This window comes from Thioalkalivibrio versutus (assembly GCF_001999325.1).
Taxonomy (GTDB): Bacteria; Pseudomonadota; Gammaproteobacteria; order Ectothiorhodospirales; family Ectothiorhodospiraceae; genus Thioalkalivibrio; species Thioalkalivibrio versutus.
This window is the reverse complement of record NZ_MVAR01000015.1, coordinates 1-56,949: the sequence shown is the minus strand read 5'-3', so window position 1 is coordinate 56,949 and position 56,949 is coordinate 1. Positions and strand designations below refer to the sequence as shown.

The window sequence follows — 56,949 nt, the reverse complement described above, 5'->3', positions numbered from 1 at the left end:
GATGGTCCTCGGACAGGTACTGGCGGATGCGCTCCTTGCCGCCGGTCACGCGCAGCAACTCGCCGTAGCGCGCGATGCTCCAGTCCCAGTCCAGGCCCGCGTCCGCGAACGCCTTGTTGAAGGCGACGCGATGACCGTCGCGTTCAGTGTCCGCCAATGTGCCGTCCACATCGAAAATCAGCGCCTGCAATTCCGTCATCCCGTTATTTCCGCCTTTTCCCGTATCTCGCTGAAAAACCGGCCGTGAGCCCGCACATTCCCGGCATCCGACCGAGACCAGGCACCAACAGTCATGGCACGGGACTTGCCCGGCCCGCCCGACTCTGGTACTAAGTGCGCCTCATTTTTCCAGCCGGAGAAAGCCCGCATGGCTGCTGACGAAAAGACCGACAAGCCCTCCACCCAGCACATGGTCGCCGGGGGCATTGCGCCCTACGAGCCGAAGCCGGACGAAGATTACATGAATCCGGATCAGCTCGAGCATTTCCGCAGCCTGCTGCGGGCATGGCGCCAGGAGCTGGCCGAGGAAGTCGATCGCACCGTGGGGCACATGCGCCAGGACGCGTCCAACTTTGCCGATCCGGCCGACCGCGCCACCCAGGAAGAGGAGTTCGGCCTGGAACTGCGCTCCCGCGACCGCGAACGCAAGCTGTCGAAGAAGATCAACGAGGCGCTGCGCAAGATCGACACCCACGATTACGGCTACTGCGAGACCTGCGGCGTGGAGATCGGCATTCGCCGCCTGGAGGCCCGCCCGACGGCCACCATGTGCATCGACTGCAAGCAGCTCGACGAGATCAAGGAAAAGCAGCGCGCCTGATCCCGGCCGGGCCGTGACGGTCACGCCCGAACGGATTACCCGGGCCGACCGCTATGTCGGCCGGTTTGCCCCTACCCCTTCCGGCCCGCTGCACGCGGGCTCCCTGCTGGCCGCCGTCATCTCCTGGCTCGATGCCCGGAGTACCGACGGCCGCTGGCATCTGCGAATCGACGATATCGACGCCCCCCGGGTTCGCCCGGGGGCGGCCGATGCCATTTTCCATGCCCTCGAGGCCTTCGCCCTAGTCTGGGATGGCCCCGTCACCTGGCAAAGCCAACGCGGTCCCGCCTATCAGCGCGCCCTGGACACCCTGTTGGCGTCGAACCTGGCTTTCCCCTGCGGCTGTACCCGCAAGGACCTGGCCGCGCGCGGCCGGCCGGGCTGGGAAGGGCCGATCTATCCAGGGACCTGTCGCCACGGCCTGCCGCCCGAACGCGAGCCACGGGCCGTGCGTGCCCGCGCGACCACCCGCTACTGGACGATCGCGGATCGCTTTCTGGGTGCGGTCGCCTTCGATCTGGAGGCACTCGGAAGCGACTTCGTGATCCGCCGGGCGGATGGCATCGTCGCCTACCAGCTCGCCACCGTGGTGGACGACCTGGACCTGGGCGTAACCCGCGTGGTGCGCGGGATCGACCTGCTCGGCTCCACCCCGCGCCAGATGCAGCTCTACGAGGCGCTGGGCGCCACCCCACCGGCCTATGCCCACCACCCGATCCTTGTCGCGCCCGGCGGCGACAAGCTGGCCAAGGCCACCGGAGCCGAGGGCATCCACGCGGATACCGCCCGGCGGCAGCTGGCCGACACCCTGACGGTGATCGGCCTGGCCCCGGGCGACGCCCAGGCACCCGACGCACCGGAGGCCCAGCTGGCCGAAGCCCTGGAGCGCCTGCAGGGACACACCCTCGGCGACCACCTGCCATTGCCGGCGGCACTGCCCGGGGCCGCGCGCGCGGTGTAGACTCGCCGCATGCTCTCCACCCGCGCGCCAACCCGGACGGCCCCGCAGGATCGCTCGCCCGCGCACCGCAAGGTGCTTGCGAGAGGCTGACGATGGACGCCCCTCGCGCCATCCTGATCGCCCTGCTGGGCGCATTGCTGTTTCTGAGCCCGCTGGTCCTCTGGGTTGCCTACCTGAGTCCTGCCTGGTGGTGGCCCTTCACGGCCTGGGCGCTGTTCGTCGTGGCCATCGCGGCACTGAGCCGGAGCGGGCGCCGTGACCCTTAGCCTGGGTCTGATCTACGCGGTCGGGGTGGCCTACCTCGCCCTGCTATTCGGCATTGCGTTCCTGGCCGACCGCGTCCCCCGAGTAGGCCGACTGGCGGCCAATGGCTGGGTGTTCAGCCTGTCGCTGGGGGTGTACGCAACGTCCTGGACCTTCTACGGCAACCTTGGTTTCCTCGCCGACCAGGGGTACCTGTACCTGACCATCTACCTCGGCGTGACCCTGGCCTTCGCCGCCACCCCCTGGCTGCTGCGTCCCCTCCTGCGCCTGACCCGCGAACAGCAGCTGACCTCGCTGGCCGACCTGTTCGCCTTTCGCTACCGCAGCCGCTTCACTGGGCCCGTGGTCGCCCTGTTCATGCTCGCCGGGGTACTCCCGTACATCGCGCTACAGATCAAGGCCGTGGCCGAGTCCGCCGCCGTGCTGACCGCGGAGACCCCGCCGCATCTGCTCGCCCTGACCTTCAGCGGCACCATCGCGCTGTTCGCGATCCTGTTCGGCGCCCGCCACATCGCCCCGCGCGAAAAGCACGCCGGTCTGGTGCTGGCCATCGCCTTCGAGTCCATCGTCAAGCTGCTCGCCATCCTCGTGATTGCCGCCGTGGCGCTGTACGCCGTGTTCGGCGGCCTCGGCGGGCTGAACGACTGGCTGGCCGCCCATCCCGAGGCGGTCGATGCGCTGTACGAGCCGGTGCGCCAGGGCGGCTGGTTCGCGATGATGATCCTGGCCTTCGCGGCCGCCTTCCTGCTGCCACGCCAGTTCCACATGCTGTTCACCGAGAACATCAACCCGCAGGCACTGAACACCGCGGCCTGGGCGTTCCCCGCATTCCTGCTGCTGCTGAACCTGCCGATGCCGGTACTCTACTGGGCCGGGGAGGCGGCCGGGCTGGGCATCTCGCCCAACTATTACGCCATCGGCATCGCCGGGCTGCTGGAGTCGCCCAGCCTCGCCCTGCTGGTCTTCATCGGTGGGTTGTCCGCTGCCAGTGCGATGATGATCGTGACCACCCTGGCGCTCGCCCATATGGGCACCAACTACCTCTCGCCACTGACCCGACTGCACGAGGAGGAGCGCAGCGCCAACCTCTACACCCGCCTGCTTTGGGGGCGGCGCATCTGGATCGTGTTCATCATCGGGCTCGGCTATGCCTTCTACGGCCTGCTGCAGGTCGTCGAGGGCCTCGCGCAGCTGGGTCTGATCTCGTTTGCCGCGGTGGCGCAACTTCTGCCGGGCCTGATCGGCCTGATGCTGTGGAAACAGGCGACCCGGGTCGGATTTCTCTTGGGCCTGGGGGCCGGGATTGCCGGCTGGGCGTTCACCCTCGTCATGCCCTTGCTGTCGGATGCCGGGATCGCGACGGCCCTGCCCGACCCGCAACGCCTCTTGCGCGCGGAGATGCTGGACCCGTGGACCTTCGCGCTGATGCTGAGCCTGGGCGTCAACGCGGTCCTGTTCGTCGTCGGCTCGCTGCTGACCCGGCCGAACCCCGAGGAGGCCGAGGCCGGCCGGGCCTGCTGCCCTAACGAATCCACCGCCACCGGCGCGGGCCTGCCACTGGCGGGCGACGTCACCGAAATGGAGACCGCACTTGCGGCCACCCTGGGCCCGGGCACGGCGCGCCACGAGGTCCAGCGCGCCCTGGATGATCTCGGCCTGCCCCGCCATACGCGTTCACGCGGCGATCTGCGCCACCTCCGCGAACGGATCGAGCGCAATCTCTCCGGCCTGCTGGGGCCGGTACTGGCTCGCATGATCGTCGACCAGCACCTGCGCCTGGATGCCGCCGGACGCCACACCCTGAGCGAAAGCCTGCGGCGGATCGAGGAACAGCTGGAGACCCGCCCCTTGCCGCTGTCCGGCCTGGCGGCCGAGCTGGACGCCCTGCGCCGCTTTCATCGCCAGATCCTGCACGAGCTCCCGCTGGGGGTAGCCAGCCTCACCAATACCGGCGAGATCACCGGCTGGAACCAGGCCCTGGCGCAGCTCACGCAGGTCGCCACGGAAGACGCCGTGGGCCAGAACATCCGCCAGCTCGACAGCCCCTGGAGCGGCCTGCTGACCGCCTTCCTGGAGAGCCCGGACCGCCAGTGGTACAAGCTGAACGTGGATCTGCCCAACGGCAACCGCCGCCTGAACCTGCACCGCTCCGAACTGCAGGATGCCCAGGGTCAGGTGGAAGGCCGCGTGGTCCTGATCGAGGACGTGACCGAACGCGCCCAGCTCGAGTCCGAGATCGCCCACGGCGATCGCCTGGCCTCCATCGGCCGCTTTGCCGCCGGGGTCGCGCACGAGATCGGCAATCCCCTGACCGGTATCGCCTCGCTGGCGCAGACCCTGCCCCTCGAGGACGATCCGCAGGAGATCCACGGCATCGCCGACGACATCCTCGCTCAGACGCGACGCATCAACGCCATCGTGCAGTCGCTGATCACCTTTGCCCACGCCGACGAAGGCCCATCGGCCGGACATTTCGAGACCATCGCACTGGACGAGCTCGTGGCCGAGGCCATCCGCCTGATGCGCCTGGCCGGGCGCAACGACCTGCAATTCACGACTTCGGGCCTCGCGGGGCTGCACGTCCGCGGCTCGCATGCCACGCTGTTGCAGGTGTTCATCAACCTGCTGACCAACGCCGAGCAGGCCTCGCCCGAAAACGCCACCGTCGCCATCGCGGCCCGGCTCCACGGACGGCATGTCCAGATCACCATCGACGACGCCGGCCCCGGAATCGACGAATCCAGCCTGGAACGCCTGTTCGAGCCGTTCTTCACCACCAAGCCGGCGGGCCAAGGCACCGGCCTGGGCCTGCCGGTGGCCTACAGCATCGTGCGCGACCACGGTGGTACCCTGATGGCCGCCAACCGCCCCGAGGGCGGTGCCCGATTCCTGCTGACACTAGGGAAACACTGATCAATGAACACGTTCGCGTTGGTACCCCAGGTTTTCCGAGACAAGGCGCGTCGTGCAACAGGTAGTGGTTCTACCTGTAAGCGGCGCAACGCAGGATCGGGGAACCTTGGGTGCCAACCCCGCAAGTTATTGAAAGCAGAGGCTCGGCCGCCCGTTGTTATCAAAAACGGGCGCGCGCACAGCGTTGCGGCTCCCTTGTGCAGAATGACTGCACGGCAGTCATCGCGCCTTGTTCGCACGCAAAAGCGACTCGAGCGCGAACGCGTTCATTGATCAGTGTTTCCCTAGCCGCCAAGACTCATGACCCGCATCCTCCTGGTTGACGACGAAGCCCCGATCCGCCGCGCCGTGCGCCGATTCCTGGAGCACCACGGCTTCGAGGTCGGCGTGGCCGAAAACCTGGCCGAGGCGCGGGCGCTGGCAGCCGCCGATCCCTACGATCTGCAACTGGTGGATCTGCGCCTGCCGGATGGCGAAGGGATCGAGCTGCTGCCGGAATTCGCCCACACGCCCACGGTCATCATGACCAGCTATGCGTCGGTGCCCTCCGCGGTCAACGCGATGAAGGAAGGCGCCGCCGACTACATCGCCAAGCCTTTCGACCACGACGCCCTGCTGCTGACCCTGCGCGCCGCCCTGCGCGAGCGCGACCGCCCCAACACCGACGAACCCGACGACGAGGGAACCGATTCCGCTCCGCGCCCCGGACTGGGCCTCATCGGCGAGAGCCAGGCCATGCAGCAATTGCGTGATCAGATCCGGCGTGTGGCCATGACCCACTCCACGGTATTGCTGCGCGGCGAGTCCGGTACCGGCAAGGAGCTGGCCGCGCGCGCCCTGCACGAACTGAGCCCGCGCGCCAGCGGCCCGTTCGTCGCGGTCAACTGCGCCACCATCCCCGAGGGTCTGGTCGAGGCCGAGCTGTTCGGTCACGCCCAGGGTGCCTACACCGGTGCGGTCAAGGCGCGCACCGGCCTGATCCAGAGCGCCCACGGCGGCACGCTGTTCCTGGACGAGATCGGCGAACTGGCGCCTGCGGCCCAGGCCCGCCTGCTACGGGTCCTGCAGGATGGCGAGCTCCGCCCGGTCGGGTCCAACGAGAACCTGAAGGTGGATGTGCGCCTGCTAGCGGCCACCCACCGCGACCTCGAGGCCATGATCGCGGAACAGGCCTTTCGTGCCGACCTCTACTACCGCCTGCGGGTCCTGGAATTGTCCATCCCGCCCCTGCGCGAACGGCGCGAGGACATCATCCCCCTGGCACGGCATTTCCTCGAGGCACTGGCCGGTTCGGGGCCAGTGCCACAACTGTCACACGCGGCACGGCAAGCCCTGGAGTCGCAAGATTGGCCCGGCAACGTGCGCGAGCTGGCGAACGCCCTGGAACGCGGGTGGGTACTGAGCCCGGATGGCTGCATCGAAGCGGACCACATGGGACTCTCGACGGGCACTCCGGCCCGGGACGACGAGATCCCCAACCCCGCGTTTCCGACCCGCAAGGGCAAGGGCTCGAGCCTGAACGAGTATTTCCGGCACTTCGTGCAGGAAAACCAGGGCAGCATGACCGAGACCGAGCTGGCCCGGGCCCTCGGCATCAGCCGCAAGACCCTGTGGGAACGCCGTCAGCGTGAGAATCTCCCCCGCCCGCGCGGCTGAATCGGTGGCCGCATCCCCCGCAGCCCGGCGGGTCTTTCTGGCCCTGTGGCCCGACGACCCCACACGCGCCACACTAGCCCGCCTCGGCCAGGCACTCGACGGCCCCGGCCGACCGGTCCCGCGCGATCACCTGCACCTGACGCTGGCCTTCGCCGGAACGATCCCGGTCGGACAGGCCGACTGTCTGGCCGGGCGCATCACGGAACTCGCCTGCGCGCCGATCGACCTGACGCTGGACCATCTGGGTCACTTCACCGGGCCGCGCATCACCTGGGCCGCTCCTGCCGAGCCGCCCGCCGCACTGGCCGACCTCGCCGAGCAGGCACATGCCCTGTGCAACGACTGCGGTATCGATCTCGGTCCGCCGCGTCCCTTCCGACCCCACGTGTCCCTGCGACGCCACGCCGCGCCGCCCGACACCGAACGCATCGAACCGCCCCTGCGCTGGCTGGCGGACACGATTGCGCTGGTCGAGTCGGGAAAAGACGGCCATCCCGGGCCCTACCGCATCCTCGCCCGGACCTGACCAGCCCGCCCGCGCGGCAGGCCAGCAGCGGCCGCGAGAGTCGGATCAATCGAGGGGCGGAAGGTTATCCGTTGCCGAGGGGGCAGCTGGCTGGGCGGGGTCTGCCGGATCGGCTGGCTGGGTTCCGGTACCCGGTCGCGTCGGTGTTCCCTCGCCCAGCGGCGGTGCATCCTCGCCCCGGGGCTGGCGCTGCTGTCCCAGCGGGGGCGCATCCTGGGGCTGCCCCTGCCCTTGAGGTTGACCCTGTCCCTCAGGCGGCTGGCCCTGCCCCTGGGGCGGAGTCGGCGCTCCGCTTTGCCCCGGTGCCGGCTGGCCACCGCGCTCCATCTGCCCGGGAGCTTGTTGCCCCTGCCTGCGCTGGCCGGGCTGCTCCGGCGGCTGCCCCTGAGGCATGCCCTGCCCACGCTCCTGACCCTGGCCGCGCGGCATGCCGCCCTGGCCCGGGACCTGCTGACCACCGGCCGGCGGGGCACCCTGTTCGGCGGGCGGCATACCCTGGCCCATTCCGCCCTGTGGGTCCCCATGTTGCGGGGCCTGCGCGTATGCCGAACTGGCGGCAAACAGTGAACCCAGCGCGATGGCCAGGGCCGTGCTACGAAATCTCGTCATTGGGAGCCTCCTGCGGGCTGTAACGCCGTTCATTCAGGCTCCCTTGATAGCAGCCAGACCCCGCGCCCCCCAAGGGTGACAGTCGAGTTCCCGGAAATTCCGCGAAACACTTCACTCCATGGAAACTCGATTCCCCGGACCCGGTGCGTCCCTAATTCTTCAACGCCACCGGGACGGTGAACATCAACAAACCATAGTCCGCCTCGTACTGTTCCTTGAACCGGGCTGCGATGCGATCGCACAACTCGGCCGAAGCCACCACCTCGACCTTGATATTGCCACCCTGGCGCCAGTTGCCCCGGCGCTTGCCATGCCGGCCCCAGCCGCGCGCGTCAGTCACCGTGTAGCCGGCCGCACCCATGCCGCGCACCTCGTCGATCAGCATCTCCTCCAGGATCGCCTCAGCCACCACCGTCAGCAGATGCATGTCATCGGATTCCATCGCGCTAGCCTCCCAGCGAATAAAGGGTCTGGGCCATCCAGAAATAGAGCGGTACACCCAGGAAGATATTGAACGGGAACGTGACCCCAAGCGAGGCGCCAATCGAAAGCGCCGGATTGGCCTGGGGCACCGCGATACGCATGGCCGCCGGTGCGGCGATGTAGGAGGCACTCGCATAGAGGGTCGCCAGCAACAGCGTACCGCCCATCGACATGCCCAGCGCATACCCCAGCAGCGTACCCAGCACGGCCGAGACGATCGGCATCACGATCGCGAAGGTCACCAGGAAGAAGCCGTACTGGCGCACGTCGGCGATGCGACTGGAGGCGACCAGCCCCATCTCCAGCAGGAACAGCGCAAGCACGCCCTTGAACAGGTCGAAGAACATCGGCTCCAGCGGCTCGATGTGCACGGGACCCGCGATGAAACCGATCACCAGGCCGCCGGCCAGCAGGAAGATACTCTTGCCGAAAAACACTTCGTGCATGGTCTTGCCCCAGCGCGTCGGGCCCTTGCTGCCCATGCGCGCCAGCAGGATGCCGATGATCAGGGCCGGCATCTCCAGCAGCACCAGGAAGACCACCATGTGACCTTCGTAATCGATCCCGCGCGAAGCCAGCAGGGCCACGGCGACCGAGAAGGTCACCACCGAGACCGAGCCATAGTGCGCCGCGATCGAGGCCGAGTCCGCCCGCGGCATGCGCCCCACCCAGCGCAGAACCGGGAACGCGATCAGCGGGATCAACGAACCTACCGCCAGCACCGCCAACCCCGGCAGCAGCAAGGGCAACAGCTCGCTCTCGGCCAGCTTGACCCCGCCCATCAGGCCAATCGCCAGCAACAGATAGATCGAAAGCGCCTCGTAGATCGCCATCGGGATCTTCAGATCCGACTTGGCGAGGCCCGCAATGGCGCCCAGCAGGAAGAACAGTACAACCGGATCGAATGCCATCTCGCCTCCGTGTGCTGAAGCCGCAATGCGCTGCAACTCGCACCCTAATCGTAGGCGAGACCCGCCCGGCAGAAAACCATTGCGTCGCAACAAGCCCCGTCATCTAATCTAGGCTTGAAGAGAAGTCTTCCCGGCACGAGGACAGCTGCATGACGCGGATCCTTATCCTTCAGGGACACCCCGACCCGGCCGAAGGCCACCTCGACCACGCGCTGGCCGATGCCTACCGCGAAGGGGCCGAGAAAGCCGGCGTCGCGGTGGACACCCTGACGATTGCCCACCGTGACTTTCCACTGCTGAAGAACCAGGCCGAGTTTGTCGACGAGACCGTTCCGCCCGCGATCCTCGAGGCGCAGGAACTGATCGAGGTCGCCCACCACATCGTCCTGATCTATCCCCTCTGGCTGGGCGATATGCCGGCCCTGGTCAAGGGCTTCCTGGAACAGACCCTGCGCCCGGCATTCGTCGGCGATGGCGACATGAACCGCGTGCGCCACACGCGCCTCAAGGGCCGCTCGGTACGCATCGTGGTCACCATGGGCATGCCGGCGCTGGCCTACCGCTGGTTCTATGGCGCCCACAGCCTGAAGAGCCTGGAACGCAACATCTTCCGCTTCTGCGGCTTCGGCCCGATCCGCCACACCCTGATCGGGCAGAACGGCGGTGATGCCGCCGCCCGCGAACGCTGGCTGAAGAAGATGCGCGAGCTCGGACACGCGGCACGGTAACCCTGTGGCCGGTACACTCGTGCGGTCTTCCGACCGGCCGTGCGCGTGAATCACAACGACCACCCCCTAAGCGAAGTACCGGACCATGCCCGCAAGGGCTTCTGGTCCATGGCCGTGGTGCTGTTCGGGTTCACCTTCTTTACCTCGACCCTGTGGGCCGGCGGGTCGCTGGGCCTGGCGTTCAGCTTCGGCGAGCTGATGCTGGTGATCGCACTGGGCAACCTGCTACTGGGGACCTACGCGGCCACGCTCGCCTACATCGGCTGCAAGAGCGGACTGCACACGGTCCTGATGGGGCGTTTCTGCTTCGGGGAATGGGGCAGCAAACTCTCCGACGTCATCCTCGCGTTCACCCAGATCGGCTGGTACGCCTGGGGCACGGCCACCGTCGCGATCATCCTGGTCGAGACCACCGCACTGCCGGAACCAATGGAAGTCGGGCTGATGGTGCTATTCGGGTTCGCCTTCTGCATCACCGCGATGATCGGCTATCGCGGTCTCGACTGGCTTTCCCGCGTCGCGGTACCGGTCATGCTCCTGTTCATCCTGTTCACGCTGTTCATCGGGATCGGCGACGCCGGCGGCCCCGGCGGCCTGCTTGGTCAGGACCCGCGCACCGAGATGGATTTCCACGCCGCCCTCACCATCGTGATCGGCACCTTTGTTGGCGGTGCAACCCTCGCCACCAACTGGACCCGCTTCGCCCGCACCCCGCGCATTGCGGTCATCGCGACCCTGGCGGCCTTCGTGCTCGGGAACGGATTAATGGTGCTGACCGGCGCGCTCGGCGCCCTGATCTACCACGAGGCCGACATCGTCCACGTCATGCTGGCGCAGGGCTTCGTGACGATCACGGTACTGATGCTCCTGCTGAACATCTGGAGCACCCAGGACAACACCATCTACAACTTCGGCGTGGCCGGCTGCAATCTGCTGCGCACCCAGCGCCGGCGGCTGGTCACCGTGCTCGGGGCCGCGATCGGGACGGCCCTCGCGGTCGCCGGGATGCATGACTATCTGGTGCCGTTCCTGATCCTGCTGGGGACCTTCATCCCGCCGCTCGGTGGCGTGATCGTCGCCGACTTCTGGCTGCGCCATCGCGGGCAATACCCCCGCCTGGGCTCGGCCCGCCTGCCCGGGTTCCACTGGCCCGGCCTGCTGGCGTACGCGGCGGGATCCGCCGCGGCGTACTACGCACCCGTGGTACCTCCTCTGCTGGGCGTCATCGTGGCAACGGCTGCCTATGCCGTCCTGATGGCTCCCGCCTCACCCGCCGCGTGGCGCCCGCGCCAGGGAAGTGCGGATTGAAGACTGATCAAAGCCCTGGCAGGTTCGGTGCCGGTGGCGTCGGCGGTTTCGGAGGGTCGGACGGGTCCGGCAGCGGCGGATCGTCCGGAGTCGGCGCCGAGGATGAACCGGGCGCCCGCGGGAGATCCAGGCGCTGATCGGGACGCGAGTCGCCGCGGCGCTGCCCCGGCGGGGTCCCACCATGCCCGGGCGGCCCATTGCCCGCCGCGGGCGTGTCGCCACTGGCGCCCGGAGACCCGGGCGGCGGTCCGCCCGACGGCTGAGCCTGCGCGCCACCGAACGCCAGAATGGCGCCCATGACCGCAACCTGCGTCAGGGAACGAAAGAGGGACTTCATGCCACTCACTCCTTGCGTCATTGCCCGCCCCTGAGGCGTCCGCGCGTACCCATGGTTCCCGGCAGCATGTGACTCTGCCAAGTCCATCGCGTCCAGGGAAACACGTTTCAGCGCTCCTTAAGCCTCGACCACCAGCTGTTGGAACAGCCCACCCAGGATCACCAGCGCGAAGCCGGCGTACAGGCCCGCCACGACGTCGTCCATCATGATCCCGTGGCCGTCGTGCCACTTTTCGTCGAAGTAGTTCGCCGGCCAGGGCTTGAGGATGTCGAACACCCGGAACAGCAGGAAGCCGACGACCACCCACATCAGCCCCGCCGGGGCAAACGCCAGCGTGATGAGCATGCCGGCCCATTCGTCCCAGACGATGCCGGGATGATCGTGCACGCCCAGCTTGCGCGCACTTTCGCCACAGATGTGGAAGCCGGCCATCACCACGACCACGGTGATCGCAAGGTAGGCCCACTCCGGGAAATTCATGATCGCGAAGTACAGCACCAGTGCACCCAGCGAGCCGGTGGTACCCGGTGCCCAGCGCGACAGGCCACTGCCGAAGCCGAACGCCAACAGGTGAATGGGATCGCCGAACACGGTCTTCACCGATGGCATCTTCGGATTACGGATCTTCTGCTCCGACATGGCTCCCCTGTCCCTATTCTTTATTCTGTGTTCGCGAAATGATCGTGGCCCGCCCGCGCCACGTCCAGCCGTTGCCCGTTTGCGTCCTCCACCACCACCTCCGCACCCTCGGTGCACTCGCCGATCACAGTCAGCGGGACGTCCACGCTGAACGCGAGCAGGTCCAGCGACTCCCCCGGCGGGAGGGCGAACAGCAGCTCGTAGTCCTCGCCACCGCCCAGTGCGCAGGAGCGAGCCTGCTGCTCGGACACCTCCGCCAGCAGCGGGTCGCGCGGGACGCTGGGCCAGTCGACTCGCGCACCGCAACCCGAGGCGGCACACAGATGGCCCAGGTCCGCCAGCAGGCCGTCGGAGATATCGATGGCGGCCCGTGCGCGGTTGCGCAGACCACGGCCCAGACTCAGGCGCGCCGCGGGCCAGAACAGCCGGGCGCAGGCGGGGCTCGAGGCGTCTACGGGACTCCCCTCTGCACGCCGCTGCGTCTCGTGGGCCAAACCGCAGGCCGCTCCGCCCAGCGCACCGGAAACCACCAGGCGATCGCCAGGCCGGGCACCTTCGCGGCGCAGCGCCTGGCCGGCGGGCACCTCGCCCAGGACCGTCACGCTGATCGCCAGCGGACCCCGGTTGGTATCCCCGCCCACCAGCGGGATCCCGACCTCCTCGGCCAGCGCCAGAAAGCCGTGGCTGAAGCCCGCCAGCCAGTCATGATCCACACGCGGCAGGGTCAGCGACAGCACCGCGCCCAACGGCTCGGCCCCCATCGCGGCCAGGTCACTGAGATTGGAGGCCAGGGCCTTGTGGCCGGCGCTTGCCGGCGGGTGATCAGGAAAGAAGTGGGTGCCCTCGACCAGGGTATCAACGGTGACGACCAATTCGTGGCCGCTACGCACGGCCAGCAGGGCGGCATCGTCTCCGATGCCCAGACGCACGCCATCGGCAACCGCGCCCGCGCTCGGCGTGCCGAAATAGCGCTGGATCAGATCGAATTCGGAATCGGGGCCGGCCATGGCCGTGGTGCTGACCCGCCCGGGGTCAGCGCGGGGTGGAGCGCTCGGGGCCGCGCAGGTCGGCGGAGAGCCGGTCCAGCACGCCGTTGATGTAGCGATGCGACTGCTCGGCGCCATAGCGCTTGGCCAGATCGACGGCCTCGTTGATCACCACCCGGTAGGGCACCTCCATGCGTTCGACCAACTCCCATTGGCCCAACCACAGCAGGGCGTGCTCCACCGGATCGAGCTGATCCAGCGGGCGGCCGAGGTACGGCTCCATGCGGGCATCCAGGGCCTCGCGGTCGCCGGTCACGCCGATCAGGAGTTCACGGAAGTACTCGGCATCCGCCTTGGCGTGTTCCTCATCGTCGCGGAACTCGGCCAGGATGTCCTTCGGGTGGGCGCCCGTGATCTGCCAGGAATAAAGCGCCTGCATCGCGCGCCGGCGCGCGAAGGAACGCGCATGCCGCGCCCGCTGCTCGGGCGTGCTGCGCGGGCGCCGGGCCCGAGCGGACTTGCCGGCATCGGCATCCTTGCGCGGGGCACTACCTTCGGGGCGGGGATCAGAGGGTTCAGTCACGACAAGCCTGTTCGGGTGGACGGATAACACTGGGTAGGCAGTGCGGGATCAGCCGCGCAGCTGGCGCATCAGGCTGACCATCTCGATCGCGCCCATGGCGGCATCGGCGCCCTTGTTGCCGGCCTTGGTGCCGGCGCGCTCGATCGCCTGCTCGATGGAGTCGGTGGTCAGCACGCCGAAGCTGATCGGCAGGTCCTCCGCCATCTGCACCTGCGCCAGACCCTTGGCCGCCTCGCCCGCGACGTAATCGAAATGCGGCGTCGAACCACGGATCACGCAACCCAGGGCGATCACGCCGTCGTACTGCCCGGAACGCGCCATGGCCTGCGCCGCCAGCGGCAGTTCATAGGCACCCGGCACACGGGCGATGGTCAGGTTCGTCTCCTGCACCCCGTGACGCTTCAGGGTATCCACGGCCCCTTCCAGCAGGCGTTCGACGATCAGGCTGTTGAAGCGCGCCAGCAGCAGGCCATAGCGGTGGTCGGCGGCGTCGGTGAATACGCCTTCCAGGGTCTTGATCTCGGACATGATGAACTTCCGGTTGGGCTGATGAAGGACCCGCGGGCCCCGTTTTCGAATGGCGCTAGTGTAGCACCGCCGTCGGTCTACTCGTGGACGTAGTCCACCACCTCCAGGCCGAAACCCCCGAGGCCGTGGAAGCGCTTCGGCGCGGACATCAGCTTCATGCGCCCGACGCCGCAGTCGGCGAGAATCTGTGCGCCGATCCCGTACATGCGCCATTCGGCGGAGTTCTCGCGCCCGCTGCGTTCCTCCGGCGCGGGCTGACCGATATTCTCCAGCCGCTGGGCCAGGGCGTTGCCACTCTCGTGCTTGCGCAGCACTACCACCACACCCGCGCCCGCCTCGTCGATCCGGCGCAGGGCATCATCCAGCGGCCAGCCACGATCCGGACCGGCATAACCGAGGGTATCGCACAGCGTGCTCTCCAGATGCACGCGCACCAGGGTGTCCTGGTCCGGCTTTGGCTCGCCACGCACCAGGGCAAAATGCAGTTCGTGGTCCACTTCGTCCTCGAACGCCAGCAGGCGAAACTCGCCATGCTCGGTCGGGAACGGACGCTCGGACACCCGCCGGACCGTCTTCTCGTTCTCGATGCGGTAGCGGATCAGATCCTCGATGGTGCCCATCTTCAGGTCATGCTCGGCGCAGAAGCGTTCGAGATCCGAACGCCGCGCCATGCTGCCGTCCTCGTTCAGGATCTCGACGATCACCGCGGCCGGCTCGGCCCCGGCCAGGCGCGCGAGATCACAGCCGGCCTCGGTATGCCCGGCCCGCACGATCACCCCGCCCGGCTGCGCCATCAGCGGGAACACGTGGCCCGGCTGGACGATGTCCTCGGGCGTCGCATTGGGCGCCACGGCGGTGCGGATGGTGTGCGCGCGATCGTAGGCGGAGATGCCGGTGGTCACGCCCTCGGCCGCCTCGATCGACAGCGTGAAGTTGGTGCCGTGCACGTCGTTGGTGTCGGTCACCATCAACGGCAGCGCCAGCTGCTTGCAGCGCTCGCGGGTCAGCGTCAGGCAGATCAGCCCCCGGCCGTACTTGGCCATGAAGTTGATGTCTTCCGGGCGCGCGTGCGAGGCGAGCATCAGCAGATCGCCTTCGTTCTCGCGATCCTCGTCATCGACGATGACCACCATGCGTCCGGCCTGAAGCTCTTCCAGGATGGTTTCGGTATTGGAAAATTCCATAGATTCCTGCTTTCGGCCGCGCAGTTAGTCGCGCGAACCGGAGTGATTGGGAAAGCCCTGCTCGGCCAGCCAGGCCTCGGACAGATCGCCCGCCTGGGTACCCGGCTCGGCCGCTCGATCGCCCAGCATCAGGCGTTCCAGATAGCGGGCGATCAGGTCCACCTCCAGGTTGACCGGTGTGCCCACCGCGTACACGGCGAACCGGGTCAGCGACCAGGTATGCGGGATGATGTTCACCTCGAACTCGGCGCCGTCCACCCGGTTCACCGTCAGACTGGTACCGTCGATGGTGATCGAGCCCTTGGCCGCGATGTAGCGGGCCAGCGGGGCCGGCGCGCGAAAACGCACGCGGGTGGAACGCGCATCGGGCTCCATCGCCACGACTTCGCCTACACCGTCGACATGCCCGGACACCATGTGCCCGCCCAGGCGATCACCCAGCGCCAGCGCGCGTTCGAGATTCACCCGATCCCCCGGACCGAGATGGCCCAGCGTGGTGACATCCAGCGACTCCCGCGAGACATCGGCGGCAAAGCCATTACCCGGCAGATCGGTCACCGTCAGGCAGACGCCGTTGACCGCGATGGAATCCCCCAGGCGGGTATCCGACAGGTCCATCCCGGTCGCATTGACGTGCAAGCGCACATCGCCCCCGCTGGGGGTGAGGCGCTCCAGGCTGCCAAGGGTCTCGATGATTCCGGTAAACATGGATGTCCACTCGTTCGGTCGGGTCCGGAGCACAATGCCGGGCCACAGGCGCCCCATCATAGGGAAACGCTAATGAATTCGCACCACGACCCGGGCGTTTATAGTGGCAACGCCGGTCCTCGCAAGTCCTTCAAGGGCCATCACGAAGCCCACGAAGCCACGAAGCAGGTCAATGGCGATTGCAGATCGAAAGGCGCTTAGAACGAAGCCGAACAGGGGGCCCTATGGTTTATCCAGAGCCGAGGCGTTGGATTGCCGCGCCTCGAGCTCCATCATCCTCCCCGTCTTCCTATCGATCGCTCTTGCTACTTGCCCTGCCCGCTCTTCCTGTCGTCGTGCGCTTCGTGATGCAAACAAGCCCTTACGAACGCGGACGGGCAAGCAGACGCAGGGTATCGCCGACCCAGCGGGTGTCGATGACTTCGAGTTCGGCGCGTTCGGCCATGCGGGCCAGTGGCCACTCCACCAGGGGACGGGCGCTGGAGCCCATCAGCAACGGCGCCTGGTAGATCAGCCACTCGTCGACCCAGCCACCGCGGGCGAGCGCACCGGCCAGGCCGGGTCCGGATTCCACGTGGAGCTCGTTGACCTCTGCCCGTCCCAGCTCCGTAAGCACCGCACCCAGATCAAGCCCGCCCTCGGCAGATTCCTCCGCCAGCGGCACGGCCCGCACCTCGGCACCCTTGCCGCGCAGGGCATCCGCCGCAGGCGAGCCCACCACATCGGGACTGGTGAGGATCCAGACCGGCCCGTCACGCAGGATCTGCGAGCCCGGGGGCGTGCGCAGGCGCGCATCGAGGATGACGCGCAGTGGCTGCCGGGTCGGCAGATCGTGATAACGCGGGTGATCCGGGAAGCCGGCATGGGCAGCCAGATCAAACGGCTTCATGCGCACATTCAGGCGCGGGTCATCGCCGACCACGGTGCCACTGCCGGTGACGATCGCCCCGGCCCGCGCCCGCCACAGTTGCACGTCGCGCCGCGCCGCCTCGCCGGTAATCCACTGCGACTCGCCGGAGGCCATGGCCGTCCGCCCGTCCAGGCTCGCAGCCAGCTTGACCCGCACCCAGGGGCGCCCCTGCTCCATGCGCTGCACGAAGCCGGGGTTCAGCGCCCGTGCCTCGGCCTCCAGCACGCCGCTGTCGACCCGGATACCGGCCGCCTGCAAGGCATCGATCCCGCCCCCGCATACCTGTGGGTTCGGATCCAGCATCGCGATCACGACCCGCGCGACGCCCGCCCGGATCAGCGCATCGGTACACGGCGGGGTGCGGCCCTGATGACTGCAGGGCTCCAGGGTCACGTAGGCGGTCGCGCCTTGCACGGCCTCACCGGCCGCTTGCAGCGCGTTCACCTCGGCATGCACCTCGCCGGCCTTCCAGTGCAGGCCCGCGCCTACCTCCCGGCCGTCGCGCACGATGACGCAGCCCACCCGCGGATTCGGATCCGCGGTGAAGCGGCCGTAGTCCGCCAGTTTCAGGGCGCGCGCCATGTGCCGGCGGTCGGCAATGACCTGCTCGGTCGTCGGCGCTTCCATTACATCCCCTCCTGCGAGCCGCTGTCCGTCGCCGGGGTAGCCCGCCCGTCCGCCGCGGATTCCGGGGCGTTTCCGGTCGCCTCCTCGTCGATCAGGCGCATCTGCGAACGGCGCATCTCCGGGCTGAGGTCATCCTCCAGCCGTTCGATCGCCTCACGGAAGGACTGCACACTGGCGAAGCTGAGATAGATAGAGGCAAAACGGATATAGGCCACATGGTCCAGCCCGTGCAAGGCCGCCAGCACCATTTCGCCGATGCGGTCGGACTTCACCTCGGGGGCCGTGACGGCCGAAAGCTGGCGCTTGATGTCGTCGATCACGCGCTCGACATCATCGGTCTTCACCGGGCGCTTGTGCAGTGCTCGGCGCAGACCGCTGCGCAGCTTTTCCTCGTCGAAGGCGACCCGTTCACCGGAACGCTTGACCACCCGCGGCAGGCTGAACTCCGCCCGCTCGAAGGTGGTAAAGCGCGCACCACAGGCACGGCACTGCCGCCGGCGCCGGATCTGTTCCTGCTCCGGGCCGGCCACCCGCGAATCCACCACGCGGGTGTCCTGATCATGACAGGACGGACAGCGCATCCCGGGCCCCGTCAGCCGGCCAACTGGCGGTGGTTATTCGCCGTGACCGTACACCGGGAAGCGACGGCAGATCTCGAGGACCTTCTCGCGGGTCGCGTCGATCACCTGCTCGTTCTCGTGATCATCCAGCACGTCGGCGATCCAGCCGGCCAGCTCGCGGGACTCGGACTCGGTGAAGCCGCGAGTGGTCAGCGCAGCGGTGCCGATGCGAATGCCGGAGGTCACGAACGGGGACTGCGGATCGTTCGGCACGGCGTTCTTGTTGACCGTGATGTTGGCACGGCCCAGCGCGGCATCCGCGGCCTTGCCGGTCATGCCCTTGGCGACCAGGCTCAGCAGGAACAGGTGGTTGTCGGTACCGCCGGAGACGATATCGAAGCCACGCTCCACCAGCACCTCGGCCATCGCGCGGGCGTTGGCGATCACCTGCTTCTGGTAGGTCTTGAATTCCGGCTCCAGGGCCTCCTTGAACGCCACCGCCTTGCCGGCGATCACGTGCATCAGCGGACCACCCTGGGTGCCCGGGAAGATCAGCGACTGGAACTTCTTGTTCAGTTCCGGCTGCCCCTTGGAGATGATGAAGCCGCCACGCGGCCCGCGCAGGGACTTGTGCGTGGTGGAGGTGACCACATGGGCGTGGTCGATCGGGTTGGGGTACTCGCCGGCGGCGATCAAGCCGGAGACGTGGGCCATGTCGACCATCAGGTAGGCACCGACGCTATCCGCGATCTCGCGGAAGCGCTTCCAGTCGACCACGCGCGAATAGGCGGAAAAGCCGGCGACGATCATCTTCGGCTGGTGCTCGGTGGCCAGGCGCTGGACCTCGTCGTAGTCGATCAGGCCCTCGTCGGTGATGCCGTACTGCACCGCGTTGTAGATCTTGCCGGAGAAGTTCGGCTTGGCACCGTGGGTCAGGTGGCCGCCGGCGTCCAGGCTCATGCCCAGGACGGTGTCATGCGGCTGCAGCAGGGCCATGTACACCGCGGCGTTGGCCTGGGAGCCGGAATGCGGCTGCACGTTGGCGTAGTCGGCGCCGTAGAGCTGCTTCAGGCGATCGATGGCCAGCTGCTCAACCACGTCGACGTGCTCGCAACCGCCATAGTAGCGCTTGCCCGGGTAGCCCTCGGCGTACTTGTTGGTCAGCACCGAACCCTGCGCTTCCATCACGCGCGGGCTGGTGTAGTTTTCCGACGCGATCAGCTCGATGTGCTCTTCCTGACGCTGCGACTCGTCGCGGATGGCATTCCAGAGGTCGTCGTCGTAGCCGTGGATACTCATGTCGATCGAAAACATTCGGGTCTCCCGTTCAAAGCGTTGGATTCAGCGGATTTCGGCGCGCCAGCTACTTGGGGCGCTGCCGCAAAAAGGCCGCCAATCATACGCCATCCGGCCCTTCTTTTCAGGCCGGACGTCTCCCGACACGGCCGCTGCGGACCACCGAGCCCCCTTCCAAGACCGGTGTTTCACAAATCCGATCAGGCACTTTGATGCCCGGCCACACCCCGGGAAGACCAGTGGCACAAACCCCTTCCGCTCATCCGGAAAACGGGCCGCGTGCGCTTGCTCCAACGCCTTAGTTCGGCCCTTCGATTCGACGGACGTCGACGTCGTGGCGGGTCGGGTATACCGGCAGGCCGAACTGGTTGTAGACCGCCACATCGGCCGCATCACGGCCATAGCCCACGACCACGTAGCCACCCCGCAACTCGGCCTGGGTCGCATCAAAGGTGTACCAGCGCCCCCCGACGAAGGCCTCGAACCAGGCATGCATGTCCATCGGCTGCAGGCCGTGCAGGTACCCGACCACCATGCGCGCCGGGATACTGAGACTGCGGCACAGTGCAATCCCGAGATGCGCCAGGTCGCGACACACCCCGCTCCCGCGCTGATTCACCTCCGCGGCCGAGATCGGGATATCGCTGGTCCCCGGGAGATATTCGATGCGCTCGCGCAGCCACTGCTCGATGGCCGCCACCTGGTCGTAACCCAGCCACTGGCCGGCAGTAATTTCGGTCGCCATCAGGTTGAAGCGATCCGATTCGCAAAATCGGCTCGGCAGGAGATAACTCAGTACGGCATCCGGCAGGGACTGCACCTCGACAAACGGTGCGCCCGGGGCCCGGTCGAGGGCCTCGGCCGTCTGCACCTCCGCCGCGGTATGGATGAAGAACGTCCCTGGCGGCGCGATCAGGCGCTGGCAGAGGTTGCCGTAGATGTCGACGAACTCGGACACCGGCGCCGTCGGCACCAGGCGATATTCCTCGCGCGCGACCCATTGCAGCGGGCCACTGCGCGGTCGCAGCATCAGCACAAACGGCGTGGGTTCGACGATCTCGAACTCGAAGTCACAACGGGTCTCGAGCCACATGAACGGGGCCTCTTGGGGTGAACCTCCTACACTACGCCCTGCCCGACGGCGGGGCTACATGCAGGCGGCCCTGGCAGCCGGCTGCGACCGTGTACATTGGCACGCGATTCCCTACACTTCCGAAATCGCCTGTTCCCCGGAGCCCGTATGCGAGGACGACCCGACCACCGCACCGCGAGACGCCGCACCCGGCACCTGACCGTTGGGCTGCTTGCCCTCGGCCTGTTGCTGCTCGCACCCCTGGCCCAGGCGGAACAACGCTTCATCAACATCGGCACCGGCGGCGTCACCGGCGTGTACTACCCGGCCGGCCAGCACCTGTGCCGGCTGTTCAACACCCGCCGCGACAGCCACGGGATGCGCTGTACCGCGGAGAGTACGGGCGGTTCGGTATTCAACCTGAACATGGTGCGTTCCGGCGACATGGACTTCGGCGTGGCCCAGTCGGATCTTCAGTACCACGCCTATCATGGCAGCGGCCGCTTCGAGGCCTTCGGGCCCGCCGACCACCTGCGCGCGATGTTCAGCCTGCACCCCGAGCCGCTGACCCTGGTGGTGCGCCCGGACGCGGACATCGCGGGCCTGGACGACCTGCCGGGCAAGCGGGTGAACATCGGCAATCCCGGCTCCGGCCAGCGCACCCTGATGGAACAGCTGATGGACACGCTGGGCTGGGACCACAACACCTTCCGCCGGGTCAGCGAACTGCCCTCGCGCGAACAGGCCCAGGCCCTGTGCGACAACCGCATTGATGCCTTCGTGTTCTCGGTGGGACATCCCTCCGCGGCGATCCAGGAGCCCATCGCCACCTGCGATGCCCGACTGATCTCGCTGGAGGGCCCGGCCATCGACGCACTAATCCGCTCGACCCCGTATTACCTGACGGCCGTGATCCCCGCGGACACCTACCCGGGGCAGGACCAGGACATCCACACCTACGGCGTGGGCGCCACCCTGGTCACCTCCAACCGCACCTCGAACAACGCCGCCTACGAGCTGACCCGCGCGGTGTTCGAGAACTTCGAGACCTTCCGCGGCCTGCACCCGGCCTTCAGTGGCCTCGAACGCGAGGGCATGGTGGACGAGGGCCTGTCCGCACCCCTCCACCCCGGTGCCCGACGCTACTTCCGTGAAGCGGGGCTGATCGATGACTGATAGCCGAACGCAAAGCCCGGAGACTTCCGCCCCCGATGACGCCTCCATCGGGGAGCTGGAAACCGGCGGACGCCATCCCGGCCGCGCCACCCGCAGCCTGATCTGGCTCACGGCCGTGGCCTGGTCGCTGTTCCAGATCTGGATCGCATCGCCGATCGCCGACTGGGTGGACGTCTTCGTGGTCTCCGAGACCGAGGCCCGCTCGATCCACCTGGCGTTCGCCATCTTCCTCGGCTACCTGCTGTTCCCGGCGGTCCGCGCCACCGCCCGCGGCAAAGGCTGGCAACACGCCATCGGCATCCTCTATGCCCTGGGCGGGCTGGCCCTGATCGCGCTGGGGCTGTGGCAGTTGCTCGGCCTGGAACGCCTGGGCGAGGTCTACCTGGCGCTCGGCATCGCCCTGGTGGTGGTCGCCTGGCCACTCCTGCGCGGAAACGACCCCGTGCATCGCGTGCCCCTTGGCGACTGGGTGTTCGCCGTGGTCGCGGCCTTCAGCGCCCTGTATCTGTACCTGTTCCACGAGGCGCTGGCGACACGCCCCGGCGCCCCCACCGAGGTGGACCTGATCATGGCCGGGATCGGGCTGATCCTGCTGCTGGAGGCCACCCGCCGGGTGCTCGGCCCGGCGCTGACCATCATCGCCGCGATCTTCCTGTTCTATACCTTTGCCGGGCCGCTGATGCCGGACCTGATCGCCCATCGCGGCGCCAGTTACCCGCGCGCGATGGCCCAGCAGTGGCTGTCCAACGAGGGTGTATTCGGCATCGCGCTGGGCGTCTCCACCAGCTTCGTCTTCCTGTTCGTACTGTTCGGTGCATTGCTGGAGCGCGCCGGGGCCGGCGACTACTTCATCCGCGTCGCCTTCGCCCTGCTCGGGCACCTGCGCGGCGGCCCGGCCAAGGCGGCGGTGCTGGCCTCCGGGATGACCGGCGTGGTCTCCGGCTCGTCGATCGCCAACGTGGTCACCACCGGCACCTTCACCGTACCGCTGATGAAGCGGGTCGGCTTTGCCCCGCACAAGGCCGGCGCGGTAGAGGTCGCCAGTTCGGTGAATGGCCAGCTGATGCCGCCGGTGATGGGCGCCGCCGCGTTCCTGATGGTCGAGTACGTCGGCATCCCTTATGTCGAGGTGCTCAAGCACGCGATCCTGCCGGCGCTGATCGCCTATATCGCACTGATCTACATCGTCCACCTGGAGGCCTGCAAGAACGGCATGGAGGGCCTCCAGCGCGCCACCGTGACGACCTGGCGCGGGCGCCTGATCAGCTTCGCCTTGACCGTGGCCAGCCTGATCATCCTGGCGGGTGCGGTGTACTGGGGACTGGGCTGGATCAAGATCGTCGCCGGCGACGCCGCGGCCTGGATCATCGCCGGCCTGTTGTTCGCCACCTACCTGGTACTGGTCTGGATCGTCGCGCGCGAGCCGGACCCCGAGGCCCTGGATACCGAGCGCCCGCTGCCGCGGGTCGCCCCCACGGTCCTGAGCGGGCTGCACTACCTGCTGCCGCTGGTGGTGCTGGTCTGGGCGCTGGTGGTCGAACGCCTGTCGCCGGGGCTGGCGGCGTTCTGGGCGGTGGCGTTCATGATCTTCATCGTGCTGACCCAGCGCCCGCTGGTGGCCCTGTTCCGGCGCCAGGGGCGTCTCCTGCAAGCCGCGTGGGTTGGGGTCTGGGAACTGTTCCAGGGCTTCGAGACCGGCGCGCGCAACATGATCGGTATCGGCCTGGCCACCGCCGCGGCCGGGATCATCGTCGGCACGGTGGCGATGACCGGCGTCGGCCTGGTGCTGACCGACCTGGTGGATACCCTGTCCGGCGGCAACCTGCTGCTGGTGCTGGTACTGACCGCGGTGATCAGCCTGGTCCTTGGCCTGGGCCTGCCGACCACCGCGAACTACATCATTGTGGCGACCCTGATGGCCCCGATCATCGTCGATCTGGGGGCCCAGCACGACATCCTGATCCCGCTGATCGCGGCCCACCTGTTCGTGTTCTATTTCGGCATCATGGCCGACGTGACGCCACCGGTGGGCCTGGCCTCTTTTGCCGGCGCGGCGATCGCGAAGGCCGACCCGATTCGCACCGGGATCCAGGCCTTCGCCTACAGCCTGCGCACCATCGCGTTGCCGTTCTTCTTCATCTTCAACAGCCAGTTGCTGTTGATCGGGGTGGACAACGTGTTCCAGCTGGCGCTGGTCTTCCTCGGCTCGCTGGCCGGCATCCTCGCCTTTACCGCGGCCACCCAGGGCTGGTTCCTGACCCGCAGCCGCTACTGGGAGTCCGCCGCGTTGATGGCAGTCGCCTTCGTGCTGCTGGTCCCGACCGTGCTGATGGACCGCATCGCGGCTCCCTATCAGCACCAGCCGGCGGAGACCCTGCTCGAGGTCGTCGAGACCATCCCGGACCGCGACTCGCTGCGCCTGGAGGCCACCGGCATCGACCTGGAGGGCCGCGAGATCACCCGCACGGTGATGTTCCCCCTGGGCGACCCCGATCTGGCCCCGCGCGAGCGTCTGGCCGACGCCGGGCTGGACGTGCGCTTCGACCCGGACGACCAGAAGGCACAGATCCAGACGGTCGCTTTCGGCAGCCCGGCCGGCCGCGTAGGGTTGGAGGGTGGCTGGACCATCACCGGCGTACTGGTGCCGACCGAGCGCCCCAGCCCATACTGGTTCTACCTTCCGGCCCTGGCGCTGGGACTGCTGGTAGTCTGGAATCAGCGCCGACGCGCGGAACCGCCGGGGCGCGGCCCTTCCGCCGACACCCCCGCCCTTTCGGCGTAACCACGAACCGCAATCGGAGTACACCGCAATGGAACAACCCAACTACGGCTTCAATGTCATCGTGAAGGGCGGCATCGAGGACGTGATCGCGCAGACCACGGCCGCCCTCGGCGAGGAGGGCTTCGGCATCCTCAGCGATATCGACGTCGCTGCGGCCTTCAAGAAGAAACTGGATCTGGAGCATCGCCCCTACCGCATCCTCGGCGCCTGCAACCCGAACCTTGCACGCCAGGCCGTCGAAGCCGACCCCAACATCGGCCTTCTGCTGCCCTGCAACGTGCTGGTGCAGGACAACGAGAACGGCACCTGCACGGTCGGCTTCATGGACCCGGTCGCGGTCATGGGTCTGGTCGACAAACCCGGTGTCGAAGACCTGGCCGGCGAGGTACGCCATCGTCTGGAGCGCGTGCGCCTGACCCTCGAGACTGGCTAGTCCCCAGCTTCGCGAGCACACCTATGGATACTGGAACCGACCAGTCCGCCGGGCTGGCCGAGCGCATCCGAACGGCCGTCGCCGCCGGGCACCGCCTGGCGATCGCCGGCGGCGGCAGTCAGCGCGCGCGTGCCTTCCCCACGGGCTTCGAACCGGATGTCCAGCCACTGGAGGCCAGCGGCCATCACGGCATCGTCAACCTCGCACCCAGCGAGCTGGTGGTGACCGTGCGCGCCGGCACGCCGGTGATGGAACTGCAGGCCGCGCTGGAAGAAGTGGACATGATGCTGCCCTTCGAACCGGCCATGCCCACGCCGTCCAGCACCGTGGGCGGCATGGTGGCCCTGGGCCTGTCCGGCGCACGCCGCCCCTGGACCGCCAGCCTGCGCGACGCCGTGCTTGGCACCCGCATCGTCAACGGTCGCGGCGAGATCCTGCGCTTCGGCGGCGAAGTGATGAAGAACGTCGCCGGCTTCGACGTCTCGCGGCTGATGGCCGGCAGCCTCGGCAGCCTGGGCCTGCTGCTGGAGGTCAGCTTCAAGCTGCTGCCCGCCCCCGCCTACCAGGCCTGGCTGCGCCAGGAGAGCTCCGCCGCGGCCTTCATCGAGCAGGCGCGCGACTGGGGCCGTACCGCCCTGCCGTTCTCGGGCCTGGCCTGGGCTGACGGTATCGGCCACATCCGCCTGGGCGGTGGCCAGGAGGCCGTGCAGGAGGCCGCCGAACGCCTGGGCGCAGCACCGGATATCGACGGCCCGGCCTTCTGGGCGCAACTGCGCGATCGGCACCTGCCCTTCCTCACCCGACCCATGGCCCGCGACGAGCGCCTGTGGCGTCTGAGCCTGCCGCCCGCCACCCCGCCGCTGGATCTGCCCGGCGAATGGCTGCTCAACTGGGGCGGCGGCGAGCGCTGGCTGCGCTCCACGGCCACCCCGGACGCAGTGCGCGCTGCCACCGAGCAAGCGGGCGGACACGCCCGCCTGTGGTCCGGCGATCCGGCCGGGGCGGCCTGGCTGCACCCCCGCGCACCGGCCCATGCGCGCCTGGAGGGCGAGGTCCGCGCCGCCCTGGACCCTGACGGCGTGTTCTTCGCCCCGCTGATCACCCCTCATCCACGCACCGTGCCGGCGAGCTGAGGCCATGGAAACTCGCCTGCACCCGCGCTTCGAGAATGATCCGGCGGCGCGCATCGCCGAAGACGCCCTGCGTGCCTGCGTGCACTGTGGCTTCTGCAACGCGACTTGCCCCACCTATCAGGAACAGGGTGACGAGCTGGACGGCCCGCGCGGACGCATCTACCAGATCAAGCAGGTCCTGGAGAGCGGCGAGGCCAATACCACCACCCGCACCCACCTGGACCGCTGCCTGACCTGTCTCAACTGCATGACCACCTGCCCCTCCGGGGTCGATTACAACCACCTGGTCGCCTTTGGCCGGGAGGTGATCGAGGAAGACCTCCCGCGCGGCTGGCGCGACCGGCTGCTGCGCACCCTGCTGGTCCGCGCGCTGCCGGCGCGCTGGCCGTTCCGTCTAGCCCTGGGGCTGGGCCGCCTGGCCCGCCCACTGCTGCCCGCCACCCTGAAGCGCCGCGTGCCCGCACGCCACGGTGCCCGGGCCGGTGCAACCAACATTGGCGCGGCGACTCCGGCGGGCTTTCCCCACGGGCGCGTGCTGCTGCTCGGCGGCTGCGTGCACGATGCGATCGACGCCCGCATCAACGCCGCACTCCGGGGCCTGCTCGGGCGCCTTGGCATCGAGGTGGTCGAGGCCGGCGAGGCCCGCTGCTGCGGCGCGGTGGAACACCACCTGGCGTTCGCGGAGCGCACCCGCGAGCGGGTCCGGGCCAACCTCGACGCCTGGGAGTCGATCCTTGCGGACGGGGTGGACGCCGTCGTCAGCACCGCCAGCGGCTGCGGCGTGATGCTGCGCGACTACGCGCACATCCTGGCCGACGACCCGACGTATGCCGCACGCGCCGCCCGCTTCACGGCGCAGGTCCGCGACCCGGTCGAGCTGTTCGATATCCAGACCATCCGCAGCCTCGGCATCCGGGCGCCGGCAGATCACCCGCCCGTCGCCTGGCATGCCCCCTGCACCCTGCAACATGGCCAGGGCCTGGCCGGCCGCGTGGAACCGCTACTGCAGGCCGCCGGCTTCCACCTGGTGCCGGTCGCCGAGCCGCATCTGTGCTGCGGCTCGGCCGGAACCTATTCCATTCTCCAGCCGGCGATGGCGGGCCGTCTGCGCCAGCGCAAGCTGGACAACCTCGAGGCCAGCGGCCCCGCGCGCATCGTGACCGCCAACATCGGCTGCCAGACGCACCTGCAGTACGGGACCGATACGCCGGTCGAGCACTGGCTCACACTGCTCGAACGCCACTGCGGCGCAACTCCCGCCGGTGCGTAGGGGCGCTTGCCCAAGCCCCGACAGCACTCTAGATTCCCCCTTTTCCAATCCGGTAGACGCATCCATGCAGGCAAAATCCTTTCTCCCCCCGCAGCGCACCCTGATGGGCCCCGGCCCCTCCGACGTGAATCCGCGCGTGCTCGCCGCGATGAGCCGCCCGATCATCGGCCATCTGGACCCGGTGTTTGTCGGCATGATGGAGGAGATGAAGGGCCTGCTGCAGTACGCCTTCCAGACCAACAACGCCCTGACCCTGCCGGTCTCCGCCCCCGGTTCCGCCGGCATGGAGACCTGCTTCGTGAACCTGGTCGAACCGGGTGACAAGGTCATCGTCTGTATCAACGGCGTGTTCGGCACCCGGATGAAGGAGAACGTCGAGCGCTGCGGCGGTACCGCCGTGGTGATCGAGGACGACTGGGGCGCCCCGGTCTCCCCCGAGAAGGTCGAGGACGCGCTGAAGGGCAACCCGGACGCGAAAATCCTGGCCTTCGTGCACGCCGAGACCTCGACCGGGGCGCGCTCGGATGTCGAGACGCTGTGCCGCCTGGCCCGCGAGCATGACTGCCTGAGCATCGTCGACTCGGTCACCGGCCTCGCCGGCAGCCCGCTGTACGTGGACGACTGGGGCGTGGACGCGATCTACTCCGGCTCGCAGAAGTGCCTGTCCTGCACCCCGGGGCTGTCGCCGGTCAGCTTCAGCGAACGCGCGGTGGAATGCATCCAGGCACGCAGCCACAAGGTGCAGAGCTGGTTTCTCGACCTCAACCTGGTCATGGGCTACTGGGGCGGCGGCGGCAAGCGTGCCTACCACCACACCGCGCCGATCAACGCCCTGTACGCCCTGCACGAATCGCTGGTGATCCTCGCCGAGGAAGGCCTGGAGAACAGTTGGTCGCGCCACGATCGTCATCACGCTGCCCTGCGCGCCGGACTCGAGGCCATGGGCCTGAGCTTCCTGGTGGACGCCGAGCATCGCCTGCCGCAGCTGAACACCATTCACGTGCCGGAAGGCGTCGACGAGGCCGCGGTACGTGGCGAACTACTGAACCGCTACGGCCTGGAGATCGGCGCGGGACTCGGCCCGTACGCGGGCAAGGTCTGGCGCATCGGCCTGATGGGCCATGGCGCCAACGAGAAGAACGTGCTGCTGTGCCTGTCTGCGCTGGAGGCCGTGCTGGCCGACATGGGCGCGGTCACCCCTGGCCGTGCGCTGTCCGCCGCCCGCGCCACCTACGCGCAGCAAGGCTGAACCATTACCGGCCGCCGTCATCGCCTGCGAGCGATGACGGCGCTTCGAGACCCAACGGGAGACCTACACCATGACGCTAAGTCAACTGCTGCAGTATCTGGACGAACACATGGACGGCGTGTTCCTGGACGGCGACCCCGCCGCGTCACTGGAAAAGGCGCGCAGCGGAGACCACCGCAACCCCATCGCGGCCGAGGTCCTGGTCGCCCTGATGGACGGCGCCGGTTCCGACAGCCCGGACGCCACCATGGAACGGGCCGAGGCGGTCAAGTCCATCGGCCCGACCCGCCTGAAGTACATGGGCGACGACGCCCCGGTCGAGGGCTTCCGCCTGGTGGAAAAGACCATCGTCACCATCGACGCCGCCTACAACGAGGAAGCGCTCGCCCTGCGCGGCTGACGCCGCGCCCTGCCTCCGGACACAGCCGGCGGGGCATTCCGTGGGCCATCACCCCGGAAAGGCCTGAACGCCCCGCCATCCCGGCCGGAGTGAAGCCCTCCTCGTCATCCCGGCCGGAGCGAAGCCCTCCTCGTCATCCCGGCCGGAGCGAAGCTGTCACCGCCCCCCGGCCGGAGCAAACCTCTCCCCGTCATCCCGGCCGCAACGAAGCGGAGAGCCGGGATCTCCGGGAACGCCCCGGGCCGTTCAACCAGATCCCGGATAACCGCTGCGCGGTTTCCGGGATTACAAAGTGGGTGACGCAGGTTCGCTGTCAGAGCAGGCTGACCAGTCCAAGAACGGTCGCAGCCACCGTTGCGCCGATCAAGGCGCCCATGGCGACATCGCTCGGGTAGTGCAGGGCCAGCACCAGCCGCGAGGCGGCCACCAGCACCGCGAACGGCACGACCAGCCACGCCCACACCGGGAACCAGGCCACCAGGATCACCGTAAACCCCACCGCGTGCATCGTATGGCCGGAGGGGAAACTGAACTCGTCCAGCGGATCCACGGTGCGCGCGAACGGACGACCACGATGGCAGGGACGACGCCGGCTGGTGCGCCGCTTCAGCCACTTGTAGAGCGGCAGCGAGGCCAGCCCCACTACCGCCATCTGCAGACTGACCCAGGCCGCCTGCGGCCCATGGATCAGTGGCAGGGCAAGCATCAGCGCATACCAGATGGCCCCATCGCCCAGGCGGCTGATCCAGCCGAAGAACCCGCTGACGGCGCGACGGCGATTGTAGTGATTGAACCGCTGGCAGACCGCCAGCTCGAACTCATCCATCCAGTGCAGGACTCGCATCGCGCGCCTCTCCTAGCAGTTCCAGACAAACCGTTTCGAACTCGGCGACCACCTCGACCCAGTCAAGCCCACGGGCGCACGCCCGGGCGTGGCGCCCCATCTCGCTCCACCCCTCCGGGGTCTGTGCGAGTTCCGCAGCCGCCGTGACAAAGGCTGCGGCATCCGCCGTCACATCGCCGGTAAAGCGCACCCGGGCGCCGCTCACGCCGCTGATCACGTGCTCGTGAGCCGCCGCAGTATCGAAGGCCAGCACCGGGATCCCGCTGGCCATGGCCTCGATCACCACGTTGCCGAAGGTCTCGGAGGTGGATGGGAACAGGAACAGGTCGGCGCTGGCGTAGTGCTGGGCCAGGGCCTGCCCCACCTGCTGCCCGGTAAAGATCAGGTCCGGGTGTGCCCGCTCAAGCGCGACACGGGAGGGTCCGTCCCCCACCAGCACCAGGCGGGCGTCGGGCAGGCGCTCCTGCAATGTTCGGAAGGCTTCCACCACCAGCCCCAGATTCTTCTCTGGCGCCAGTCGGCCGACGTACAGGACCACCGGCCCGGGCCCCCATTGCCGACGCAGGCGCGAGGATCGCCGTGCCGGCGTGAAGTGCCGGGTATCCACGCCGCGCGCCATCACCCGCACGCGCTCGAAGCCATGGCCTGCAAGGCTTGTGGCCAGTGCCTGCGTGGGGGCCAGGGTTACGTCGCAGCGATTGTGGAAACGGCGCAGGACGGCCCGCACCAGAGGTGTCAGCCAGCCCACGCCGTAGTAGCGGGCATAGCCATCGAAATGGGTGTGAAACCCCGATGCGACGGGGATCCCGAGGCACCGTGCCGCGCGCAGGGCCGAGTGGCCAAGCGGCCCTTCGGTCGCGACATATACGGCGTCAGGCCGGTGTTCGGTCCACAGCGCCGTCAAGCGCCGGCGAGCCGGCAATCCCATGCGCAAACCGCTGTAGCCCGGAAGCGGCAACCCCGGCAATGGCCGCTCCTCCATTAAACCGTCCGTCTCCAGCGGGTCCACGACGACGGCCTTCGATTCGCCCGGCTGGCACGGACGCAGCACCTGCACGCGATGGCCGCGGCTGCGCATCCCCTCAACCAGGCGCGCGAGGGTATGGGCCACACCATTGACCTCCGGTGGCCAGGTCTCGGTCACCAGGGCCAGGTTCAGACATGGGCGGGAGGGGCGGCGGGATTCCGTGTGTAGCGGCGACGACATGGTGAACCCCCTCCCCGCCCGCCGCTACGAGGCGCGGGCGCTTGCGCGCCCCGAAGGCGGATCGACCGGCAGGCCGAGCACATCGACAATGGCGCTGCGGGCGCCGTCGGCCAGACTGCGCCGATCCTGGTTGGCGGATTCCAGCGGTGCCAGAAGATGCAGCTCCACGTGCGTCTCGCGCCGACACAACAGCTTCCAGACATTCGAGATCAGGCGATCGTCTTCCGCGTAGGACACCGGCACCGGGCCGTTCGGCATGCCTTCGTAGGCCAGCGCCACCGGCTGTACCGGGTGCTGGGTGCCGGCCACGGCCGCAAACAGTCGCGGGTGGAACCGGCGCACGAACTCGCCACGGCTGGTCGTGCCTTCCGGGAACACCACGAACTGCAGGCCCTCGTCGAGCCCGGCCCGCATCGCCTCGAAGTGGGCCGACGCCTGATTGGCCCCGCGTTCGATGAAGCGGGTGTCATGCTGACGGCCGAGCCAGCCGATGATCGGCCAACGTGCGATCTCCGCCTTGGAGAGGAAACAGGTGTCCATCGCGGCGCCGATTAGCGGGATATCCAGCCAGGAGACATGGTTGGCCACCACCAGTGACGTACGCCGGGGTTCCTCGCCATGGATCCGGAGCCGCACCCCCACGATCCACAGCGCGCGGTCGTACCAGGCGCGGCGGATGCGGCTGCGTTCCGCGAAGTCGGCCCCCCGGCGGACCATCCGCCAGGTCAGCCAGACCCCCGCCAGCATGTGCAGCACGATGCGCATCAGCCTACCCAGTGCCCGCAGTGTTCCGGTCATGCTCCGTTCCTCGGCTTGCGGGCGTCATAGCGCCCATGAAGTGCCGATGGTAACGGTCCGGCATGGCGCGCACATCCAGCAGGACAAGCACGTCGGCCACATTGAAATCGGGATCGAAACAGGCCTCGCCGCAGACCCGGGCACCCAGGCGAAGGTAGGCTTTCAGCAACGGCGGCAGCCCGGTACGGCTGGGTGTGCCATGGCAGATGGTCAGGGAATTGGGCAGCGGCCGGCGCGGCGTCACCCGCAGACGTGACGGGGCTCGATGGAACAGGCGTAGCCAGGCCAGCTGGGCCGGCGTCTGCTCGCTCAATGGTAGGCTCGCACAGCCCATCAGGTAGTCGTAACGATGGGCGTTCATGAACCGCGCCAGGCCGGTCCACAGCGCGTTGATCGCGGCCCCCTGACGATGATCCGCGCGCACGCAGGTGCGGCCGATCTCCAGGGTCTTCCCCGGGAGATTCATCAACGGGCCCAGTTCGAATTCGGACAGCGAGTAGAAGCCACCGGCCGTGCTGGCGCTCTCCTCGGTGAGGATGCGTGTGCAGGCAACCACCGTACCGGAGTGCCGTTCGCGCACCAGCAGGTGATGACAGAAGGGGTCCAGGGGATCCCGGTCCAGACCGGATCCAGCATCCGGAAGCGCAGCCCCCATCTCGCCGGCGAAGACCTCGTGGCGCAGGCGCTGGGCCGCCTCGAGCTCCGACGGGCTGGACGCGAGGTGGACGCGGTAGGCGGTTTCGTTCGCCGCGATCGGTGTAGCTGGGGACAGCTGCGGTTCGCTCATGGTGGCGACCTCCGGTTGAACTGTCCCGGAGACTACGCCGCGTGGTTGACCGCCCCGTGTAGGAACGATGACGGTCGGATGAACCCGCCGCCGGAACCGTGCCCGAATACGGCACCGTTCGGGGCGGAGGCCCCTGCCCCCGCCCGGCCAGCCTCTGCTACGGCAGCGGGCCCGTGTAGGCGCCGGATTCCACCGGCAGGTCCTCGCCTTCCCAGCTCTTGATACCGCCGGCGATGTTCACCACGTTGGTAAAGCCCATGTCCTGCAGTCGCTGCACGGACATCGCGGCACGGCCGCCGGTTGCGCACATCACGGCCACCGGCTTCTCGCGGGCGTTCACCAGCGCGTCGATGCGGTGCGGGGTGTTGGGATCGGCCGCACCTTCCAGCAGGCCGCGCGGGACGAGGATGGAGTTCGGCGCGTGCATCTTTTCGAACTCGTAGGGCTCGCGCACATCCACCACCAGCCAGTCCTCGCCGTTCTCCATCTTCTCGGCAAGATCCGCCGGGGCGATCTCCTTCACGTTCTTCCGCGCCTCGGCGACGAAATCCATCAGCTTCTTCTCGCTCATTCGAACATTCCCTTTTGCAATGAATCGGACTACCCCCCGCAGGAGCCTGCTTGCAGGCTCCTGCACACGGGCTCTCATTCTACCGTAGGTGCGAGTCCGGGCGATTCAACCCTCGTCGAGCGCACCTTCCAGCGCAACGGGATCGGTCACCGGGGCCGCGCACTGCAACCCGCGACAGACATAGGCCCGCACGCCCGTCTCCGGGGCGGCTTTCTCCGCGAGCGCGGCGGGCAGATCGCCGGCCGGCGCGGGAATCGCGAAGGTCCACACCGGAGCATCCTGCACCCGCAGTCGCTGCTGCCACGCGGGAAGTTCGTCGGCTGGCCCCCGCAGCACGACCAGGGCCGGCGCCTGGTAATGGATGTCCAGCGCGGTCAGCAGGCTCATGTGGCCCAGTGGCGCCTGCTCGACCATCGGGCCGGCGTTCGCCAGCGTGCGCTCGGCCGCCTCCAGGTAGCGGGGTTCGGACAGCAGGAACCCGAGTTTCTGCAATACCTGAGCGGCGGTCCCGTTGCCGGCCGCCATGGCATCGTCGGCATAGACCTTCGGGCGCTGGATCAGTGCCTCGTGATCCCGGGCGGTGAAGAAGAAACCGCCCTGTTCGCGGTCCTCGAAGTCCTCCAGCAGGGTGTCGGCCAGCGTGGTGGCCCAGGCCAGCAGGTCGCTGTCCCACTCGGCCTCCAGCAGCGCCAGCGTGGCCTCCAGCAACAGGGCGTGATCGTCCAGGTAGGCGCGCGGCATCGCGCCGGTCGCCCCCTCGCGCACGCTGGCGCACAACCGGCCGTCGCGCCACAGACGCTCGCGCACGGCGGTCATCGCCTCGCGTGCCAGGCGCAACCATTCCGGGCGCTCCAGGGCGCGCGCGGCACGCGCCAGGCCCGCGATCATCAGGGCATTCCAGGCGCCCAGGATCTTCTCGTCGCGATGCGGTCGCACCCGGTCCTCGCGTGCCGCGAGCAGGCGTTCGCGGGCCCGGTCCAGACGCGTGTTCGCCTCCGCTTCGTCGATCCCCAGCGCATCCGCGACGGTCGCCGCTGGTGCCACCTCGTGCAGATGCCAGCGCCCCTCGAAATTGGCCGGGCCGTGGAGTCCCCAGACCCGGCTGGCGACGGCCCACTCGTCCTCCGTCAGGAGCGCCTGGACCGTCTCCGGGTCCCAGACATAGAAGCGTCCTTCCTCGCCCTCGGAGTCCGCGTCCAGGCTCGAATAAAAGGCCCCGGAGGGATCCCGCATCTCGCGCTCCAGCCAGGCGACCGTCGGCTCCACCACCCGCCGCGCGCATTCGTCGCCGTGGGCGGCGCGCTCGGCGTACAGCCCCAGCAACGGCCCGTTGTCGTAGAGCATCTTCTCGAAGTGCGGGATCATCCAGCGGGCATCCACCGAGTAGCGGCAGAAGCCACCGCCCACCTGATCGAAGATCCCGCCGGCGGCCATCGCACCCAGGGTACGGGCCAGCATGCGCTCCGCCTCGGCATCGCCATGGCGCGCCGAGTGCCAGGCCAGCCACTCGAGCGACGCTGGGTGCGGGAACTTGGGGGCGTCCCCGAAACCGCCGAACTGCTCGTCGAAGGTCTTCGCCAGTTCGGCGCGCCCCTTGTCGATGACACTGAGGGCCGGGATCGCGCCACCGGCCGGGCTGTAGATCCGCCCCAGTGCCTGCTGCAACGAGTCGTTCTGGCGCTGGATCTCCTCGGGGTGCTCGGCGAGGAAATCGGACACCCGGGTCATCAGGTCCACGAACGATGGCAGGCCGTGGCGCGGGGTGTTCGGGAAGTAGGTCCCGGCAAAAAACGGCACCTGGTCCGGGGTCAGGAAGACGGTCAGCGGCCAGCCTCCGGGGCGCTGCGACAGCAGCATGTGCGCGTTCTGGTAGATGCGGTCGAGGTCCGGGCGCTCCTCGCGGTCCACCTTGATGTTGATGAAGCGCGCGTTCATCACCTCGGCGGTGGCCGGATCCTCGAAGGATTCGTGCGCCATCACGTGGCACCAGTGGCAGGCGGAATAACCAATCGAGAGCAGGATTGGCTTGTCCTCCCGGCGGGCGCGGTCCAGCGCCTCCTCGCCCCAGGGATACCAGTCAACAGGGTTGTCGGCGTGCTGCAGCAGATACGGGCTGCTGGCCCCGGCCAGTCGATTCATCGCGCGGCCTCCTTGCAGGTGGATCGGGCTAGCGGCATACAGGTGCATGCCGGGGCCCGGGCGAGTAGCATGTGCAGCCGGTTTTTCATCCGCAAGCGCCCATGCCCACACACCCGTTTATCGACCCCGTCGCCCTGTCCATCGGCCCACTGACCCTGTACTGGTACGGCCTGACATACCTGGTCGGCTTCGTCGCCTTCTGGGCGTTGGGCGTATGGCGCACCCGCAGCCGCAACTGGGACCCCCTGCACCCCTGGCAGGTCGGTGACCTGCTGTTCTGGGGCGTACTCGGGGTCGTCGTCGGCGGGCGGCTCGGCTATGCACTGTTCTACAACCTCGACACCACGCTGGCCGACCCGCTGAGCCTGTTCCGCATCTGGGAGGGCGGCATGGCCTTCCACGGCGGGCTGGCCGGCGTGCTGGTCACCTGCTGGCTATACGCCCGCAAGATCGGCCAGCCGTTCTTCCGTCTGACCGACTTCATCGCCCCCCTGATCCCGATCGGCCTGGGCGCCGGGCGCATCGGCAACTGGATCAACGGCGAGCTGTGGGGCAAACCCACCGACCTGCCCTGGGCCATGGTCTTCCCGGCCGCGGACTACATCCCCCGTCATCCGTCGCAGCTGTACCAGGCCTTTCTCGAAGGGCTCGTGCTGTTCGTGGTGTTGTGGGTCGTCTCGCGCCAGCCGCGGCGTACCGGACTGATCTCCGGGCTGTTCCTGACGCTTTACGGCAGCTTCCGTTTCGCGGTCGAGTTCGTGCGCGTGCCCGACGCCCATCTCGGCTACCTCGCCTTCGACTGGCTCACCATGGGACAGGTCCTGACCCTGCCGGTGATCCTGTTCGGCGTTGCCCTGATCGTCTGGTCGCGGCGCAACCCCCTGCCCGCACCCCGCCCGGCCCCGGAGACCGCCTGAGATGCAGCAATACCTGGACCTGGTGCGGCACATCCGCGACCACGGCACGGACCGTCCGGACCGCACCGGTACCGGCACGCGCTCGGTCTTCGGCTACCAGATGCGCTTCGACCTGGCCGACGGCTTCCCGCTGGTCACCACCAAACGCACCCATCTGCGCTCGGTAATCCACGAACTGCTGTGGTTCATCGCCGGCGATACCAATGTCGGCTACCTGCGCGAGCACAAGGTCCGCATCTGGGACGAGTGGGCCACCGAGGCCGGCGACCTGGGCCCCGTCTACGGCGCGCAGTGGCGCAACTGGGCCGGCCACGACCAGCTTGCCGAACTGATCGACAACCTGAGGAACCGCCCCCACTCCCGGCGCCACATCATCAGCGCCTGGAACGTGGCCGACCTGCCGGACGAATCCATCTCGCCGCAGGCGAACGCGGAGGCCGGACGCATGGCCCTGGCGCCCTGCCACACCCTGTTCCAGTTCTACGTGGCCGACGATCGCCTGTCCTGCCAGCTCTACCAGCGCAGCGCGGATGTCTTCCTCGGCGTGCCGTTCAACATCGCCAGCTACGCCCTGCTGACCCACATGCTCGCGCAGGTGGTGGGCCTGAAGCCCGGCGAGTTCGTCCATACCTTCGGCGACGCCCACCTCTACCGCAACCACCAGGAGCAGGTCGAAGAACTGCTCGGGCGCGAACCGCTGCCGCTACCAACCCTGCACCTGAACCCGGACGTCACCGACCTGTTCGCCTTCACCTTCGACGACATCGAGGTGCGCGACTACCAGTCGCACCCCCCGATCAAGGCCCCCATCGCGATCTGAGCGTTACCGGAGTCCCCATGCCCCAGCCCGAGATTCATCTGATGGTCGCGCTCGATCCGGATCACGTGATCGGGCGCGACAACGACCTGCCCTGGCACCTGCCGAAGGACCTGCAGCACTTCAAGCGAATGACTGCCGGTCACCCGATGATCATGGGGAGGCGCACCTTCGAATCCATCGGGCGCCCGCTGCCGAAACGCCGCAACCTGGTGCTGACGCGCCAGGCGGACTGGCAAGCGGAGGGTATCGAGGTCTATCGCGATCTGGATGCGGCGCTGGCCACCATCGAGGCCGGCCCCGCCTTCGTGATCGGCGGCGCCGGGCTGTTCGCGGAGACCCTGCCGCGCGCCGACGTGCTGCACCTGACCCGGGTGCACGAGTGCCATGCCGGCGACACCTTCTTCCCCGCCCTCGACCCCGCGGACTGGGACGTCGTCTGGTCCGAGCACCACGAAGCCGACGAACGCCACGCCTGCCCCTTCACCTTCGAACGCCTCGAACGCCGCCGCTGAACGCGACCCGGCGCCGTCCAGGGACCGTGCGGGCCCGGGTATGTACAGCACCCGGCGGCCGAAGGTGGCCCTGGAACGCAGTGGTACACGCCCCAGGGCTCCACGCCCCTCCTGCTTCGTGATCCCGGAAACCACGTAGCGGTTATCCGGGATCACGGCGGCCGGGGTTCCCGGCCCTTCGCTTCGCTGCGGCCGGGATGACAGTACAGGGGCCGGGGCCGGGGACGGGGACATTCCAGAAAGGCCCGGATTAAAGCGACCTGCGGCGGGCTATTTGCGCCCCTGGACGATCCCCCTGACTGGCTGACCCTCGTGGCTAATCAGGAACAATCTTTCTCTGTGCCCCCTAGGGTGCACAATCGCCCGGATCCTTAGCCCGTTCTTCGTGCCTTCGTGCGCTTCGTGGTGAAGAAAGGTGTTGTCAGCGCCCGCCAAAGTGGGGTATCAGGCGGCCGGGCAGCAGGTGGACCAGGATGAAGCCCAGCATCGCGGCGACCACGATGGTCGGGCCGGTCGGGGTGTCGTACTGGAAGGAGCCCCACAGCCCGGCCCCCACGGCCAGCATGCCGATGATGCCGGCGAGGATCGCCATCTGCTCGGGGGTGGCCGCAAAGCGCCGGGCACTGGCCGCCGGGATGATCATCAGCGCCGTGATCAGCAGCACGCCGACCACCTGCATCGCCGCCGCGATCACCAGTGCGATCAGCAGCATCAGGCCCAGCCGCACCAGCAGCACCGGCACACCCTCCACCTGGGCGAGCTCCTCGTGCACGGTCAGCGCCAGCAGCGGGCGCCACAGCAGGATCAGCAGCAGCAACGCCACGCCACCGCCGATCGCGATGGACATCAAGTCGTTGGTGCCCACCGCGAGGATGTCACCGAACAGGTAGGCCATCAGATCCACCCGCAACCCCTCGATAAAGGTAACGGCGACGATCCCCAGCGACAGCGAACTGTGCGCGAGAATCCCGAGCAGGGTGTCCGAGGCCAGTTCCTGCCGCCGCTGCAGCAGTACCAGCAGGATGGCGATGGCCACGCACACGATCGTGACCATCAGGTTCAGGTTCAGCCCCAGGAGTACCCCGAGGGCGACGCCCAGCAGCGCCGAATGCGACACGGTATCGCCGAAATAGGCCATGCGGCGCCAGACCACGAAGGCCCCCAGCGGACCCGCGACGGCGGCCACCATCAGCCCCGCCAGCAGCGCACGAATCAGGAAATCGTCGAGCAGGCCATCCATCATCGGGAGTCGCCCCCGGGACCGGGCCGGTGGGCATGGCCGCAGCCGGCGTGATGTTCGTGTACATCCCCGGCGACATCGTGCACGTGGTCGTGATCGTGCCGGTAGACGCCGATCCCCTGCATGTCCGTCTCCGGGAACAGGCGCTGGTACTCGGGATGCCGCGATACCTCCTCCGGCCGGCCGGTGCAGCACACATGCTGGTTCAGGCAGATCACCGCATCGGCCCCGGCCATCACCAGGTGCAGGTCGTGCGACACCATCAGCACCCCGCAGCCGGTCTCGTGGCGGATGTCATCGATCAGCTTGAACACCTCGCCCTGGCCGACGATATCCACCCCCTGGGCGGGCTCGTCCAGCACCAGAAGGTTCGGCCGATTGAGTAGGGCGCGCGCCAGCAGCACCCGCTGCATCTCGCCGCCGGAGAGCGACTGCACCGGCTTGTGCAGCAGATGCGGCACGCCGACCCGCTCCAGGCCTTCGCGCAGGACGGCCTCCGGGGCCCGCTGGCGCAGCGTCAGGAAACGCCGCACCGACAATGGCAGCACCGGCTCGATCTGCAGGCGCTGGGGCATGTAGCCGATGCGCAGCCCGCGCCGGCGTTGTACCCGGCCCTGTCCCGGCTTCCACAGTCCCAGCAGCACTCGCAACAGCGAGGTCTTGCCCGCCCCGTTGGGGCCGATCACCACGGTCACCTCGGCCGGCCGCACCTGGACCGAGACATGATCCAGGATCACCCGCCCGCCGCGTTCCAGCGAGACGTCGCGGGCGGCCAGCAACGGCGAGGCGTCCGTCGCCGGTTGCGCGTGCGGGGAAGGGGTTTCGCGATTCATATTGGTATACTATAACGTTATTGAATCCGATGGAGAATCCGCCCATGCGCTCTGCTGCCCGCCGCCCGACCTTCCTCGCCCTGCTCCTGGCCCTGGCGTTTCTGGTGACGGTGGCCATGCCCGCGCAGGCCGACAGCCCGCGCATCGTCGCATCGATTCTACCGATTCACAGCCTGGTTGCCGCGCTGGCCGGCGACACCCACGAGGTGGAACTGCTGGTGCCGGCCAGCGCATCGCCCCACGGCTATTCCATGCGTCCCTCCGAGGCACGGCGCCTGCAGCAGGCCGACCTGGTGGTCTGGGTCGGTCCGGAGCTCGAGGGCTTTCTGGAGCGCTCGCTGCACGGGATCGCCGACCGCGCGACGGTCATCAGCCTGATGCACGACCTCGAGCTCGATCTTCTGGAGGGCCGCACCGGGGGCGTATGGGAAGGCCATCATGACCACGGCGACGATGGCGGCCATGGGCATGACGATCACGGCGATCACGGCGATCACGGCGATCATGGACATGACCATCATGCCCACGACGATCACAACGGACACGCGGACCACGCACACGACCATGACGCGCACGACCACGATGCTCACGGCTCGGATAATCATGGACACGCCGCGCATGACGACGGGCACGGGCATGCACATGGCGATTACGACAGCCACCTGTGGCTGTCGCCGGGCGTCGCACGGGCCATCGTCGAACAGCTTGCGGAGCGCCTCGCGGAACTCGATCCGGAACAGGCCGCAACGATCCGGGACAACCGGGACGGCCTGCTCCAGCGCATCGACGAGATGGACGCCAGGATCGCCGAGCAACTGGCGCCGGTACGCGACCAGCGCTTCATGGTGTTTCACGACGCCTACCAGTACTTCGAGCAGCACTATGGCCTGAACGCGGCCGGCTCCATCAGCGTCGATCCCTCGCGCATGCCCGGGGCCCGCCGGCTGTCCGAACTACGCGGCCGTCTGGCACAGGGCGATGTCGCCTGCCTGTTCACCGAACCGCAGTTTCGCCCGGCGCTGGCGGAAACCGTGGCCGAGGGTACCGGCACCCGGCTCGGCATGCTCGATCCAATCGGCGCGGAGCTGGAGCCTGGCCCCGATGCCTGGTTCCTGCTGATGCAGGGTATGGCGGACGGCTTCACCGACTGCATGGCACATAACGGCTCCTGACGGACACGCGGCCCCACCTCCGGACGCCGCGCATCGCCGCCCCACCTTCCTGTGCCGTCACCCCGGAAACCGCGTAGCGGTTATCCGGGATCTCCCACGCCGGGACAGCCCCCGAAGCCGGATATCCCGGCTCTGCGCTTCGCTTCGGCCGGGGTAACCGAAGGGAAAAGGCCCGGATGCCCACCGCGGTCAGAGCAGGATCAGCCCCCACACCAGCGCCGCCAGGAGGAAGCTGACCAGCACCGCGGCCGAGGCCATGTCCTTGGCGCGCGCCGACAGCGGATGGCGTTCGTCGCCAAACCGGTCGATTGCCGCCTCCACCGCCGAGTTCAGCAGTTCCACCACCAGGATCAACAAGGCACTGCCGGCCAGCAGAGCCCGCTCCACCCCGCTCTCGCCCAACCAGATCGCCAGCGGCAGCAATACCGCGAGCAACGCCAGCTCCTGACGAAACGCCGACTCGTGCTGATACGCCTCGCGCAGCCCGCGCCAGGAATACCCGAAGGCATGCAGCACCCGGCCCAGACCGCGTCGGCCACTATGCGCCACCCGGATTCCCCTCGGTGCGCCCCGTCATGCGGCGGGCGGCGGCGCCACGGCCACCCGGTTGCGGCCCTCGCGCTTGGCGCGGTAGAGCGCCTCGTCGACCCGCCGCAGCAGCTCTCCGCGGGGCTCGCCGGGGTGAAACGCCGCCACCCCGAGGCTGACCGTGACCCTGCCTACGCCCGGGAAGGCATGCCCGGCCACCCGCGCCCGGATCAACTCCGCCACCCGTGCGCCGGCCTCCGCCGGGTCGCCCGGAAGCAGGACCATGAACTCCTCGCCCCCCCAGCGCCCGAGCACATCCGCGCCACGCAGGCGTTCGCCCGCCACGCGGGTCACCTCCTGCAACACCACATCCCCGGCGGCATGACCATAGGTGTCGTTGACCTTCTTGAAGTGATCGAGGTCGAACATCACCAGCGAGAACCCCTGTCCGTAGCGTTCGGCGCGCTCGACTTCGCGATCCAGCAGGCTTTCGAAATAGCGCCGATTCGCAACACCGGTCAGTCGGTCATAGAAGGCCTGACGCTCGAGTTCCGCCTGGTTGCGTTCCAGCTCTTGCTGGGTGGCCTTCAGCGCGGTGATGTCGACCGCCGTTCCGGCCACCCGGGTCACCCGACCCTCTGTGTCCGCAATCGGGTAACGGCGGACCCGAACCCAGCGCTGCTCCCCGTCCGGGCGCAGAATTCGAAAGGTCTCGTCGGCCGTTCCGTCCCCGAAAGCCCCGGAAAGAAACACCGCCTCCACCCGGGCACGGTCCTCCGGATGCACGGCCTCCAGCATCTCGGTCCGGTCGCGGTACAGGTGCTCGCGGCTGTACCCCCAGACCCGTTCGTAGGCCGGATTGACGTACAAAATCGAATGCTCGTCCTGCAGCCAGAAGACCTCGTTCACGGACCCGGCCAGCTGGCGGAAACGCGCCTCGCTCTCGCGCAGGGCCTCTTCCACGGCCTTGCGTTGCGAGAGATCACGCAGGATGGTCGAGATTTGCCGCACCTGCCCCTGGCCATCGTGGCGAACCATGATGACCTGGGACACCGGCACTTCGTGGCCTTCGCCATCCAGCACGACAGTCTCGCCCTGCCAGATGCCCTCGCGCATCGCCACCGGGACCGCCTCCTGCAGGATATGGTCCGCGGCCCAGGGCGGATGGAACCGCCGGACCGTGGTCTCCAGGGAATCCACCTCCGTCGGCAGGCTTCGGGTATTCCAGCCGGTTTCGGGGTCCCACGGCTCTCCGGAGGCCGGTGGCAGACCGAACAATGCACGCCCGCCCGCATTCAGGAACAGCATGTTCCCGTCCGGCCCGTGCATGCCGACCACATCGGGGGTGAACTCCAGGATGCCGACCAGCCGGCGCAGGTTCTCCTCCAGCGCGCGGCGGTCGGTCACGTCCTGCACCGTCCCGATCAGGCGTCGGGGCTTGCCGCCGGCATCGCGCTCGACCGCGCCGCGCGTGTGGACCACGCGCTCACGGCCATCGGGCCGCAGGACCCGGAAATGAATGTCGTACTCCCCGGTCTCCAGCGCCGACTCCACCGTGGCGGCCACGCGGTCCCGGTCGTCCGGGTGCACGGCCTGCAAGAAGCCCGCATAGTTCGCCTCCCAATCCTCCCGCCGCAGGCCGAAGATACGATAGACCTCGTCCGACCAGCGCGTGCGATCCTCCTGGATCGTCCAGACCCAGCTCCCCACGTGCGCGATGCGCTGCGCCGCGGCCAGTTCCTCGCCACGCTCGCGCAGGGCCCCCTCCATCGCCACTTGCTCGGTAATGTCGATCATCACCCCGTGCCAGACGATGCTGCCGTCCGTTCGCAGGACTTGCGGCGTCGCGCGGCCCTCGACCCAGACCGTCCCGCGTAACGGATGGCGGACGCGGAAACGCACCTGCCAGGGCCCCAGCGAGCGCGCCGACTCCTGGATGCTGACCTGGATCCGCGGAAGATCCTCGGGGTTCACCCGGGCGAAGGCCGCATCGGCATCCTCCTGGACCTGGTCAGGGGACAACCCGTACACCCGCTGGACGCCTTCGCTGACGAACGGGAAGGCGTGGCGTCCGTCCGGATACAGGCGGTATTGGTAGATCGCCCCGGGCAGGTGGCTGGTCGCCTTGGTCAGACGCGCCTCGCGCTCATGCCGGGCGGTCTGGTCCTGGAACGAGACCACGGCGCCGTCGACCCGCCCGGATACGTCGAACGTGGGTGCGGTAAAGACACTCACCGGAAACAGGGTCCCGTCGGCACGCGCGAAGTGATCGTCCCAGGCCTCCAGCGGTTTGCCGGTCTCGAGGACGCGGTAGATCGGACAGGCCTCGGGCGGATAGGGCGTCCCGTCCACCAGTGTGTGATGGTTGGTCGAATGCGCGTCCTGCCCGAGGGCATCGCCTTCGCTCTCGAACCCGAGCAGACGGCAGGCCGTCGGGTTCAGGAAGGTATAGCGGCCATAGCGATCCAGGCCAAAAACGCCTTCGGCCAGGCTGCCCAGCAAGCGCGTCTGGAAGGCCTCGGCCGCCCGCAGCTCGGTGACATCCTCGATCACCCCGTCGAACACGAACCGGCCATCCGCATCCTCGGTCCGGTAGGCGGTGATCCGGGCACGGAAGGGCCGTCCCCGCAGTGTCCTCAGATCCACTTCGCGACCGACGACCCGCCCATAGGCCTCGAGATCGCGACTGAACGCCTCGCGCTCGAGCGGATCGCGGTAGAGCTCGCGGACCGGCGTCGAGCGCAGCTCGATCTCGGTGGCGGCCTCGAACAGCTCCACCATGGCCGGATTGAGACGGACAAAGCGGCCCTCCAGCCCCGGGGTGTTGCGGTAGACCCCCACCGGGAGGCGACCGAAGGCCACCCCGTAGAACTCCAGCTCGTGTTCGTAGCGGCGGGCCTCCGACACGTCATGGATGATCGAGTAGAGGTACCGGTTCCCGTCCAGCACCACCGGGCCGGAGTACACCTCGACATCACGAATCTCGCCCCCGCAAATGCGGTGGCGAAAACGGAAGAAGCGACGTTCCTCGCGGGCCGCCCGCTCCATCTCGGTACGCACCTCGTCCGCCGAGAGCGTGTTGATGTCCTGGATGTGCATGGCCTTCAGCGCCTCGGCCGAATAGCCGTAGAACGCCGCCGCGGCCGGATTGGCGTCCACGATCCGCCCGTCCTCCGGGTCGATCAGCAGCTTCGGGGCGGTATTGGCGGTAAAGGTCTGTTCGTAGACCTGGCCGGCGGAATCGCCCTGCACCCGGCGCTGCACGGTGGCGAGCCGCCCGTCCGGGTCGGGCGTCAGCGCAAGCGTGCAGGCAACCGCCCTCGCGTCCTCGACGTGCGGCGCCCTGAGCGAAAGCTCCAGGGTCACTTCGGCCGAGCCGGAGCGCGCGAGGGCGTCCATCAACGCCTTGTGCTGCCCCTGCGGCACACACTCGGCCAGCCGCACACCATCGAAGTCATCCGCCGCGCAGCCCAGCCATTCCGCCAGGCGCGCATTGGCCGCATGAATGCGGCCACTGGCCTCCAGAAACACCAGCCCCACGGCGGCCCGGTGGAACAAGCCCGTGCCTGCATGCTCCGCAGGATCCATCAAGTCTCCCCCAGGAGTTTGGCCGTGGCCGTCAATCCTGCCATACGACCCGATTGCGCCCCGAGTGCTTGGCCCGGTACATCGCATCGTCCGCACGCTTGATCCAGTCCTTGATCGCCTCGCCACGACGACACTCCGCCACCCCCAGACTGATGGTCACCTGCCCGACCCGGGGCAGATCCAGCGCGGCCACCTGCCGGCGCAGATCCTCGGCCAGGCGGCAGGCATCTTCGGCCCGGGTACTGGGCAGCATGACCATGAATTCCTCGCCGCCCCAACGGCCCAGCACATCGGACTGGCGCAGGCGTTCGCCGGCCGTCGCCACCACCCGGCGCAGGACCTCGTCGCCGATGTCGTGGCCATGGGTGTCGTTGATCCGCTTGAAGTGGTCCAGGTCCAGCATCACCAGCGAACAGGGGTCTGCATAGCGCTCCGCCCGCCGGGCCTCCTGCTCCAGCAATGCCTCGAAATGGCCCCGATTGGCGGCATCGGTCAGCGTGTCGTAGAAGGCCTGATATTCCAGCGCAGCCTCCAGCTCCTTCTGCCGCGAGATGTCGTGGAACATGGCGATGTAGTACTCGATCACACCGCTGGCATCCCGGATCGCAGTCACGATCTCGTGCAGGGGGAAGATCCGGCCATCCTTGCGCCGGTTCCACACCTCGCCGGACCAGTGGCCGTTTTCACGCACGGACTGGAACATCTCGTCATAAAAGCCGCGGTCCTGTCGGCCCGAATTCATGATGCGCGGATTCTGGCCCACCGCGTCTTCCTCGGTGAATCCCGTGAGTTCGGCAAAGGTCGCGTTGACGCGCTGGATCGTACCCTCGACATCGGTGATGAAGATCGCCTGACTGCTGTCGAAGGTCGCCGCCAGCAGACGCTGCTCCTGCTCCAGATGATGGCGTTCGGTGATGTCCTGGACCGTGCCGATCATCCGCTGGACGCGTCCAGCGGCATCGAACTCTACATAACCGCGTTCGTGCACCACGCGCTCGTCGCCGTCCGGGCGCAGAACCCGGTGCACGATATCAAGCGCCCCGTCCCCACCCAGCGAGGCATCCACCTCGGCCTGGACCCGTTCGCGATCGCCCGGATGCACCGCATGCATAAAGGCCTCGTGCGTCCCGCCCCATTCACCGCGGGACATCCCGAAAATCCGGAAGACCTCGTCCGACCAGCGAACCTCGTTGCGGACAAAGTCCGACACCCAGTTGCCGATATGCGCGATGCGCTGGGCCTCGGCCAGCTCGCGCTCGCGCAGATGCAGGACCTCTTCGGCCTGCACCCGTTCGGTGATGTCCAGGATCACCCCGAACCAGAGCACACTGCCATCCTCCAGTGCCTCGGGACTGGCATGCCCTTCCACCCAGATCTCGCCGCGCTCGGGGTGGCGCACGCGATAGCGCTGACGCCACGATTCCAGGCAGCGCATGGAGGCCTCGATACTGGCGGCGACCCGCTCGACATCATCCGGGTGGATCACGTCGAAAACGCGGCGGGCATCGAGCATTACGGCCTCGGGCGTCACGCCGTACACATCGGCCATGCCCTCACTGGCATACGGGAACGACGCCCGGCCATCCGGGTACTGGCGGTACTGGTAGATCACCCCGGGCAGGTTGTGCGCAATCTTTTCCAGATGGCGCTCGGTCTCCTCCCGCGCCCCCACGTCCTGGAAGGCACCCACCAGTTCGACGACCGCGCCCTGACCGTCGCGGATCGCCGTCACCTGATCCTCCAGCCATTGCCAGTGCCCGCTGGGCATGCGCTGGCGATAGCTCAGGCGACAGAATCCGCGCGCGCCATCGGCCAGCCAGCGCTTCACCTGGCCGGCGCAACGCTGGTAATCCTCGCGAGCCAGGTGGGCCTGCAACCAGTCAGGCTGGCCGGTAACCTGCTCTGGCGCCCAGCCAGTGACGGCCTGCACGTTGGGGCTGAGCCAGGTCATGGTGCCGAAGTCCGAGGGGTCCATGGTGTAGATCACGGCCGGACTGGCGCGCAGCAGGGTCTCGGTACGCTGCTCCGTCTCCTTGCGCACGCCAATATCGGCGACCGCCACGAGCAGGGCCTCGGGGCAGTCCTCGGTGGCCGGGATCCGGCTAACCGCCAACTCCACCCAGTGCGCCTGATCGGTGGCATCCAGCAGACGCGCCTCGAAGCTGCTGGTGCTGCAATCCCCGTTCAGCAGGACGTGACGCCGCGCCGCGCAACGCTCGCGGTCGTCCGGGCACACGTAGTCTTGCAGGATCGCGTCCGCCAGATCCGCCGGATCACAGGCCAGCAAGGCGCCCAGGCGGGGATTGGCGCGCAGGATGCGCCCCTCGGTATCCATCTCGGCCAGCCCCACCGGCGCATGCTCGAACAGCGCCGCATAGCCGTGGATGGCACAAATCTCGCTCATTGGGTTCCTTGTCCGTCTGCGTCTCTCTTTGCAGAGACTTCGTCAAAGACACGCCCGGCGTGCCTTCTGCCCTCGGACCTGGCGGTGGATTGGTAGACTGAGTCCAGAAACCTACCAGATAACCAGTCCGGTTTCCGCTTGACCCCACAATAAGGCGTTTACTGCCCTGCAAAACGGTAACGCCCCCGACAAGCGGGGGCGTTACAGGACGAACCAGGAAGCCCGGGGCGGGTCCCCGGGAATCCCGTCAGCCGTGCGTACCGGTGCGCGGCGCGCTGGCATCCCCGTCCTCGGCGGGCTGGAACACGACATCCAGCGCCTTGGCGGCGGCCACTTCGTTGAAGCGCCGGTTCGGTAGCGTGTGTGGCGCGCCCTTGATCGTGTCCATGTCGTTCTCCGACTCGGCCAAGATGCAGGCCATCGCCTCGACGAAGCCGTCCAGAGTCTCTTTCGACTCGGTCTCGGTCGGCTCTACCAGCAGGCACTCCGGCACCAGCAGCGGGAAGTAAGTGGTCGGCGCATGGTAGCCGTGGTCGAGCAGGCGCTTGGCCACATCGCCCGCAGTCAGTCCACGTTCCTTGGCCTGCTTCTTCATGGTCACGATGAACTCGTGCGTGGCACGGCGCTTGGGATAGGCCAGGTCGAACCCGGCCGCGGCCAGTTCGCGCGCCAGGTAGTTGGCATTCAGGGTCGAGAATTCGGAGACCCGCACCATGCCCTCGCGGCCCAGCATGCGCATGTAGATATAGGCCCGCAGGAGCACACCGGCGTTCCCGGCAAAGGCGGACAGGCGCCCAATGCTCTGCGGACGATCGGTTTCCTCGGCAAAGCGGTAGCCGCCCTGCTCGGCTTCGATCACGTGCGGGATCGGCATGAACGGCAGCAGCCGTTCGGCCACGCCCACGGCACCGGAACCCGGTCCACCGCCACCATGCGGCGTGGAGAAGGTCTTGTGCAGGTTCATGTGGATCACATCGAAGCCCATGTCGCCCGGGCGCACCTTGCCGAGGATCGCGTTCAGGTTGGCACCGTCGTAGTACAGCAGGCCGCCGGCCTCGTGCACGATGCCGGCAATCTGCTTGATGCGCCGTTCGAACACGCCCACGGTGGACGGATTGGTCAGCATGATCCCGGCGGTGTGCGGACCCACGGCCGCCTTCAGGGCCTCGATATCCACGTCACCGGTATCGTCGGTGGGGATCTCGCGCACCTCGTAGCCGCACATGATCGCGGTCGCCGGGTTGGTGCCGTGGGCGGCATCCGGCACGATGATCTCGCGGCGCTCGGTATCGCCGCGGGAATCGTGGTAGGCGCGGATCATGGCCACACCGGTGTACTCGCCCTGGGCACCCGCCATCGGCGCCAGCGACACGGCCTTCATGCCGGTCACTTCCTTCAGCATCTCCTGCAATTCGAACATCGTCTGCAGGAAGCCCTGGCTGTGGCTGGCCGGAGCAAGCGGATGCCGGTTCAGGAACCCGGGCAGCATCGCGAGGCTGTTACAGGCGCGCGGGTTGTACTTCATCGTGCACGAGCCTAGCGGGTAGAACTCGGTGTCGATGGAGAAGTTCTTCTGCGACAACCGCGTGTAGTGCCGCACCACGTCCAGTTCCGAGGCCGCCGGCAGACCCGGCGCGGACTTGCGCTGCAGGTTCGCCGGGATGCGGGTCGCGGCGTGGTCGCGCGGCGCCTGGGCCACGGCCGAGCGGCCGGCGCGGGAACGTTCGAAGATCAGATTGGCTTCAGTGGTGCTCATAGCGGTTTCTCGCTTGCGTATTCGGGTGACGGCGACCGGGCACAGGCCCGGCCACCGGCGGCACGGAGGGACTCCGGCCGATTACTGGGTCGGGCTCAGGTTGGCCCGATCATCCAGGGCCGCGAACGCGGCGTCGTAGTCCGGCTCGTCGCCGATCTCGGAGACCAGCTGGGCGTGCATCACCAGGTTGTCGGTATCCAGCACGACCACACCGCGCGCGGTGATCCCGGCCAGCGGGCCGTCCTGGATCAGCACGCCGTAGTCCTGGGCGAAGTTGCGATCGCGCATCATCGACAGCACGGTCACGCGTTCCAAGTTCTCGGCGGCGCAGAAGCGGCTCATCGCGAACGGCAGGTCGGCGGAGACGATCAGGATCTCGAGATCCGGACGGCTGGCGACCATCTCGTTGAACTTCTTGGTGGAGTCGGCGCAGACCGGGGTATCCAGGCTGGGCACGATGGAGATCAGCTTGCGCTTGTCGCCGAAGTCGGCCAGTGAGACATCCTGCAGATCCTTGTTGGTCAGCTTGAAGTCCGGGGCCGGCGAGCCCACGTGCGGCAGATCGCCGTTGGTGTTGATCGGATTACCTTGCAGCTTGATTTCGGCCATGGTTGCCTCCCGGCTTGATGTGTATGGCGCTTGGTGTCGTTGACCGTGGGAAGCCGAACCGCCTCAGGCGGCCTGCTCCCAAGTGGTCACGTACTGCTCCAGGTCGGATTCGGTCTTGGTCTCGGTGGCGCAGGCGAGCACGCAGCCATCCAGCTGCGGATAGTCCCGGCTCAGCTCGAGGCCCGCCAGCACGCCGGCATCGGCCATGGTCTGCACGCGGGTCGCGGCATCGCCGCCGAAGTCCAGCGCGACTTCGTGGAAGTACTCGCCGGTAAAGCGCGGCTTGATGCCCTTGGCGGCCAGTTTTTCCACCAGCGCATGGGTGTTGGCGTAGCAGGCCTCGGCCACGCGGGTCAGGCCCTCGTCACCCAGCAGCGACATATGGATCGTCGACGCCGTCACCACCAGGCCCTGGTTGGTGCAGATGTTCGAGGTCGCCTTGGAGCGGCGGATATGCTGCTCGCGCGCCTGCAGGGTCAGCACGAAACCAGGCTTGCCGTCGGCGTCCTCGGCACGGCCGACTATGCGCCCCGGCATCTGCCGGATATGCTTTTTCAGCGTGGTCATGAAGCCGTAGTACGGCCCGCCGGACGACAGCGGCGCACCCAGCGGCTGGCCCTCGCCGACCACGATGTCCACGCCATTGGCGCCCCACTCGCCCGGCGGCTTTAGCAGCGCCAGCGAGACCGGGTTCACCACGGCGATAACCGGGATGCCGCGTTCTTCGGCCCACCCGGTCAGGGCATCCACGTCTTCCAGGATGCCGAAGAAGTTGGGCTGGCTGATCACCATGGCGGTGACGTCGTCGTCCGCATACGGCGCCAGCGCCTCCACCGGGGTCTGGCCGGTGGTTTCGTCGAACGGCAGTTCGACCAGTTCGATGCCCTGGTTGCCGATCAGCGTCTTCACCACCTTGCGATAGTCCGGGTGCAGCGCCCCCGGCAGCAGCACGCGCTTGGCCTTGGAACGGCGATTCACGCGCACCGCCATCAGCACGGCCTCGGCCAGGGCGGAGGCGCCGTCATACAGGGAGGCGTTGGAGACCTCCATCCCGGTCAGGCGGCTGATCATCGTCTGGTATTCGTAGATCAGCTGCAGCGTGCCCTGGCTGGCCTCCGCCTGGTACGGCGTGTAGGCGCTGTAGAACTCGCCGCGGGTAGCGATCTGCCACACGGCGGCCGGGATGTGGTGCTCGTAGGCACCGGCCCCGATGAAATTCGATGGCATGCCGTCCTTCGCAGCCCGCTCCTGCATCAGGCGGGTGATGCCCATCTCGCTCTCGCCCTCGGGGATCCCCGTGAGTGGCGGCGCACGCAGGTCGGCGGGAATCTCGTCGAACAGGTCCTCGACGGATTCGGCGCCAATGCTGTCGAGCATGGCACGGATGTCTTCTTCGGTATGCGGGATAAACGGCATGTCAGGTCTCGCTTTCGCCGATTGCGGCGAAGTTCGGTTGGGTCCCGGCCGGACGCGGCCGGGACCGGTGATACGCGGCTACGCTCAGGATTCCGCCTCGACGTGCGCGGCATAGGCATCCGCGTCCATCAGCGCATCCAGCTGGCCGGCATCGGACGGCTCCACCTTGAACAGCCAGCCATCCTCGAAGGGCGACTCGTTGACCTTCTCGGGGCTGTCGGCCAGGTCCTCGTTGACCGCGGTCACCTCGCCGGAGATCGGCGCATAGATATCCGAGGCGGCCTTGACCGATTCCACCGTGGCGCAGGCCGTGCCGGCCTCGATGGTGCTGCCCGCTTCCGGGGCCTCGACAAACACCAGATCGCCCAGCAGTTCCTGCGCGTGATCGGTGATACCCACGGTCACGCTGCCGTCGGCCTCGCTGCGCACCCACTCGTGGCTTTTGGTGTACTTCAGGTCCTTCGGTGCTTCGCTCATGACATCTTCCTTTTGCTTGTTAGATCCCGCCTGCGCAGTGTAGTCCGGTGCACGCGGGATGAGGCAATCCTCGCTTCAGTTTTTCGGCAGATCGATCTGCGGCTCGCCGTTGCGGACGAACACCGGCTTGACCACGCGCACCGGCAGCTTGCGGCCGCGGATGTCCGCGTGCAGCTGCTCGGCCTCGACCCCGGCCGGGATACGCGCGAACGCGACCGACACGCCCAGACTGGGCGCGAAACTGCCGGAGGTGACCACGCCGTCGCCGGCCTCGGTTTCGATGCGGGTGCCGCCACGCAGCACCCCGCGACCATCCAGCACCAGCCCCACCATGCGTTCCTTCACGCCCTCGGCCTTCGACTGCTCGATCGGCGCGCGGCCGATGAAGTCGCGCTCGGCATCCTTCAGCGCGATGGTCCAGCCCAGGTTGGCGGTCAGCGGATTGGTCTGGTCGTCCATGTCCGTGCCGTAGAGATTCATGCCGGCCTCCAGGCGCAGGGTGTCGCGCGCGCCGAGGCCGATGGGGTGCACGCCGGCATCCTTCAGCTTTTCCCAGAGATCGTCGGCCTCATCAGCCGGCAGCATCACCTCGAAGCCGTCTTCGCCGGTGTAGCCCGTGCGGGCGACAAACCACTTGTCATTCCAGACCGCGGAAAACGGCTTGAGATCCCCCGCATTGCGCAGATCGGCCGGCAACAGCGGCAGGGTCTTCTCTACCGCCTGCGGGCCCTGAATCGCAATCAGGGCGAACTCCGGGCGCGGCTCCACGTTCACGTCGAAGTCCTTCGCGACCGCCTGCATGTGAGCGATGTCGCCCTCGGCCGTCGCGGCATTGACCACCGCGCGGTAGGTATCGCCACCGGTCCAGTAGATGATCAGGTCGTCGATCACGCCGCCGGCCTCGTTCAGCATGCAGCTGTACAGCGCGCGACCCTCGGTCTTCAGCTTGGCCACGTCGTTGGCTAGCAGATAGCGCAGGAAGGCCTGGGCCTGCGGGCCGTGGATATCCACGACCTGCATGTGCGAGACATCGAACATGCCGGCGGATTCGCGCACCCGCTTGTGCTCCTCCATCTGGGAGCCGTAATGCAGCGGCATCTCCCAACCGGCGAAATCGACCAGCTTGGCCCCCGCGCGCTGATGCGCGGCATGGAGCGGAGTTGTCTTCAACGTCGTCATCTAGTTCTCGCCTTGCTTGCGTGTCGTGGTCGGCTCGCCGGCATCCGCCGGTGGAACCGCGAGGCCCGGCCGCCGCGCTCCGGGCATAAAAAAAGGGGCGGCCGGCAGAATGAATCTGCCAGCCGCCCCTCTGTCCTGAAACCTGAGAGTTTGCGTCGCGTCAGCCCGTTGTCGGACTGCGTGACCGCCCCCTTCGGTGGGCCGTTTCCGGCCGCTCTCCAGAGTGTGTCTCCTGCACCGTTCCGGTCCTGTAGCCTGAGCGATTCCGGGCGGATGTTGCGCCTTCGGCGTCTGCCAATCGACTGGCGATCGCAGATCTCTTCCAGAACGGTGTGCGGGCATTGTCGGGCGCCCACAGACGAAAGTAATTGTAGACCAAAATACCCTCGCTGCGAAAGCCCGGACGGGCCGCGCCACTATTCCGACGCCCCGGCCTGCCCCCTCACACATCCAGAAAGCCCCATCATTGCTTCGTCGCTGCGCTCCTCGCAATGACGGTGCCAGTGGCGACCATTGTGCGCGGTGCCCTACAACGCCATGTCGATCGCGAGGAGGACGACGAAGCCGACCAGGACCCCCACCGTGGCCTGGGCCTCGTGGCCCTTGCGGTGCGACTCGGGGATGATCTCGTGACTGATCACGAACAGCATCGCTCCGGCCGCGAACGCCAGTCCCCAGGGCAGCAGAAACCCCATCAGCGTGATCGCACCGGCCCCGATCAGGCCGCCGAGCGGCTGCACCAGCCCGGTCAGCAAGGTCACCCCGAATGCCGCCCACTTGCTGTAGCCCAGCGACAGCAGGGCGATGGCGACCACCAGCCCCTCGGGCATATTCTGCAGCCCGATCCCGATGGCCAGCGCGATCCCGTCGCTCACGTCATCGCCGCCGAAGCCGACCCCCACTGCCAGGCCTTCCGGCAGGTTGTGCAGTGCGATTGCAAAGATGAACAACCAGACGCGGCGAATCTTCTGCGGGTCGGCCCCGCTTTGCGGCCCGATGAAGAAATGCTCGTGCGGCACCAACTTGTGCAGCGCCAGCAATGCACCGCCACCCAGCCCGATCCCCACCGCGAGCACGACAATGGCCATGCCCACGCCGCCGTACTGCGCTTCCGCCTGCTCCACCGAGGGCAGCACCAGCTCGAAGGCCGTGGCCGACAGCATCACCCCGGCGCCGAAACCCATCATTGCATCCTCGACCGACTGGCTGATGCGGCGCAGGAAGAAGATCGGGATCGCCCCCACCGCGGTCATCAGACCGGCGACGAAACTCGCCAGCAAGCCGATCTGCAGCGTGTTCAGATCGGCAATGCGCTCTTCCAGCATCGGCCACAGCAGGCTAACCAGCCAGATGAAGACCGCCAGTGCGATCAGCGATCCGACGAGGAAGATCCGGGGTACCGGTTTGCCGTGATCCGGCTCGGAAACGGCGGGAGAGGGTTCGGTCATGCGTCGTCCTTGAGAGTCGAAGCCGCCATTGAAACAGGGTCCATCGCGGCGTTCCACAGACGCGCCCAATGGCCGGGTTCGACAAAAGCTATCGTCAACACTCGTTGTGCGCGGTAGAGTTTTCAGCCAAAGCCGCTCCGGACCAGAAGGACCCACCGATGCTCGACACCATCGACCAGTTCCTCGGCGACACCGCCGGCCTGCTTTGGGGCAACCCGCTCACCCTGATCCTGCTGCTGGGCACCGGGCTCTACCTCACCATTCGCCTGGGGCTGGTCCAGGTCGTCGCATTCCGCGAGGGCTGGCGCGCCCTGCGCGGGTCAGATGGACGCGGCGGCGGCACCGGGCAGATCTCGCCATTCCAGGCGCTGTCGACCGCGTTGTCCGGCACCATCGGTACCGGGAACATCGCCGGTGTGGCCACGGCCATCGCGCTGGGTGGCCCCGGGGCGCTGTTCTGGATGTGGGTGACGGCCTTCTTCGGCATGGCCACCAAGTTCGCCGAGACCACCCTGGCCGTTCGCTACCGCGAGATCGCCCCGGACGGCAGCATCGCCGGCGGGCCAATGTTCACCCTGCTCCACGGCCTCAAGATGAAGAAGCTGGCGATCCTGTTCGCCGTCTTCACCCTGATCGCCTCGTTCGGCATCGGCAACATGGTGCAGGCCAACTCGGTGGTCGACGGCCTGACCTTCATCGTGCCGGATCTGCGCGCCGACGACGACATCATGGGCTGGATGGCCCTGATGATCGGCCTGACCATGGCCGTGCTGGTGGCGCTGGTGATCATCGGCGGTGTGAAGCGCATCGCCATGATCGCCTCGACCATCGTCCCGTTCATGGCCGTGATCTACATGCTGGGCGCCTTCGTGGTGATCGCCGCCAACATCGAGGCCGTCCCGGCCGCGATCGGGACCATCCTGAATCTCGCGCTCAACCCCTGGGCCGCCGGCGGCGGTGCCATCGGCCTCGCCATTCAGTACGGCGTCGCGCGCGGCATGTTCTCCAACGAGGCGGGCCTGGGCTCCTCGGCCATGGCGCACGCCGCGGCCAAGAACGGCGACCCGCCGCGCGAGGGCTCGGTGGCCATGCTCGAGCCGTTCATCGACACCATCGTGGTCTGCACCCTGACCGGCCTGGCCATTGTCGTCACCGGGGCCTATATCGACCGCGCCGACGACGTGGTCGGTGCCTCGCTGACCGCCACCGCCTTCAGCTCCACGCTGGGTCCGTTCGGCGCCATGGTAGTCGGCATCAGCCTGATGCTGTTCGCCTTCTCCACCATGATCGCCTGGTCCTACTACGGCGACCGCTCGGCCTACTTCCTGTTCGGCGAACGCGCGGTGATGCCCTACCGCGTCGTGTTCGTCATCCTCATCGTGATCGGCGCGACCATCCCGCTGGGCGTGGTCTGGAACTTCTCCGACATCGCCAACATCCTGATGGCCGCACCCAACCTGATCGCGCTGATCCTGCTGGCCGGCCTGGTCAAGAAGCTGCGCGACGACTACGTGGCGCATCGCCCGATGCCGGATCGCCATGAGGGATGAGCACAGCTTTGCGGGCGGTCCATCCGACCCGTTCGCACAGGGCCCCGCACGTCCGGACGCGGCCATGCTGGTGCGCGAGGTCGAAGGCGCCCTCGCGGAGGACCTGGGCCCCGATGGTGTCGACGGCGACCTGACCGCCGCCCTGGTCCCGGCTGAACGGGTGGCGCGCGCCACGCTGCTATTGAAGGAGAGCGCGATCGTTTGTGGCCAGCCCTGGTTCGACCGCGTGTTCGCCAGCCTCGCGCCGGAGACCCGGATCGACTGGCAGGTGGCCGAAGGCACCCACGTGGAAGTGGACGACGCACCGCGCGTGATCGCTACCCTGGAAGGCCCCGCACGGGCCGTTCTGGCGGCCGAACGCGCGGCCCTCAACCTGCTCCAGACCCTCTCCGGAACGGCCACCGAGACCGCCCGCTGGGTCGCCCGCCTGAAGGGCACGGACAGCCGCATCCTCGATACCCGCAAGACCCTCCCGGGCCTGCGCCACGGGCAGAAGTACGCCGTGCGCTGCGGCGGGGGCCACAACCATCGCCTCGCCCTGTGGGATGCCGTGCTGATCAAGGAAAACCACATCGCCGCCTGCGGCTCCATCGCGGCCGCGGTGGAACGAGCCCGTACCCTGGGCGCCGGGCGCTGGGTAGAGGTCGAGACGGAGAACCTCGACGAGGTCGATCAGGCCCTGGCCGCCGGGGCCGACGTGATCATGCTCGACGAGCTGTCGATGGCAGATCTGGCCACGGCCGTGCAGCGCATTCGCGGCCGCGCGATCTCCGAGGCCTCCGGCGGGGTCACACCGGATACCCTTGCGGCCATCGCCGCCACCGGCGTGGACTACATCTCGGTCGGCGCGCTGACCAAGCACCTCCACGCCATCGACTACTCCCTGCGCCTGGACTAGCCCGCGGCTTTCGCGTTGCAATCCCGGCGATTACTGCGCGCCGTTCACCGCCTGGGGCCGGGCCTGGTTCATCCACTGGTGTTTAGGATGGCTTCGGTCCGCCGCCTGCCTGGTTGTGGCTGGCCACGGTTCGCCATCCGGTGTTTACGGTGGCTGCGTCCAGCCGCCTGCCACGCGCTGACTCGCCAGCGCACCGCGAGGTAC

At 67.8% G+C, this 56,949-nt stretch carries 52 protein-coding genes and 2 riboswitches (1 of these 54 only partly in view); of the genes, 22 read left to right on the top strand and 30 right to left on the bottom strand.

The annotated features are described in order from the left end of the window. Positions 1-199, bottom strand: the start of a protein-coding gene (locus B0684_RS05540) for an HAD family hydrolase (protein WP_018650359.1). It extends 572 nt beyond the left edge of the window; the window shows 199 of its 771 coding nt (coding positions 1-199); it begins with the start codon at positions 197-199; the stop codon falls past the left edge of the window. A 168-nt stretch (positions 200-367) separates the two neighbouring features. Here B0684_RS05540 and dksA point away from each other — a divergent pair, with 168 nt between their 5' ends. The 7 genes from dksA to B0684_RS05500 all read left to right on the top strand — a co-directional run bounded on the left by dksA (position 368) and on the right by B0684_RS05500 (position 7,707). Continuing rightward, a complete protein-coding gene (gene dksA / locus B0684_RS05535; RefSeq protein WP_018146088.1) occupies positions 368-820 on the top strand; it encodes an RNA polymerase-binding protein DksA in 453 nt (150 codons plus the stop codon). Between the two features lie 13 nt (positions 821-833). Further along, positions 834-1,781 carry a tRNA glutamyl-Q(34) synthetase GluQRS gene (gene gluQRS, locus B0684_RS05530; protein ID WP_077276988.1) on the top strand — a complete coding sequence of 316 codons (948 nt, stop codon included), beginning with the start codon at positions 834-836 and terminating at the stop codon, positions 1,779-1,781. A gap of 92 nt (positions 1,782-1,873) precedes the next feature. Then, positions 1,874-2,047, top strand: a complete 174-nt coding sequence (locus tag B0684_RS13880) for a hypothetical protein (protein WP_018146090.1) — start codon at positions 1,874-1,876, stop codon at positions 2,045-2,047. Further along, positions 2,037-4,958, top strand: a complete 2,922-nt coding sequence (locus B0684_RS05525) for an ATP-binding protein (protein WP_018650361.1) — start codon at positions 2,037-2,039, stop codon at positions 4,956-4,958. The genes B0684_RS13880 and B0684_RS05525 overlap by 11 nt, the downstream gene beginning before the upstream one ends. Positions 4,959-5,258: 300 nt before the next feature. Continuing rightward, complete coding sequence (locus B0684_RS05515) at positions 5,259-6,614, top strand: sigma-54-dependent transcriptional regulator (RefSeq protein WP_018650362.1); 1,356 nt, start codon at positions 5,259-5,261, stop codon at positions 6,612-6,614. Positions 6,615-6,618: 4 nt separating this feature from the next. Next, complete coding sequence (gene thpR / locus B0684_RS05510; protein WP_026313077.1) at positions 6,619-7,140, top strand: RNA 2',3'-cyclic phosphodiesterase; 522 nt, start codon at positions 6,619-6,621, stop codon at positions 7,138-7,140. A 342-nt stretch (positions 7,141-7,482) separates the two neighbouring features. Further along, entirely contained in the window at positions 7,483-7,707 is a 225-nt protein-coding gene (locus B0684_RS05500; protein ID WP_018146094.1) for a hypothetical protein, read from the top strand. A gap of 193 nt (positions 7,708-7,900) precedes the next feature. Here B0684_RS05500 and B0684_RS05495 read toward each other — a convergent pair whose 3' ends face one another. Together B0684_RS05495 and B0684_RS05490 are read right to left on the bottom strand one after the other, a co-directional pair. Continuing rightward, the gene (locus B0684_RS05495) at positions 7,901-8,191 is read right to left on the bottom strand and encodes a P-II family nitrogen regulator (protein WP_018169410.1); all 291 of its coding nucleotides are present in this window, start codon (positions 8,189-8,191) and stop codon (positions 7,901-7,903) included. 4 nt (positions 8,192-8,195) lie between these two features. Then, positions 8,196-9,143, bottom strand: a complete 948-nt coding sequence (locus tag B0684_RS05490) for a sodium-dependent bicarbonate transport family permease (protein WP_018169409.1) — start codon at positions 9,141-9,143, stop codon at positions 8,196-8,198. Positions 9,144-9,292: 149 nt separating this feature from the next. Between B0684_RS05490 and B0684_RS05485 the strand changes: the two genes are divergently transcribed. Further along, the gene (locus B0684_RS05485; protein WP_018650364.1) at positions 9,293-9,871 is read left to right on the top strand and encodes an NAD(P)H-dependent oxidoreductase; all 579 of its coding nucleotides are present in this window, start codon (positions 9,293-9,295) and stop codon (positions 9,869-9,871) included. 45 nt (positions 9,872-9,916) lie between these two features. Continuing rightward, positions 9,917-11,179, top strand: coding sequence for a cytosine permease (gene codB / locus B0684_RS05480; RefSeq protein ID WP_019568505.1), 1,263 nt, complete (start codon positions 9,917-9,919; stop codon positions 11,177-11,179). Positions 11,180-11,633: 454 nt separating this feature from the next. Here codB and B0684_RS05470 read toward each other — a convergent pair whose 3' ends face one another. The 10 genes from B0684_RS05470 to B0684_RS05425 all read right to left on the bottom strand — a co-directional run bounded on the left by B0684_RS05470 (position 11,634) and on the right by B0684_RS05425 (position 20,630). Continuing rightward, positions 11,634-12,155, bottom strand: coding sequence for a phosphatidylglycerophosphatase A family protein (locus tag B0684_RS05470; protein ID WP_018146099.1), 522 nt, complete (start codon positions 12,153-12,155; stop codon positions 11,634-11,636). A gap of 20 nt (positions 12,156-12,175) precedes the next feature. Beyond that, entirely contained in the window at positions 12,176-13,162 is a 987-nt protein-coding gene (gene thiL / locus B0684_RS05465) for a thiamine-phosphate kinase (RefSeq protein ID WP_018650366.1), read from the bottom strand. Between the two features lie 25 nt (positions 13,163-13,187). Then, complete coding sequence (gene nusB / locus B0684_RS05460; protein WP_018650367.1) at positions 13,188-13,724, bottom strand: transcription antitermination factor NusB; 537 nt, start codon at positions 13,722-13,724, stop codon at positions 13,188-13,190. 48 nt (positions 13,725-13,772) lie between these two features. Continuing rightward, complete coding sequence (gene ribH, locus B0684_RS05455) at positions 13,773-14,252, bottom strand: 6,7-dimethyl-8-ribityllumazine synthase (RefSeq protein ID WP_018169400.1); 480 nt, start codon at positions 14,250-14,252, stop codon at positions 13,773-13,775. Between the two features lie 77 nt (positions 14,253-14,329). Beyond that, entirely contained in the window at positions 14,330-15,436 is a 1,107-nt protein-coding gene (ribBA, locus tag B0684_RS05450; RefSeq protein ID WP_018169399.1) for a bifunctional 3,4-dihydroxy-2-butanone-4-phosphate synthase/GTP cyclohydrolase II, read from the bottom strand. Between the two features lie 24 nt (positions 15,437-15,460). Next, complete coding sequence (locus B0684_RS05445; RefSeq protein WP_018650368.1) at positions 15,461-16,144, bottom strand: riboflavin synthase; 684 nt, start codon at positions 16,142-16,144, stop codon at positions 15,461-15,463. A gap of 361 nt (positions 16,145-16,505) precedes the next feature. Further along, positions 16,506-17,681 (bottom strand): bifunctional diaminohydroxyphosphoribosylaminopyrimidine deaminase/5-amino-6-(5-phosphoribosylamino)uracil reductase RibD, encoded by a 1,176-nt coding sequence (gene ribD / locus B0684_RS05440; RefSeq protein WP_018650369.1) that lies wholly within the window; start codon positions 17,679-17,681, stop codon positions 16,506-16,508. Then, positions 17,681-18,262 carry a transcriptional regulator NrdR gene (nrdR, locus tag B0684_RS05435; RefSeq protein WP_018650370.1) on the bottom strand — a complete coding sequence of 194 codons (582 nt, stop codon included), beginning with the start codon at positions 18,260-18,262 and terminating at the stop codon, positions 17,681-17,683. Before nrdR ends, ribD begins: the two co-directional genes overlap by 1 nt. Before the next feature lie 33 nt (positions 18,263-18,295). After that, a complete protein-coding gene (gene glyA, locus B0684_RS05430; RefSeq protein WP_018169395.1) occupies positions 18,296-19,555 on the bottom strand; it encodes a serine hydroxymethyltransferase in 1,260 nt (419 codons plus the stop codon). 280 nt (positions 19,556-19,835) lie between these two features. Then, entirely contained in the window at positions 19,836-20,630 is a 795-nt protein-coding gene (locus B0684_RS05425; RefSeq protein ID WP_018176384.1) for a transglutaminase-like domain-containing protein, read from the bottom strand. Between the two features lie 147 nt (positions 20,631-20,777). Between B0684_RS05425 and B0684_RS05420 the strand changes: the two genes are divergently transcribed. From B0684_RS05420 to B0684_RS05390, 7 genes are all read left to right on the top strand, one after another. After that, positions 20,778-21,785 (top strand): TAXI family TRAP transporter solute-binding subunit, encoded by a 1,008-nt coding sequence (locus B0684_RS05420; RefSeq protein ID WP_018650371.1) that lies wholly within the window; start codon positions 20,778-20,780, stop codon positions 21,783-21,785. Continuing rightward, entirely contained in the window at positions 21,778-24,567 is a 2,790-nt protein-coding gene (locus tag B0684_RS05415; RefSeq protein WP_018650372.1) for a TRAP transporter permease, read from the top strand. Before B0684_RS05420 ends, B0684_RS05415 begins: the two co-directional genes overlap by 8 nt. A 28-nt stretch (positions 24,568-24,595) precedes the next feature. Beyond that, the gene (locus B0684_RS05410) at positions 24,596-25,000 is read left to right on the top strand and encodes a DUF302 domain-containing protein (RefSeq protein WP_018146111.1); all 405 of its coding nucleotides are present in this window, start codon (positions 24,596-24,598) and stop codon (positions 24,998-25,000) included. A gap of 23 nt (positions 25,001-25,023) precedes the next feature. Next, positions 25,024-26,133, top strand: a complete 1,110-nt coding sequence (glcE, locus tag B0684_RS05405; RefSeq protein WP_018169392.1) for a glycolate oxidase subunit GlcE — start codon at positions 25,024-25,026, stop codon at positions 26,131-26,133. Between the two features lie 4 nt (positions 26,134-26,137). Next, complete coding sequence (gene glcF, locus B0684_RS05400) at positions 26,138-27,403, top strand: glycolate oxidase subunit GlcF (protein ID WP_018169391.1); 1,266 nt, start codon at positions 26,138-26,140, stop codon at positions 27,401-27,403. A gap of 64 nt (positions 27,404-27,467) precedes the next feature. After that, positions 27,468-28,652 carry a pyridoxal-phosphate-dependent aminotransferase family protein gene (locus B0684_RS05395; protein WP_018169390.1) on the top strand — a complete coding sequence of 395 codons (1,185 nt, stop codon included), beginning with the start codon at positions 27,468-27,470 and terminating at the stop codon, positions 28,650-28,652. Between the two features lie 70 nt (positions 28,653-28,722). Further along, on the top strand, positions 28,723-29,052 hold the full coding sequence (locus B0684_RS05390) for a hypothetical protein (protein ID WP_018169389.1): 330 nt from the start codon (positions 28,723-28,725) through the stop codon (positions 29,050-29,052). 313 nt (positions 29,053-29,365) lie between these two features. Here B0684_RS05390 and B0684_RS05385 read toward each other — a convergent pair whose 3' ends face one another. The 6 genes from B0684_RS05385 to B0684_RS05360 all read right to left on the bottom strand — a co-directional run bounded on the left by B0684_RS05385 (position 29,366) and on the right by B0684_RS05360 (position 35,398). Next, positions 29,366-29,896 (bottom strand): phosphatase PAP2 family protein, encoded by a 531-nt coding sequence (locus B0684_RS05385; protein ID WP_018176389.1) that lies wholly within the window; start codon positions 29,894-29,896, stop codon positions 29,366-29,368. Further along, positions 29,871-31,103, bottom strand: a complete 1,233-nt coding sequence (locus B0684_RS05380) for a glycosyltransferase family 4 protein (RefSeq protein WP_018169387.1) — start codon at positions 31,101-31,103, stop codon at positions 29,871-29,873. The genes B0684_RS05385 and B0684_RS05380 overlap by 26 nt, the downstream gene beginning before the upstream one ends. 24 nt (positions 31,104-31,127) lie before the next feature. Further along, a complete protein-coding gene (locus tag B0684_RS05375) occupies positions 31,128-31,868 on the bottom strand; it encodes a lysophospholipid acyltransferase family protein (RefSeq protein ID WP_018169386.1) in 741 nt (246 codons plus the stop codon). Positions 31,869-31,872: 4 nt separating this feature from the next. After that, positions 31,873-32,688 carry a GNAT family N-acetyltransferase gene (locus B0684_RS05370; protein WP_018169385.1) on the bottom strand — a complete coding sequence of 272 codons (816 nt, stop codon included), beginning with the start codon at positions 32,686-32,688 and terminating at the stop codon, positions 31,873-31,875. Positions 32,689-32,845: 157 nt separating this feature from the next. Further along, complete coding sequence (locus B0684_RS05365) at positions 32,846-33,259, bottom strand: rhodanese-like domain-containing protein (protein WP_018146120.1); 414 nt, start codon at positions 33,257-33,259, stop codon at positions 32,846-32,848. A gap of 105 nt (positions 33,260-33,364) precedes the next feature. Further along, positions 33,365-35,398 carry a thioredoxin domain-containing protein gene (locus B0684_RS05360; protein WP_018176392.1) on the bottom strand — a complete coding sequence of 678 codons (2,034 nt, stop codon included), beginning with the start codon at positions 35,396-35,398 and terminating at the stop codon, positions 33,365-33,367. 101 nt (positions 35,399-35,499) lie between these two features. Here B0684_RS05360 and lgt point away from each other — a divergent pair, with 101 nt between their 5' ends. From lgt to B0684_RS05345, 3 genes are read left to right on the top strand one after another with little or no spacing between them, the layout of a single operon-like run. Next, positions 35,500-36,315 carry a prolipoprotein diacylglyceryl transferase gene (gene lgt, locus B0684_RS05355; protein WP_018146122.1) on the top strand — a complete coding sequence of 272 codons (816 nt, stop codon included), beginning with the start codon at positions 35,500-35,502 and terminating at the stop codon, positions 36,313-36,315. Between the two features lies 1 nt (position 36,316). Then, positions 36,317-37,135, top strand: a complete 819-nt coding sequence (locus B0684_RS05350) for a thymidylate synthase (RefSeq protein WP_018176393.1) — start codon at positions 36,317-36,319, stop codon at positions 37,133-37,135. A gap of 17 nt (positions 37,136-37,152) precedes the next feature. Further along, the gene (locus tag B0684_RS05345; protein ID WP_018176394.1) at positions 37,153-37,647 is read left to right on the top strand and encodes a dihydrofolate reductase; all 495 of its coding nucleotides are present in this window, start codon (positions 37,153-37,155) and stop codon (positions 37,645-37,647) included. Between the two features lie 421 nt (positions 37,648-38,068). On the opposite strand, the gene znuB is transcribed toward B0684_RS05345, so the two are convergent. Both znuB and znuC read right to left on the bottom strand, forming a co-directional pair. Then, positions 38,069-38,890 carry a zinc ABC transporter permease subunit ZnuB gene (gene znuB / locus B0684_RS05340; RefSeq protein WP_026287963.1) on the bottom strand — a complete coding sequence of 274 codons (822 nt, stop codon included), beginning with the start codon at positions 38,888-38,890 and terminating at the stop codon, positions 38,069-38,071. Then, positions 38,887-39,720: a zinc ABC transporter ATP-binding protein ZnuC gene (gene znuC / locus B0684_RS05335; protein WP_018146126.1), complete on the bottom strand. Its 834-nt coding sequence runs from the start codon at positions 39,718-39,720 to the stop codon at positions 38,887-38,889. Before znuC ends, znuB begins: the two co-directional genes overlap by 4 nt. A 44-nt stretch (positions 39,721-39,764) precedes the next feature. Here znuC and B0684_RS05330 point away from each other — a divergent pair, with 44 nt between their 5' ends. After that, positions 39,765-40,892, top strand: a complete 1,128-nt coding sequence (locus B0684_RS05330) for a zinc ABC transporter substrate-binding protein ZnuA (RefSeq protein WP_018650375.1) — start codon at positions 39,765-39,767, stop codon at positions 40,890-40,892. A gap of 189 nt (positions 40,893-41,081) precedes the next feature. Here B0684_RS05330 and B0684_RS05325 read toward each other — a convergent pair whose 3' ends face one another. The 9 genes from B0684_RS05325 to B0684_RS05285 form a co-directional block, all read right to left on the bottom strand. Then, entirely contained in the window at positions 41,082-41,441 is a 360-nt protein-coding gene (locus tag B0684_RS05325) for a diacylglycerol kinase (RefSeq protein WP_018176397.1), read from the bottom strand. A 24-nt stretch (positions 41,442-41,465) separates the two neighbouring features. Further along, positions 41,466-45,008, bottom strand: coding sequence for a PAS domain S-box protein (locus B0684_RS05320; RefSeq protein ID WP_018650376.1), 3,543 nt, complete (start codon positions 45,006-45,008; stop codon positions 41,466-41,468). Positions 45,009-45,039: 31 nt separating this feature from the next. Beyond that, entirely contained in the window at positions 45,040-47,412 is a 2,373-nt protein-coding gene (locus B0684_RS05315) for a sensor domain-containing diguanylate cyclase (RefSeq protein WP_018650377.1), read from the bottom strand. A gap of 247 nt (positions 47,413-47,659) precedes the next feature. Further along, positions 47,660-49,168: an aminomethyl-transferring glycine dehydrogenase subunit GcvPB gene (gene gcvPB, locus B0684_RS05310; RefSeq protein ID WP_018169375.1), complete on the bottom strand. Its 1,509-nt coding sequence runs from the start codon at positions 49,166-49,168 to the stop codon at positions 47,660-47,662. Positions 49,169-49,249: 81 nt separating this feature from the next. Further along, positions 49,250-49,777, bottom strand: coding sequence for a thiol peroxidase (tpx, locus tag B0684_RS05305; protein ID WP_018146132.1), 528 nt, complete (start codon positions 49,775-49,777; stop codon positions 49,250-49,252). Between the two features lie 63 nt (positions 49,778-49,840). Next, positions 49,841-51,193, bottom strand: coding sequence for an aminomethyl-transferring glycine dehydrogenase subunit GcvPA (gcvPA, locus tag B0684_RS05300; RefSeq protein WP_018176401.1), 1,353 nt, complete (start codon positions 51,191-51,193; stop codon positions 49,841-49,843). Positions 51,194-51,277: 84 nt separating this feature from the next. After that, entirely contained in the window at positions 51,278-51,670 is a 393-nt protein-coding gene (gcvH, locus tag B0684_RS05295; RefSeq protein WP_018176402.1) for a glycine cleavage system protein GcvH, read from the bottom strand. Between the two features lie 75 nt (positions 51,671-51,745). After that, positions 51,746-52,849, bottom strand: a complete 1,104-nt coding sequence (gene gcvT / locus B0684_RS05290) for a glycine cleavage system aminomethyltransferase GcvT (protein ID WP_018169372.1) — start codon at positions 52,847-52,849, stop codon at positions 51,746-51,748. 120 nt (positions 52,850-52,969) lie between these two features. Beyond that, positions 52,970-53,081, bottom strand: a riboswitch (glycine riboswitch). Position 53,082: 1 nt separating this feature from the next. After that, positions 53,083-53,184: riboswitch (glycine riboswitch) on the bottom strand. Between the two features lie 192 nt (positions 53,185-53,376). Further along, positions 53,377-54,297 (bottom strand): ZIP family metal transporter, encoded by a 921-nt coding sequence (locus B0684_RS05285; protein ID WP_018650378.1) that lies wholly within the window; start codon positions 54,295-54,297, stop codon positions 53,377-53,379. Between the two features lie 158 nt (positions 54,298-54,455). On the opposite strand from B0684_RS05285, the gene B0684_RS05280 reads away from it, so the two are divergent. Both B0684_RS05280 and nadC read left to right on the top strand, forming a co-directional pair. Then, on the top strand, positions 54,456-55,847 hold the full coding sequence (locus B0684_RS05280) for an alanine/glycine:cation symporter family protein (RefSeq protein ID WP_018650379.1): 1,392 nt from the start codon (positions 54,456-54,458) through the stop codon (positions 55,845-55,847). A gap of 64 nt (positions 55,848-55,911) precedes the next feature. Then, a complete protein-coding gene (nadC, locus tag B0684_RS05275; RefSeq protein ID WP_018650380.1) occupies positions 55,912-56,745 on the top strand; it encodes a carboxylating nicotinate-nucleotide diphosphorylase in 834 nt (277 codons plus the stop codon). Positions 56,746-56,949 lie beyond the last annotated feature (204 nt).

What these genes read in the sequence shown, in the direction of transcription:
- B0684_RS05425 (WP_018176384.1), bottom strand. Translation starts at nt 20,630, where the DNA reads ATGTGGCTCGAGACCCGTTGTGACTTCGAGTTCGAGATCGTCGAACCC.
- B0684_RS05515 (WP_018650362.1), top strand. Translation starts at nt 5,259, where the DNA reads ATGACCCGCATCCTCCTGGTTGACGACGAAGCCCCGATCCGCCGCGCC.
- glcE (WP_018169392.1), top strand. Translation starts at nt 25,024, where the DNA reads ATGGATACTGGAACCGACCAGTCCGCCGGGCTGGCCGAGCGCATCCGA.
- glyA (WP_018169395.1), bottom strand. Translation starts at nt 19,555, where the DNA reads ATGTTTTCGATCGACATGAGTATCCACGGCTACGACGACGACCTCTGG.
- B0684_RS05365 (WP_018146120.1), bottom strand. Translation starts at nt 33,259, where the DNA reads ATGAGCGAGAAGAAGCTGATGGATTTCGTCGCCGAGGCGCGGAAGAAC.
- znuB (WP_026287963.1), bottom strand. Translation starts at nt 38,890, where the DNA reads ATGATGGATGGCCTGCTCGACGATTTCCTGATTCGTGCGCTGCTGGCG.
- gcvPB (WP_018169375.1), bottom strand. Translation starts at nt 49,168, where the DNA reads ATGAGCACCACTGAAGCCAATCTGATCTTCGAACGTTCCCGCGCCGGC.
- B0684_RS05360 (WP_018176392.1), bottom strand. Translation starts at nt 35,398, where the DNA reads ATGAATCGACTGGCCGGGGCCAGCAGCCCGTATCTGCTGCAGCACGCC.
- dksA (WP_018146088.1), top strand. Translation starts at nt 368, where the DNA reads ATGGCTGCTGACGAAAAGACCGACAAGCCCTCCACCCAGCACATGGTC.
- gcvPA (WP_018176401.1), bottom strand. Translation starts at nt 51,193, where the DNA reads ATGCCGTTTATCCCGCATACCGAAGAAGACATCCGTGCCATGCTCGAC.
- B0684_RS05380 (WP_018169387.1), bottom strand. Translation starts at nt 31,103, where the DNA reads ATGTCGTCGCCGCTACACACGGAATCCCGCCGCCCCTCCCGCCCATGT.
- glcF (WP_018169391.1), top strand. Translation starts at nt 26,138, where the DNA reads ATGGAAACTCGCCTGCACCCGCGCTTCGAGAATGATCCGGCGGCGCGC.
- B0684_RS05375 (WP_018169386.1), bottom strand. Translation starts at nt 31,868, where the DNA reads ATGCGCATCGTGCTGCACATGCTGGCGGGGGTCTGGCTGACCTGGCGG.
- B0684_RS05495 (WP_018169410.1), bottom strand. Translation starts at nt 8,191, where the DNA reads ATGGAATCCGATGACATGCATCTGCTGACGGTGGTGGCTGAGGCGATC.
- B0684_RS05410 (WP_018146111.1), top strand. Translation starts at nt 24,596, where the DNA reads ATGGAACAACCCAACTACGGCTTCAATGTCATCGTGAAGGGCGGCATC.
- B0684_RS05280 (WP_018650379.1), top strand. Translation starts at nt 54,456, where the DNA reads ATGCTCGACACCATCGACCAGTTCCTCGGCGACACCGCCGGCCTGCTT.
- znuC (WP_018146126.1), bottom strand. Translation starts at nt 39,720, where the DNA reads ATGAATCGCGAAACCCCTTCCCCGCACGCGCAACCGGCGACGGACGCC.
- B0684_RS05370 (WP_018169385.1), bottom strand. Translation starts at nt 32,688, where the DNA reads ATGAGCGAACCGCAGCTGTCCCCAGCTACACCGATCGCGGCGAACGAA.
- B0684_RS05490 (WP_018169409.1), bottom strand. Translation starts at nt 9,143, where the DNA reads ATGGCATTCGATCCGGTTGTACTGTTCTTCCTGCTGGGCGCCATTGCG.
- gcvT (WP_018169372.1), bottom strand. Translation starts at nt 52,849, where the DNA reads ATGACGACGTTGAAGACAACTCCGCTCCATGCCGCGCATCAGCGCGCG.
- B0684_RS05485 (WP_018650364.1), top strand. Translation starts at nt 9,293, where the DNA reads ATGACGCGGATCCTTATCCTTCAGGGACACCCCGACCCGGCCGAAGGC.
- gcvH (WP_018176402.1), bottom strand. Translation starts at nt 51,670, where the DNA reads ATGAGCGAAGCACCGAAGGACCTGAAGTACACCAAAAGCCACGAGTGG.
- B0684_RS05395 (WP_018169390.1), top strand. Translation starts at nt 27,468, where the DNA reads ATGCAGGCAAAATCCTTTCTCCCCCCGCAGCGCACCCTGATGGGCCCC.
- B0684_RS05415 (WP_018650372.1), top strand. Translation starts at nt 21,778, where the DNA reads ATGACTGATAGCCGAACGCAAAGCCCGGAGACTTCCGCCCCCGATGAC.
- tpx (WP_018146132.1), bottom strand. Translation starts at nt 49,777, where the DNA reads ATGGCCGAAATCAAGCTGCAAGGTAATCCGATCAACACCAACGGCGAT.
- B0684_RS05350 (WP_018176393.1), top strand. Translation starts at nt 36,317, where the DNA reads ATGCAGCAATACCTGGACCTGGTGCGGCACATCCGCGACCACGGCACG.
- B0684_RS05385 (WP_018176389.1), bottom strand. Translation starts at nt 29,896, where the DNA reads ATGCGAGTCCTGCACTGGATGGATGAGTTCGAGCTGGCGGTCTGCCAG.
- B0684_RS05445 (WP_018650368.1), bottom strand. Translation starts at nt 16,144, where the DNA reads ATGTTTACCGGAATCATCGAGACCCTTGGCAGCCTGGAGCGCCTCACC.
- B0684_RS05285 (WP_018650378.1), bottom strand. Translation starts at nt 54,297, where the DNA reads ATGACCGAACCCTCTCCCGCCGTTTCCGAGCCGGATCACGGCAAACCG.
- B0684_RS05315 (WP_018650377.1), bottom strand. Translation starts at nt 47,412, where the DNA reads ATGAGCGAGATTTGTGCCATCCACGGCTATGCGGCGCTGTTCGAGCAT.
- B0684_RS05390 (WP_018169389.1), top strand. Translation starts at nt 28,723, where the DNA reads ATGACGCTAAGTCAACTGCTGCAGTATCTGGACGAACACATGGACGGC.
- thiL (WP_018650366.1), bottom strand. Translation starts at nt 13,162, where the DNA reads ATGGCCGGCCCCGATTCCGAATTCGATCTGATCCAGCGCTATTTCGGC.
- lgt (WP_018146122.1), top strand. Translation starts at nt 35,500, where the DNA reads ATGCCCACACACCCGTTTATCGACCCCGTCGCCCTGTCCATCGGCCCA.
- B0684_RS05345 (WP_018176394.1), top strand. Translation starts at nt 37,153, where the DNA reads ATGCCCCAGCCCGAGATTCATCTGATGGTCGCGCTCGATCCGGATCAC.
- ribBA (WP_018169399.1), bottom strand. Translation starts at nt 15,436, where the DNA reads ATGGAATTTTCCAATACCGAAACCATCCTGGAAGAGCTTCAGGCCGGA.
- ribD (WP_018650369.1), bottom strand. Translation starts at nt 17,681, where the DNA reads ATGGAAGCGCCGACGACCGAGCAGGTCATTGCCGACCGCCGGCACATG.
- B0684_RS05470 (WP_018146099.1), bottom strand. Translation starts at nt 12,155, where the DNA reads ATGTCGGAGCAGAAGATCCGTAATCCGAAGATGCCATCGGTGAAGACC.
- nadC (WP_018650380.1), top strand. Translation starts at nt 55,912, where the DNA reads ATGCTGGTGCGCGAGGTCGAAGGCGCCCTCGCGGAGGACCTGGGCCCC.
- B0684_RS05320 (WP_018650376.1), bottom strand. Translation starts at nt 45,008, where the DNA reads ATGGATCCTGCGGAGCATGCAGGCACGGGCTTGTTCCACCGGGCCGCC.
- B0684_RS13880 (WP_018146090.1), top strand. Translation starts at nt 1,874, where the DNA reads ATGGACGCCCCTCGCGCCATCCTGATCGCCCTGCTGGGCGCATTGCTG.
- ribH (WP_018169400.1), bottom strand. Translation starts at nt 14,252, where the DNA reads ATGTCCGAGATCAAGACCCTGGAAGGCGTATTCACCGACGCCGCCGAC.
- B0684_RS05420 (WP_018650371.1), top strand. Translation starts at nt 20,778, where the DNA reads ATGCGAGGACGACCCGACCACCGCACCGCGAGACGCCGCACCCGGCAC.
- B0684_RS05330 (WP_018650375.1), top strand. Translation starts at nt 39,765, where the DNA reads ATGCGCTCTGCTGCCCGCCGCCCGACCTTCCTCGCCCTGCTCCTGGCC.
- nrdR (WP_018650370.1), bottom strand. Translation starts at nt 18,262, where the DNA reads ATGCGCTGTCCGTCCTGTCATGATCAGGACACCCGCGTGGTGGATTCG.